This is a genomic window from Kitasatospora sp. NPDC032757 (assembly GCF_055579305.1).
Map to the genome: position 1 here is coordinate 1 of NZ_JBVINN010000009.1, position 57,671 is coordinate 57,671.

Annotated in this window: 47 protein-coding genes and 1 pseudogene (1 of these 48 running past the window's edge); 21 read left to right on the forward strand and 27 right to left on the reverse strand. The window is 73.3% G+C overall.

What is annotated here, in order from left to right; genetic code table 11:
- A partial coding sequence (locus ACZ5WK_RS13810; protein WP_465547541.1) for an RNA-guided endonuclease InsQ/TnpB family protein occupies positions 1-770 on the reverse strand: 770 nt, incomplete at its 3' end.
- Positions 771-819: 49 nt separating this feature from the next.
- On the opposite strand from ACZ5WK_RS13810, the gene tnpA reads away from it, so the two are divergent.
- The gene (gene tnpA, locus ACZ5WK_RS13815) at positions 820-1,248 is read left to right on the forward strand and encodes an IS200/IS605 family transposase (RefSeq protein WP_465547542.1); all 429 of its coding nucleotides are present in this window, start codon (positions 820-822) and stop codon (positions 1,246-1,248) included.
- Between the two features lie 94 nt (positions 1,249-1,342).
- On the opposite strand, the gene ACZ5WK_RS13820 is transcribed toward tnpA, so the two are convergent.
- Positions 1,343-1,759, reverse strand: a complete 417-nt coding sequence (locus tag ACZ5WK_RS13820) for a DUF885 family protein (RefSeq protein WP_465547543.1) — start codon at positions 1,757-1,759, stop codon at positions 1,343-1,345.
- A 119-nt stretch (positions 1,760-1,878) separates the two neighbouring features.
- A pseudogene (locus ACZ5WK_RS13825) lies at positions 1,879-2,841 on the reverse strand (DUF885 family protein); the annotation flags it as partial.
- Between ACZ5WK_RS13825 and ACZ5WK_RS13830 the strand changes: the two are divergent.
- Positions 2,767-3,714: an NAD-dependent epimerase/dehydratase family protein gene (locus ACZ5WK_RS13830; RefSeq protein ID WP_465547544.1), complete on the forward strand. Its 948-nt coding sequence runs from the start codon at positions 2,767-2,769 to the stop codon at positions 3,712-3,714. The pseudogene ACZ5WK_RS13825 and the gene ACZ5WK_RS13830 sit on opposite strands and share 75 nt — an antisense overlap.
- Before the next feature lie 253 nt (positions 3,715-3,967).
- Positions 3,968-4,999 (forward strand): alpha/beta hydrolase, encoded by a 1,032-nt coding sequence (locus ACZ5WK_RS13835; RefSeq protein WP_465547545.1) that lies wholly within the window; start codon positions 3,968-3,970, stop codon positions 4,997-4,999.
- Positions 5,000-5,306: 307 nt separating this feature from the next.
- Here ACZ5WK_RS13835 and ACZ5WK_RS13840 read toward each other — a convergent pair whose 3' ends face one another.
- Positions 5,307-6,104: a GNAT family N-acetyltransferase gene (locus ACZ5WK_RS13840; RefSeq protein WP_465547546.1), complete on the reverse strand. Its 798-nt coding sequence runs from the start codon at positions 6,102-6,104 to the stop codon at positions 5,307-5,309.
- Between the two features lie 823 nt (positions 6,105-6,927).
- Here ACZ5WK_RS13840 and ACZ5WK_RS13845 point away from each other — a divergent pair.
- On the forward strand, positions 6,928-7,578 hold the full coding sequence (locus ACZ5WK_RS13845) for a DUF3152 domain-containing protein (protein WP_465547547.1): 651 nt from the start codon (positions 6,928-6,930) through the stop codon (positions 7,576-7,578).
- 114 nt (positions 7,579-7,692) lie between these two features.
- On the opposite strand, the gene ACZ5WK_RS13850 is transcribed toward ACZ5WK_RS13845, so the two are convergent.
- The gene (locus ACZ5WK_RS13850; protein ID WP_465547667.1) at positions 7,693-8,592 is read right to left on the reverse strand and encodes a Gfo/Idh/MocA family protein; all 900 of its coding nucleotides are present in this window, start codon (positions 8,590-8,592) and stop codon (positions 7,693-7,695) included.
- Between the two features lie 372 nt (positions 8,593-8,964).
- Here ACZ5WK_RS13850 and ACZ5WK_RS13855 point away from each other — a divergent pair, with 372 nt between their 5' ends.
- From ACZ5WK_RS13855 to ACZ5WK_RS13865, 3 genes are all read left to right on the forward strand, one after another.
- Positions 8,965-10,722 carry a cation:proton antiporter gene (locus ACZ5WK_RS13855; RefSeq protein ID WP_465547548.1) on the forward strand — a complete coding sequence of 586 codons (1,758 nt, stop codon included), beginning with the start codon at positions 8,965-8,967 and terminating at the stop codon, positions 10,720-10,722.
- Positions 10,719-12,038, forward strand: a complete 1,320-nt coding sequence (locus tag ACZ5WK_RS13860) for a DUF2254 domain-containing protein (protein ID WP_465547549.1) — start codon at positions 10,719-10,721, stop codon at positions 12,036-12,038. Before ACZ5WK_RS13855 ends, ACZ5WK_RS13860 begins: the two co-directional genes overlap by 4 nt.
- A gap of 163 nt (positions 12,039-12,201) precedes the next feature.
- Positions 12,202-12,531, forward strand: coding sequence for a hypothetical protein (locus tag ACZ5WK_RS13865; RefSeq protein WP_465547550.1), 330 nt, complete (start codon positions 12,202-12,204; stop codon positions 12,529-12,531).
- Positions 12,532-12,627: 96 nt separating this feature from the next.
- Here ACZ5WK_RS13865 and ACZ5WK_RS13870 read toward each other — a convergent pair whose 3' ends face one another.
- From ACZ5WK_RS13870 to ACZ5WK_RS13880, 3 genes are all read right to left on the reverse strand, one after another.
- A complete protein-coding gene (locus tag ACZ5WK_RS13870; protein ID WP_465547551.1) occupies positions 12,628-13,554 on the reverse strand; it encodes an aldose 1-epimerase family protein in 927 nt (308 codons plus the stop codon).
- Positions 13,555-13,601: 47 nt separating this feature from the next.
- Positions 13,602-14,957, reverse strand: a complete 1,356-nt coding sequence (locus ACZ5WK_RS13875; protein WP_465547552.1) for a chloride channel protein — start codon at positions 14,955-14,957, stop codon at positions 13,602-13,604.
- A 149-nt stretch (positions 14,958-15,106) separates the two neighbouring features.
- A complete protein-coding gene (locus tag ACZ5WK_RS13880; protein WP_465547553.1) occupies positions 15,107-16,078 on the reverse strand; it encodes a DUF389 domain-containing protein in 972 nt (323 codons plus the stop codon).
- Positions 16,079-16,290: 212 nt separating this feature from the next.
- On the opposite strand from ACZ5WK_RS13880, the gene ACZ5WK_RS13885 reads away from it, so the two are divergent.
- Positions 16,291-18,111 carry a glycoside hydrolase family 15 protein gene (locus tag ACZ5WK_RS13885; protein WP_465547554.1) on the forward strand — a complete coding sequence of 607 codons (1,821 nt, stop codon included), beginning with the start codon at positions 16,291-16,293 and terminating at the stop codon, positions 18,109-18,111.
- 103 nt (positions 18,112-18,214) lie between these two features.
- On the opposite strand, the gene ACZ5WK_RS13890 is transcribed toward ACZ5WK_RS13885, so the two are convergent.
- The 5 genes from ACZ5WK_RS13890 to ACZ5WK_RS13910 form a co-directional block, all read right to left on the reverse strand.
- The gene (locus tag ACZ5WK_RS13890; protein ID WP_465547555.1) at positions 18,215-19,981 is read right to left on the reverse strand and encodes a cation:proton antiporter; all 1,767 of its coding nucleotides are present in this window, start codon (positions 19,979-19,981) and stop codon (positions 18,215-18,217) included.
- 86 nt (positions 19,982-20,067) lie between these two features.
- The gene (locus ACZ5WK_RS13895) at positions 20,068-21,087 is read right to left on the reverse strand and encodes a cytochrome d ubiquinol oxidase subunit II (protein WP_465547556.1); all 1,020 of its coding nucleotides are present in this window, start codon (positions 21,085-21,087) and stop codon (positions 20,068-20,070) included.
- Positions 21,084-22,547, reverse strand: a complete 1,464-nt coding sequence (locus tag ACZ5WK_RS13900) for a cytochrome ubiquinol oxidase subunit I (protein WP_465547557.1) — start codon at positions 22,545-22,547, stop codon at positions 21,084-21,086. Before ACZ5WK_RS13900 ends, ACZ5WK_RS13895 begins: the two co-directional genes overlap by 4 nt.
- Positions 22,548-22,727: 180 nt before the next feature.
- A complete protein-coding gene (locus ACZ5WK_RS13905; RefSeq protein ID WP_465547668.1) occupies positions 22,728-23,552 on the reverse strand; it encodes an SDR family oxidoreductase in 825 nt (274 codons plus the stop codon).
- A 151-nt stretch (positions 23,553-23,703) separates the two neighbouring features.
- Positions 23,704-24,663: a 2-hydroxyacid dehydrogenase gene (locus ACZ5WK_RS13910; RefSeq protein ID WP_465547558.1), complete on the reverse strand. Its 960-nt coding sequence runs from the start codon at positions 24,661-24,663 to the stop codon at positions 23,704-23,706.
- Between the two features lie 247 nt (positions 24,664-24,910).
- Between ACZ5WK_RS13910 and ACZ5WK_RS13915 the strand changes: the two genes are divergently transcribed.
- On the forward strand, positions 24,911-25,405 hold the full coding sequence (locus ACZ5WK_RS13915) for a gluconokinase (protein ID WP_465547669.1): 495 nt from the start codon (positions 24,911-24,913) through the stop codon (positions 25,403-25,405).
- 74 nt (positions 25,406-25,479) lie between these two features.
- Here ACZ5WK_RS13915 and ACZ5WK_RS13920 read toward each other — a convergent pair whose 3' ends face one another.
- Entirely contained in the window at positions 25,480-25,920 is a 441-nt protein-coding gene (locus ACZ5WK_RS13920) for a DUF7144 family membrane protein (RefSeq protein WP_465547559.1), read from the reverse strand.
- A 416-nt stretch (positions 25,921-26,336) separates the two neighbouring features.
- On the opposite strand from ACZ5WK_RS13920, the gene ACZ5WK_RS13925 reads away from it, so the two are divergent.
- On the forward strand, positions 26,337-26,789 hold the full coding sequence (locus ACZ5WK_RS13925) for a DUF6325 family protein (RefSeq protein WP_465547560.1): 453 nt from the start codon (positions 26,337-26,339) through the stop codon (positions 26,787-26,789).
- A gap of 34 nt (positions 26,790-26,823) precedes the next feature.
- Positions 26,824-27,132, forward strand: a complete 309-nt coding sequence (locus ACZ5WK_RS13930; protein ID WP_465547561.1) for an SHOCT domain-containing protein — start codon at positions 26,824-26,826, stop codon at positions 27,130-27,132.
- A gap of 150 nt (positions 27,133-27,282) precedes the next feature.
- On the opposite strand, the gene ACZ5WK_RS13935 is transcribed toward ACZ5WK_RS13930, so the two are convergent.
- The 9 genes from ACZ5WK_RS13935 to ACZ5WK_RS13975 all read right to left on the reverse strand — a co-directional run bounded on the left by ACZ5WK_RS13935 (position 27,283) and on the right by ACZ5WK_RS13975 (position 40,170).
- Positions 27,283-28,863 (reverse strand): GMC oxidoreductase, encoded by a 1,581-nt coding sequence (locus ACZ5WK_RS13935; RefSeq protein ID WP_465547562.1) that lies wholly within the window; start codon positions 28,861-28,863, stop codon positions 27,283-27,285.
- A 100-nt stretch (positions 28,864-28,963) separates the two neighbouring features.
- Positions 28,964-29,854, reverse strand: a complete 891-nt coding sequence (locus ACZ5WK_RS13940) for a cyclase family protein (protein ID WP_465547563.1) — start codon at positions 29,852-29,854, stop codon at positions 28,964-28,966.
- Between the two features lie 85 nt (positions 29,855-29,939).
- On the reverse strand, positions 29,940-31,763 hold the full coding sequence (locus tag ACZ5WK_RS13945; protein ID WP_465547564.1) for a glycoside hydrolase family 15 protein: 1,824 nt from the start codon (positions 31,761-31,763) through the stop codon (positions 29,940-29,942).
- Between the two features lie 434 nt (positions 31,764-32,197).
- Positions 32,198-33,109: a LysR family transcriptional regulator gene (locus ACZ5WK_RS13950; protein ID WP_465547565.1), complete on the reverse strand. Its 912-nt coding sequence runs from the start codon at positions 33,107-33,109 to the stop codon at positions 32,198-32,200.
- A 103-nt stretch (positions 33,110-33,212) separates the two neighbouring features.
- A complete protein-coding gene (locus ACZ5WK_RS13955; protein ID WP_465547566.1) occupies positions 33,213-35,156 on the reverse strand; it encodes a phosphatase PAP2 family protein in 1,944 nt (647 codons plus the stop codon).
- 875 nt (positions 35,157-36,031) lie between these two features.
- Positions 36,032-37,225: a glycine C-acetyltransferase gene (locus ACZ5WK_RS13960; RefSeq protein WP_465547567.1), complete on the reverse strand. Its 1,194-nt coding sequence runs from the start codon at positions 37,223-37,225 to the stop codon at positions 36,032-36,034.
- Between the two features lie 36 nt (positions 37,226-37,261).
- Entirely contained in the window at positions 37,262-38,290 is a 1,029-nt protein-coding gene (tdh, locus tag ACZ5WK_RS13965) for an L-threonine 3-dehydrogenase (RefSeq protein ID WP_465547568.1), read from the reverse strand.
- Positions 38,291-38,641: 351 nt separating this feature from the next.
- Positions 38,642-39,298, reverse strand: a complete 657-nt coding sequence (locus ACZ5WK_RS13970) for a hypothetical protein (protein WP_465547569.1) — start codon at positions 39,296-39,298, stop codon at positions 38,642-38,644.
- Positions 39,295-40,170, reverse strand: a complete 876-nt coding sequence (locus ACZ5WK_RS13975; RefSeq protein WP_465547570.1) for an ATP-binding cassette domain-containing protein — start codon at positions 40,168-40,170, stop codon at positions 39,295-39,297. The genes ACZ5WK_RS13970 and ACZ5WK_RS13975 overlap by 4 nt, the downstream gene beginning before the upstream one ends.
- A gap of 295 nt (positions 40,171-40,465) precedes the next feature.
- Between ACZ5WK_RS13975 and ACZ5WK_RS13980 the strand changes: the two genes are divergently transcribed.
- On the forward strand, positions 40,466-41,842 hold the full coding sequence (locus ACZ5WK_RS13980; protein WP_465547571.1) for a serine hydrolase domain-containing protein: 1,377 nt from the start codon (positions 40,466-40,468) through the stop codon (positions 41,840-41,842).
- Positions 41,843-41,958: 116 nt separating this feature from the next.
- Here the strand turns inward: ACZ5WK_RS13980 and ACZ5WK_RS13985 are convergent, their stop codons facing one another.
- Positions 41,959-43,020, reverse strand: a complete 1,062-nt coding sequence (locus tag ACZ5WK_RS13985) for an ATP-dependent DNA ligase (RefSeq protein WP_465547572.1) — start codon at positions 43,018-43,020, stop codon at positions 41,959-41,961.
- Positions 43,021-43,086: 66 nt separating this feature from the next.
- Between ACZ5WK_RS13985 and ligD the strand changes: the two genes are divergently transcribed.
- The 3 genes from ligD (at position 43,087) to ACZ5WK_RS14000 (ending at position 45,687) form a co-directional block, all read left to right on the forward strand.
- Positions 43,087-44,094, forward strand: coding sequence for a non-homologous end-joining DNA ligase (gene ligD / locus ACZ5WK_RS13990; RefSeq protein WP_465547573.1), 1,008 nt, complete (start codon positions 43,087-43,089; stop codon positions 44,092-44,094).
- A gap of 70 nt (positions 44,095-44,164) precedes the next feature.
- Positions 44,165-44,815, forward strand: a complete 651-nt coding sequence (locus ACZ5WK_RS13995; RefSeq protein WP_465547574.1) for a GNAT family N-acetyltransferase — start codon at positions 44,165-44,167, stop codon at positions 44,813-44,815.
- Positions 44,812-45,687 (forward strand): aminoglycoside phosphotransferase family protein, encoded by an 876-nt coding sequence (locus ACZ5WK_RS14000; RefSeq protein WP_465547575.1) that lies wholly within the window; start codon positions 44,812-44,814, stop codon positions 45,685-45,687. The genes ACZ5WK_RS13995 and ACZ5WK_RS14000 overlap by 4 nt, the downstream gene beginning before the upstream one ends.
- A 208-nt stretch (positions 45,688-45,895) precedes the next feature.
- Here the strand turns inward: ACZ5WK_RS14000 and ACZ5WK_RS14005 are convergent, their stop codons facing one another.
- The gene (locus ACZ5WK_RS14005; protein ID WP_465547576.1) at positions 45,896-46,426 is read right to left on the reverse strand and encodes a hypothetical protein; all 531 of its coding nucleotides are present in this window, start codon (positions 46,424-46,426) and stop codon (positions 45,896-45,898) included.
- Positions 46,427-46,691: 265 nt separating this feature from the next.
- Positions 46,692-47,906 (reverse strand): 8-amino-7-oxononanoate synthase, encoded by a 1,215-nt coding sequence (locus ACZ5WK_RS14010; protein ID WP_465547577.1) that lies wholly within the window; start codon positions 47,904-47,906, stop codon positions 46,692-46,694.
- Positions 47,907-48,132: 226 nt separating this feature from the next.
- On the opposite strand from ACZ5WK_RS14010, the gene ACZ5WK_RS14015 reads away from it, so the two are divergent.
- From ACZ5WK_RS14015 to ACZ5WK_RS14030, 4 genes are all read left to right on the forward strand, one after another.
- Positions 48,133-48,585: a WXG100 family type VII secretion target gene (locus ACZ5WK_RS14015; protein WP_465547578.1), complete on the forward strand. Its 453-nt coding sequence runs from the start codon at positions 48,133-48,135 to the stop codon at positions 48,583-48,585.
- 25 nt (positions 48,586-48,610) lie between these two features.
- Positions 48,611-50,869 carry a hypothetical protein gene (locus ACZ5WK_RS14020; RefSeq protein ID WP_465547579.1) on the forward strand — a complete coding sequence of 753 codons (2,259 nt, stop codon included), beginning with the start codon at positions 48,611-48,613 and terminating at the stop codon, positions 50,867-50,869.
- Positions 50,862-51,536, forward strand: a complete 675-nt coding sequence (locus ACZ5WK_RS14025) for a hypothetical protein (protein ID WP_465547580.1) — start codon at positions 50,862-50,864, stop codon at positions 51,534-51,536. Before ACZ5WK_RS14020 ends, ACZ5WK_RS14025 begins: the two co-directional genes overlap by 8 nt.
- Before the next feature lie 243 nt (positions 51,537-51,779).
- Entirely contained in the window at positions 51,780-54,272 is a 2,493-nt protein-coding gene (locus ACZ5WK_RS14030; protein WP_465547670.1) for a DEAD/DEAH box helicase, read from the forward strand.
- A gap of 225 nt (positions 54,273-54,497) precedes the next feature.
- On the opposite strand, the gene ACZ5WK_RS14035 is transcribed toward ACZ5WK_RS14030, so the two are convergent.
- On the reverse strand, positions 54,498-55,331 hold the full coding sequence (locus tag ACZ5WK_RS14035) for a hypothetical protein (RefSeq protein ID WP_465547581.1): 834 nt from the start codon (positions 55,329-55,331) through the stop codon (positions 54,498-54,500).
- Positions 55,332-55,544: 213 nt separating this feature from the next.
- Here ACZ5WK_RS14035 and bioB point away from each other — a divergent pair, with 213 nt between their 5' ends.
- Together bioB and ACZ5WK_RS14045 are read left to right on the forward strand one after the other, a co-directional pair.
- The gene (gene bioB, locus ACZ5WK_RS14040) at positions 55,545-56,807 is read left to right on the forward strand and encodes a biotin synthase BioB (protein ID WP_465547582.1); all 1,263 of its coding nucleotides are present in this window, start codon (positions 55,545-55,547) and stop codon (positions 56,805-56,807) included.
- 23 nt (positions 56,808-56,830) lie between these two features.
- On the forward strand, positions 56,831-57,671 hold the 5' portion of the coding sequence (locus ACZ5WK_RS14045; protein WP_396323703.1) for an adenosylmethionine--8-amino-7-oxononanoate transaminase. Its footprint extends 476 nt past the window's final position; only the first 841 of its 1,317 coding nucleotides appear in the window; the start codon lies at positions 56,831-56,833; its stop codon lies beyond the right edge, outside the window.

Here is a 57,671-nt window from a genome sequence, read left to right on the forward strand (position 1 = left end):
AGCCGTTGACGGCGCACCTTGCGGTGCAGATCCGCGACCTTGCCCGCGGCCTTTCGGCGGCGGTTGCCGCGCCGCTTGCACCGGGCCAGAGCCTGCTGCGCGGCTTCGAGCTTCGCGGCAGCGCTCCGGCCGTGGCGCGGGCTGGGAACGAAGCCGCCATTCGAGTCGGCGAGGAAGTTCGCTATGCCCAGGTCGATCCCGACCACGGACCCGGTCGCGGGCAGCGGCTTCGGCTCGCCCTGCTCGGCGGCCAGCACCACGTACCAGCGCTTGCCCTCACGCTTGACCGAGACCGTCTTGACCCTGCCGGCCACGGCACGGTGCCGGTTGACCTTAATATGCCCGACCCCTTGGAAACGGACGCGCGTGACCGGGTCGTGCGGGGTGGAGTCCCACCGGCACCCGTCCCCGTCTTTCGGGAACTCCACCGTGTCGAACCAGTTCACCCCGCGAAAGCGCGGGTAACCGGGCGTCTCGCCGGCCTTCACCCGGCGGAAGAACGCCGCGAACGCCCTGTCCAGACGCCGCAGCGTCGCCTGCTGCGAGGAGAACGACCACCGGCCCTGACGCTCCCGGTCGAACGCCCGGATCTCCCTGAGCTGCGCGGACTGCATCCCGTACTTCACGGACGTCTTCGAGACGTGCCGGTAGGCGTCACGGCGTTCCTGCAACGCCCCGTTGTACAGCGAGCAGTGATCCCGCAGCATCTCGGCCAGCGCCTGCGCCTGGCCCATGGTGGGCCGCATGAGGAACTTGTACGCACGAATCACCCGGCCCACCCCCTCCCGGTCTGACGATCGATCATACTACGCTTGGGGTATGTCACCACGCTGGGAGCCGAATCCCGATATCCGTACTGGTCGCCATGTCGCCTACAACCTGCACGCACACTTGGTGTTCGTCACAAAGTACCGCAAGGGCGTCTTCGATGACGCGATGCTCAAACGGTGCGAGGAGATCATGCGCGAGGTCTGCGACAAGTTCGAGACCGAGCTACGGGAGTTCAACGGCGAGGCCGATCACGTCCATCTCCTGGTGCACCATCCGCCGAAGGTCGCCCTCTCGAAGCTGATCAACAGCCTCAAGGGCGTCAGCTCGCGGTACCTGCGCGCCGAGTACACCGGCCACATCAACCGCATCGGCCTCGGCTCCGTCTTCTGGTCCCGCTCCTACTTCGCCGGATCGTGCGGCGGCGCACCGCTCAGCATCATCCGGCAGTACATCGAAGGCCAGAAACGGCCTGTCTGACCGTCACCTCGGCGCAGAGACCTCCGGCGCATCGCGCCTCCGAGACAAGGATGCGTTTCCCTCCCCGGCTGAAGCCGGGGATACCCACGCAAGATCACGGATGGCGGCCGGGGACGCCCTCGTGGTACCAGGTGCTGACGATCTCCCAGGTGGGGAAGGTGCGTTGGCCCAGGGTCGGCAGATAGGCCCGGCCCGGCCGGCTGAAGTCCAGGCTGGGGCCGGCGTAGTACGGCGCCACCGAGCTGCCCGGCGGCGCGATCACCGTCTCCACCCGGCACAGCGGGCCGGAGATGTCGAAGTGGGTGCCGTGCAGGGCCTCGATCGCCTCGTCGGTGATCTCCTGGAGCCAGGCCCGGATCGCCTCCTCGCCCTCGATCGTGTGCCCGTGCCGGTCCAGGTGGTCCATGGCGGCACGGACGGAGGCGCCCGGCAGGACGCGGCCGGCCTCGGCGCGCATCTCGGCGGCCGTGCGGTGGAACTCGTCCCATGCCCAGGTGTACGCCTCGGCCACGTCGACGTCCGCGCCGTTTGGCCCAGCGGGCCGACCGCAGGTAGCGCTCGCGGCCGACGGCGTCCCGGGGTGCCGTCGGCGGCGGGCAGGTAGGTGTGCCGCAGCCAGTCGCGGAATCCGGCGACGGCGGCGGTCGCCTGGGCTGCGGCGGCCTCCAGCTCGGACCTGAGCCGCTCGGGCCCGGCGGCGACGAACCCGGTGAACCAGCCTGCCCCGCCGTCGGCCTGGCCGGTCCAGGCGGCGAGCTGGTCGACGACCGCCCGGGCCTGGCGCGGGGCCGAGAGCAGCCCGCGGCCGATTCCCTCCGCCAGGGTCGCCCGGTAGCCGTCCAGCGCGCCGGGCAGGTTGCGCAGCCGCCCGGCCACCGAGGCCCAGTCCTCGTCGGTGGCCATGGGCATCATGGTGAGGATGCTCCGCACCTGGTGCACGGGCGAATTGACGTTGCGCAGCCGGCGGTAGTGGTCGCCGGCGTCGTACACGGCCAGCTCCGCGACCAGACGCTCGCGCAGCAGCCGGGCGCAGGCCCGGTCGGCCGTGTCCGCCCAGGCCCGCCGGTGCCGCTCGGCGCCGTCGAGCGCGGCCAGCGCCTCGCGGGCGGGGCCGGCGAGGGCCGCGAAGCCCTCGGGTGACAGGTCCGGCTGCCGGTCGTCGCCCGGCTGCCGGCCGAGCCTCGTCGCCAGCACCGGATCGAGCGCGGCGATCCGGGCGACGTAGTCGTCGGCTATCCGGCGCGGTGTGCTCAGTTCGTCAGACATCCGGCCATCCTGACGCGACATCAGGACGCTGTCAGCAACCCGGCCGCCGACGCCCCTGGAGCGCCGGGGCCGCGCGCGCCGGGGCCCCGCCTCCGCCCCGCCGACGCGGTCGGCCCGAAGGCGCGGCCGACGCGGTTGCCCCGGTGGAACAGCCGGCACGGGTGCCCCTGCGGAACAGCCGGCGCGGTGCCCGGCAGGAGCCCCCGCCATGCCCGTGTCACCCGCCTCCCGGGCCCGGACTAGGCTGTGACGGTGAGTCTTCATGTGGTTGTCGGATACGGGCCCGCGGGGGCGGCCACTGCTCGGCTGCTGGCCGGCCAGGGGCATTCGGTACGTGTGGTCACCAGGTCGGGCCGTCCGGCGGAGCCCGGCATCGAGCATGTGGCGCTGGACGCGGCGGCCGCCGGACAGCTGGCCGGGGCCGCGCGCGGCGCCGCGGCGGTCTACGGCTGCGCCGCGCCGCCCCTCCACCGCTGGGCGGCCGAGTGGCCGCCGCTGGCCTCGGCGCTCTGCGCGGCGGCCGAGGAGACCGGGGCCGTCCTGGTGGGCCTGGGCAACCTCTACGGCTACGGCCCGGTGGACGGCCCGCTCACCGAGGGCCTGCCGCTCGCGGCGACCGGCCCGAAGGGGCGGGTCCGGGCCGCGGTCTGGGAGCAGGCGCGGGCCCTGCACGAGGCGGGCCGCATCAGGGCGGTCGAGGTGCGTGCCTCGGACTTCTTCGGCCCCGGTGTGACCGACGGCGGCCACCTGGCCTCGCGGGTCGTGCCGCGCGTACTGAACGGCAGGCCCGTCACCGTACTGGGCGACCCGGATGCTCCGCACAGCTGGAGCTACCTCCCCGACGTGGCCCGGGCGCTGGCCGAGGTCGCAGGTGAGGAGCGGGCCTGGGGCCGGGCCTGGCACGTGCCCACGGCCCCCGCACTGTCGAGCCGGGAGATGGTCGGCCGGCTCGCCGCGGAGGCGGGGTCCGGCCCGGTGGCGGTGCGGAGGATGCCGGCGGCGGCCCTGGCCCTGGCCTCGCTCTTCTCGCCCCTGATCCGCGAACTGCGCGAGGTCCGCTACCAGTTCGACCGTCCGTTCGTGATGGACTCGGCCGCCTACGAGTCCGCCTTCGCCGTGCGCGCCACCCCGGTCGAGGAGCAGTTCGGGGCGACGGTGGCGTGGTGGCGTGAGCGGATCTCCGCGGCGAAGGGCGCCTGAGCCCGCCGGCGCCCGGCCGTCCTCACGGACCCCTCACCGACCCCTCACGGGCTCGCCCGACTCCCGACCGTCTGTGCAACCGACGAGCCAGTGATCACGTCCTAAGATCACATAATGGCGCACCTCCCCGGCCGGGGCGGTGCGCCATCCGGGGGTGTGCAGGTACGGCCGCCCCCGGTCGCGTGCCGGTCCCGCCCGGGGCCGCCGTCCGGCTCCGCGGACCGGACGTCACACTGGTCGGAGAGTTCTCACCGTGCAACCGCCGTCTCCTCGCTTCCGTGCCCTTCTGACGGGTACCACCGCGCTCGTCCTGGCCACATCGCTGGCCGCCTGCTCCGGCGGCGACGGCGGCAGAGGCGACGCGGCGAAGGACGCCGGTACCGTCACCGGCCCGGCCGCCGCCGGCACCGCGTCCGCAGCACCCACCGCCCCCGCGGCCGGCAGCAAGGTGGCCATGCCCACCGGCCCGACCACGACGCTCGGCAAGGCCAGGGACACCACCGCCGGGCCGATCACCGTGACCACCCTGACCGGTGCGAAGTCCGGCGTGTCGGGAAAGGTCTGGGTCTGGCTGCCGCCCGAGTACAACGACCCCAAGTACGCCAGGACCGGCTTCCCCGTCATCGTGCTCTTCTCCGGCGGCCAGAGCGCCGGCTACAACACCTACACGGACAACCAGTTGCCCATCCAGGCGGCCGACGTGGAGATGACGAAGGCCGGCACGGCCCACCCGTTCATCATGATCATGCCGGTGCAGAACCTGGACCCCGACGAGCACAAGGCCCTGGAGTGCAGCGACATCCCGGGCCAGCCCAAGATGGGCACCTGGCTGGCCGAGGACATACCCGCCTTCATCCGGGCCAACTTCCGCACCCTGAAGAACCGGGACGGCTGGGGCGTGATGGGCGCCTCCACCGGCGCCTTCTGCAGCGCCAAGCTCGCCCTGCAGCACCCGGAGACGTTCGGGGTCGCGGTTCCGGTCGACGGCTACTGGGCCCCGGACTCGCCGCTCTGGAAGGGGCACGAGGCGGAGCGCCAGGCCAACAGCCCGAACGCCATGGTCTCGCAGGGCAAGGCGGACGTACGGATGCTCGCCACCGCGGCCGGCGCCACCCCGCCCGAGGTCAAGCTGGTCAAGGACTGGGTCGCCAAGGCCGTCCCGCCACTGAAGATCGACTACTACGAGCAGCCCGGCGGCCAGCACCTCACCTCGGACTTCAAGAAGATGATCCCGAACACCCTGGAGTGGCTCACCAAGAACATGGCCGGGCCGACCGCCGACTGACGGTCCGTCCACAATGTGCCCCCGCCGGAGAGTTGGCATGACTGAAACCCCGTCCGACCGGGCATACCGTGGATAGCCCGTCAACGGGCCCGGTTGGAACTCCCCACGAGCGCAACCGGGCCCCGACTGGCGGCCGGGCCTGGACGTGACTTCCCCCACGGAGTCGCTGCCAGGCCCGCATGCTGTTCAGCCAGCGACACGCAGCGTACATGCCACCTCCACGTAACGCTACCGTGCGGCCGTCGGACACTTCATCTCCCGGCCCCCGGGGCCGGAACGGGTCCCCAGGCGTCCAGTGGGGACGCGGTCACACGGCGCACTCCCCACCGGGGACGTTCAGGCCCAGGAACATGACCTGCCGGCGCGGCCGGAACCCCAGCGACTCGTAGAGCCGGATCGCCGTGGTGTTGTCGGCGGCGGTGTGCAGGAACGGTGTGTCGCCGCGCTCGCGGATCCCGGCCGCGACCGCCCGCACGAGCCGGGGCGCCAGGCCCTGCCCGCGGTGGGACTCGGCCGTGCAGACCGCGCTGATCTCGGTCCAGCCCGGCGGGCGCAGGCGCTCCCCGGCCATCGCGACCAGCGCGCCGCCGCGCCGGATGCCCAGGTAACGGCCGAGTTCGACGGTGCGGGGCAGGAACGGGCCGGGCCGCGCCTGCTCCACCAGCGCCAGCATCTCCGGCACGTCGGCGGGGCCCAGCCGGACGGCCTCCTCGTCGGGCGCGGCGCGGACGCCGTCGTCCACCAGCTGGACACCGGGGCCCTGCACGAGGATCTCCCAGCCGGCCGGCACCGCGGTCGGCGAGCCGGTGGCGACGAGGACGAAGCCGGGGCCGCACAGCGCCGCCACGTTCCGCCAGGTCTGCCGGTCCGGCCGGTCCGGAAGGGCCAGGAACGGCGACACGTCGGCGGGGTAGCACAGGACGTCGCCCCGCCGCCGGGCAAGGTGCGCGTGGGGGCCGAGCAGGGCGGCGCGGGCCGGGTTGTCCAGGATGTGGACCGGGTTGTCCGGGGAGCCGGCCGGGTCACCCAGGACGCGGCGGTACACGGCACCGCCCGTGGCGCCGTCCGTGACGCCGTCGGGGGTGAGCGCGGGGTACTGGGACATGCGAAGCCGTTCCTCGATCTCGATGCTTCTCGCTCCTTCGGCGGCGGCGTGCCCCGGTCCCGGCCGGAGCCGGCGGCGACGGAGCGCAACCGACGGGCGTACGAGCGTGCGGACCCCTTGGGAACGGGCTCGCACACCGGTGGAGTCCCATGACGGCGTGGGCGGCGGACCGTTACGGGCGACAGAGTCCGGTCGGGGAGCCGACCCCGTCGATCCAGCGGCGCCGCACGAGCGCGGCGCCACGGCCCCGGCCCCCGGCGACAGCTCGGTGGGCGGCGGCCGGCGGGCGGAACGCCGCGCGCGGCGGCACCGGGAGCCCGAGGGCCACCCGCTCGTCCCGCCGTTGGCCTGCGCGCATCGCCCGTCCGTTTCGCATCCGGCAACCGTGAACGTCCACGGTACCGCGCACCACGGCCGGCTCCGGAAGCGATCCCGCGACGCCGCCCGCGGACGCAGCTCCCCGGAGCCCGGCGCCACCCGGTCCCGCGGTCGCCTGAACCGGTGGTCCACCTCGACCCGTTATTACCTACATAACCGATTACCTACATAATCGTGCACCAGTACGATCCTCGTACAGGAGTTATCGCACCACCATGTCCATCCAGGCCCCAGCCCGCCCCCGCGCGGCCGCCACCGTCCCCCCGAGGCCCCACGTGCCCCAGCCCGCCCACCGGAAGCCCGCCCACCGGTCGTACGGCCGCCCCGCCACGGGGACCAGCCAGTGAGGGTCTTCGCCGGATCCCGGCGCGACGAAGCCTCCCCTCATGATCCCGCGGGCGACCGGACCGGCCGGCGGAGAGCCTGGCAAGGCGCGCTCGCCATCGTGGTGGTCGCCGCCGTGACCGCCGGCCTGCTGTGGTGGCAACCGTGGAGCCCGGCCCCCGCCCGCCGGCAGAAGCCGATGGAGTTCACGACGGCCACCGGCGGCTCCCCCCGCTTCGGCACCGGCGAACAGCTCCTCCGCTACAAGGTGCGTGCCGAGAACGGAATCAAGGAGAGCCCCGAACAGTTCGCCGCCGAGGTCGACACCGTCCTCGGCAACGTCCAGCGCGGCTGGGCCGCGGACGGCACCCGGTCCTTCCAGCGCATGCCCGCCGACCCGGTGGACTTCACCGTCTACCTGGCCACCCCGGAGACCACCGACCGGATCTGCGGCCAGTACGGGCTGGACACCGGCGGCTGGGTGAACTGCGGCGTGGGCCACCAGGTGGTCATCAACCTCAAGCGCTGGACCGAGCTGACCGAGTACTACACCGGCCGACCCGACCTCTACCACGCACTCGCCGTCAACCACGAGGTCGGCCACGTACTCGGCCTCGGCCACGTCGACTGCCCCGGTCCGGGCCAGCCGGCACCGGTGATGATGCAGCAGATCAAGGGACTGCACGACTGCGTGCCGAACGGCTGGCCCTACTCCGAGACCGGCACCCTCCTCACCGGTCCCCCCGTCCAGGCCCCCACCCCCGCCCCCTAGAAGCACCTCAGCCGAATCACCTCAACCACAGCAGCACAGCCGCCGGGCCCGTCGCACCCCGCTGCGCCGGGGTTCCGCGCAGGCGAGGCACGGGGCACCCCGCAGGCCCGTGCCTCAGGCCGCCTCGATGCGCTCCACGATCAGTTCGCACAGCTCATGGGTGCGCAGCGCGTCACGGGCGTCGAGGGTCTTTCCGGTGCGGACGGCGTCCAGGAACGTGAGCACGACCTGCTCGATGCCGCGCTGACGGGCCACCGGCACCCAGTCGCCGCGGCGGCGGATCGTCGGCTGGCCCCGGTGATCGATCACCTCGGCCAGATTGTGGACCTCGCGCTTGGAGTCCCCGCCCGAGACCTGGAGGATCTCCTCGGTGGAGCCGCTCACCCGGTTCATGATGCCCAGTGCCGTGAACCCCTCACCGGCGAGGGTGAGGACGAGGTGCTCCACCAGGCCGTCCCGTACCCGGGAGCGGACGTCCACGTGCTCCACCTCACCGGGCACCAGGAATCGCAGGACATCCACGACATGGATGAAGTCGTCGAAAACCATCGGCCTCGCCGCCTCCGGCAGGCCCTCCCGGTTCTTCTGCAGCACGATCAGGTCGCGCGGCCGCTCCAGCGCCTGGACGTAACCGGGCGCATGACGGCGGTTGAAGCCCACCATCAGCGAGCGGCCCGTGCGGTCCGCGAGGTCGACCAGCCGGCGGGAACCGTCCAGCGTGTAGTCGAGCGGCTTGTCCACGTAGACGTCGACGCCGGCGGTCAGCAGCTGCTCCACGATCGGGACGTGCTGGTCCGTTGCCGCGTGGACGAACGCGGCCCGGACTCCGCCCGCGATCAGCTCGCCGAGGTCGGTGAACCGCTTGCCGGGATCGATGCGGTGGGCGTCGCCGATCCGGTCGAGCTTGGCCCGGTCCCGGGTCATCAGACGCAGGTCGAGACCCGGCAGCGCCGCCAGCACCGGCAGATACGCCTTCTGGGCGATGTCGCCGAGACCGATCACCCCGACCGGCAACGGGGCATCGAGGACGGGGATCGGACTCATCGGCTCTCCTGTGGTGACGGGGGACGGGGGGACGGGTGATCATCGACGGCCCCACCCTATTCGCCACGCACCGCACGCGGCACGACACCGCCTGCGCGGCCGCGCACGCCTCCCCGGCACCGGACCGGCCCGTCGCGGTCCCGTGCGGTGTTGCCCGTCCCGGCCGGGCGGCGCTCGGCCGAGACCGGGAGGCCTCCCGGCGGCGGTCACGTCCCGGGTGTCCGGGCGCGGGCAGGGCCGATCGGGTGGCCGCTGCCGTGTCCGACCGCGATGGGCGAGTACGGGCCCGGCGGGACGCGGTTTGATCCCGTAGACCCCGACGTCGTGAGGAGAGCGGCCGCCGTGTCCGACGAGGACATCCTCCTTGGCATCGCCCTGACCGTGGCCCTCGCCACGGGTTCCCAGGTCCTGGCGAACAAGCTGCGGGTCCCCGCCCTGATCGTGCTGCTGCCGGTCGGGTTCACCGCAGGCGCGCTGACCGACGTCATCCACCCCGCGAAGCTCGTCGGTCCGGACTTCCCCGCACTGGTGTCGCTGTCCGTCGCCGTGATCCTCTACGACGCCGGCCTCGGACTGAACCTGCGCAACCTCACCGGCCGCACCCGCGGGATCGTGGTCAAGCTGCTGGTCATCGGCATCCTGGCCACCTTCTTCGCCGTCTGCGCCGTCGGCCCGGCGCTGTTCGGTATCCCGCTCAGGGTCGCTGCCATGATCGCCGTGATCCTGGTGGTGTCCGGCCCCACCGTGGTCGGCCCCCTGCTGGAGTACGTCCGGCCGACGGACCGGCTGCGGCGCATCCTCATCTGGGAGGGGACGCTGACCGACCCGATCGGCGGCATCCTCGGCGCCGTCGTCTTCCACGCCGTCGCCACCACCGGCCGGGTCGACATCGGCCGGGGCTACCAGTTCGGACAGTTCCTCCTCAGCATGGCCGTCGGCCTCGCCGGCGGCGCGGTGGGCACCGTCATCCTCTGGCTGGCGCTGCGCAAGCTGCGGCTCGGCGAGACGCTCGGCACCCTGGCCCAGCTGGCGACCGTGGTCCTCGTCTCCGCGGGCTGCGACATCGCCCGCGACGACACCGGCCTGATCGCCGCGATCGTCACCGGACTCGCCGTCACCAACCTCCCCGGCCTGGACATGCCGGCCCGCCGGCCCTTCCTCGAAACACTCGTCCAGCTGATCATCGGCCTGCTGTTCATCTCCATCTCCTCCGCCGTCGCCCCCGCCTCCGTCACGCCCGTGCTCGTCCCCTCCCTGATCCTGATCGCGGTCCTCGTCCTGGTCGTCCGGCCGCTCATCGCCTTCGCCGCCGCCCGGGGTTCCGACCTGACCACGGGCGAGTGGGGCTTCATCGGCTGGATGGCGCCCCGCGGCATCGTCGCCGCCTCGACCGCGTCCGCCTTCGCCGCCACCCTGGTGGAGAAGGGGCTGCCCGGCGCCAGGAAGATCCTCCCGATCACCTTCCTCGTGATCGTGGGGACGGTCGTCCTGTACGCGCTGACCGCCGCCCCCGTGGCGCGACGGCTCAAGGTCGTCCGGCCGAGCCGGACCCGCCCGCTCCTCGTCGGCGGCGAACCCTGGGTGATCGGCCTGGGGAAGGCCCTGCAGTCGGCCGGTCTCGACGTGCTGATGTGGGCGGGGCTCGACGAGGAACGCGACCGGATCACCATGGCCGGCATCGAACTCGCACACGGGGAGATGCTGGCGACCGCGACCAACCCCCGGGCCCGTCTGGAGGGCGTCACCGCGGTGTTCCTGCTCACCGACGACGACGACTTCAACGCGCTCGCCTCCGTCGTCGTCAAGGACAACGTCGAAGGCCCCGTCTACCGCGTGGGCCCGCCGCGGGACAGCCACGGCGTGGTCGCCCCCTACACCGGGGGCGACATCCTCTTCGGCCACGCCCTCGTCCGGCACCGCCTGGCGGCCCGCTACGAGCAGGGCGCCCGCTTCCACCTGCAGCCGGGATCCGTGCCCGTCCCCCCGGACCACGACCTCCTCTTCGTCATCAGCACCGACGGCCTCCTGGCCCCGGTCACCGAGGCCCAGGCGATCACGCCGCGGCCGGACGAGACCGCCGTCCTGCTGGGCCCCGCATGATGTCCTGGGCCGCCCGATTCCGGCTGCGGCAGTACGCCAAGGCCAGCCTGTGGATCGTCCCGCTGGTCGGGCTCGTCCTCGGCGTCGCCCTGGCCGAGGCGGCGACCGCCGTGGACGGGGCGTCCTGGCTGCCGAAGACCTGGGACTACTCCGCGTCGACCGCGAGCAGCGTCCTCAGCTCCGTGGTCGGCTCGATGATCGCGCTGCTCGGGTTCGTCGTCACCATCGGCGTCCTCGTCATCCAGCAGGCCACCGGCACACTCTCCCCCCGCTACATGCGGCTCTGGTACCGCGACCGGCTGCAGAAGGCCGTCCTGGCCACCTTCACCGGCACCTTCGCGTTCGCCTACACCCTGCTACGGAGCATCGAGACCGACTCCGTGCCCAACCTCGGCGTGACCCTCGCCGGCATCGCCGTCTCGGCCAGCCTCCTCCTCCTGCTGATCTACCTCAACCGCTTCACGCACAACCTGCGCCCTGTGGCCATCGCCGACATCGTGGGACGCCTGGGCGAGCGAGTCCTCGACCGCGCCGCGGCGGGCGTCCGGAGCTCCGCCGCGCGCGACCCGGCGCTTCGGCCGGGCTCCCCGGCCGGCCGCATCCGGTCGGAACGCGGCGGCGTCATCCAGGCGATCAACGCGCCCGGCCTGGTCGCGCTCGCCGCCCGGCACGACTGCGTCCTGGTCCTGGCCGCCTCCGTCGGCGACTTCGTACCGCCCGGCGCCACCGTGGTCGAGATCCACGGCGGCGCACCCGCGCCGGATCCCCACCGGGTGACCGGCCTGCTCGCCCTCGGCGCCGAGCGGACCATCGAGCAGGACCCGGCGTTCGCCCTGCGCATCCTGGTCGACATCGCCATCCGGGCCCTCTCCCCCGCCGTCAACGACCCCACCACCGCCGTCCAGGTGCTGAACCACATCGAGATGTTCCTCTACACCGTCGGCCGCGTCGGGCTCCGCAGCAGCTACGTGCTCGCCGACGACCACGGCCGGCCGCGCCTCGTCCTGCCGGGCCGGCCGTGGGAGGACTACCTGGAACTCGCCGTCACCGAGATCCGCGACTACGGCGCGACCTCCGTCCAGGTGTGCCGACGGCTCAGGGCCCTCCTCGAAGGCCTCCTCGCGGCGCTGCCGCAGGAGTGCCGGCCCGCCCTCCGCCTCGAACTCTCCCTCCTCGACCTCGCGGTCGACCAGGCGTTCGGCGACACGCCCCGCCGGGCCGACGCCCGGACCCCCGACCCCCAGGGCATCGGCGGAGGACGGCACCCCGGGGGCGCACCGCCCGACACCCCCGCACCTTTCGGGCCCGGCCGGTAGGGACGCCTCCGGCCCGGCCGGGCCCGAGGCTCCCACCGATCCCGCCGGCCCCCGCGGCTCCCAACGGCCGGTCCTCGCCGGTAGCGACAGCCTCCGGATCTCGCGGCGGCCGCCCGCCGGTGTCACGATGGACGCAAGAATTCCGCCGCGATCGGAGGCGGTCATGGGCCGTTCCTACCACTTCCACCGTGAACACGCCGGCTACTCCGTGACCGTCGACGTGCACCTGGGCGGACCCCGGGAACTCGCGCTCCTGGTGGACGGCAAGGAGGTTGCGGCGGTGCGCATCCACGGCCACCACTCCGAGGTGCGGTCGCTGGCCACGACCCTGCCGACCGACCCGCCACGCCACATCGAGGCCCGGGTGACACTGCCCGGCCCGGTCCGGGGAGAGCCGACCAGCGTCCTGATCGAGGACGGCACCCGGCTCCCGATGCCCGAGAGGGAGATACCGCGCCGGGCGCGGCTGACGGAGGTTTCCTGGTACGCCTGAGCGGCGCTTCCCCGCACTGCCCTGCAGGACCGGCCGCGCACCGCGGGGGCGAACGGTACCGGCGCCCCGGCCGGCCGGGCCCGGCTGGGGCGCCCGTCAGGCCGTTCCGTCCCAGGCGGTCAGGCCCCAGCGGAACGTGTGCAGGTCGCCGACGCCGAGCTCCACCAGATCGGCCCGGCCACGGAACGCGTCCGGTGGGCAGGACATCGGCTCCACCGCGAGGCCCCGGCGCCGGGCCGCCTCGGAGAGCGTGTCGCCGGTGTACACCTGGAGGAAGTCGGCCCCTTCGCCCAGCCACAGATCACAGCCGTGCGAGCCGGAGGGATGCGCGAGCCGTACCACGGCCCGCCCGGAGGAGTCCCGTTCCAGTTCGGTGAACGGGGTGTCCAGCCGTTGCGGGCCGATGGTGCGCGGCGTGCGGAAGTCCAACGGCGTGCCCGCCACGGGCCGGGCCGCCGCGGGAGTGCCCGGATCGGCGGCCGGCAGCCACGCCCGGGCCGGGAGGGTCAGCAGCGCATCGTCCACCAGGTCCGTACCCACCGTCAGATAGGGGTGCTGGCCCACTCCGTAGGGCGCGGCCACCGCCCCCAGGTTGCGCGCGGTCACGGTGACCGCCAGCCCTCGGGCCCCGAGCACGTACTCCGCGCGGACGCCGAGGTGGAACGGATAGCCGGGCTGCGGAAAGACGGTGGCCTCGAGCAGGACGCGGTCGTCGGCCCGTTCCAGCGGCTGCCACGAGGCCCAGCGCAGCAGCCCGTGAATGGCGTTGCCCGCCTCCGGCTCGGTCAGCGGGAGTTGCAGGTCCTCGTCGTTCCAGCGGTACCGTCCCCCGCCGATCCGGTTCGGCCAGGGCACCAGGAGCTGTCCACGGCCGCCGGTGATCCGCTCGTCGGCGGCGAAGCCGTCCAGGACGGTGCGCCCGGCCGCCGTGTAGCGGCCCAGGGCCGCGCCGAGCTCCACCACGACGGCGCTGTGCTCACCACTGCGCAGGAGGAACTGCCGCCCGGTCGGGCTGTGGGACATGGCCGGCCTCCAGGTCGGGGTGGAGCGGGCGGATCGCGGACCACGATTCAGGGGGACACCGCGGTCGGCGGCGGCGCGGGGGCCGGCGCAGGGGCGGGGGCGGGGGCGAGCTTGAACGTGAGGACGTAGGAGACCACGACCGCGACGATCACCAGCGGCATGACGGTGAGGCCTTCCGATCCGAGGAGAAGGGTGGCCAGCAGCACCGCGGTCATCGGCAGTTTCAGCATCGCCACGCACAGCGCCCCGACGCCCATCGCGAACCCGGAGGTCACGTCCAGTCCGGGGAGGTGCGCGAGGGCGAGCCCGCCCGCCGCTCCCACGAACATCGACGGAAAGACCGGGCCGCCGCGGAACCCACCGAGCGACAGGCTGTAGGCGAGCGCCTTGCAGACCACCAGGACGACCAGGGTCCCCGCCGTGTACCCGGCTTGACCGGCCAGCAGCGGCCCGAGTGCGCTCTGCCCCGAGTACAGCACGTCCGACGCCGCCTTGCCCGTCCCCTCGGCGTACACCAGCGCGACGACTCCCACGAGCGCGCCGGCCATGGTGGTGAGCACCACCCGCCTCCGGTCGACCCGGCCCTGAAGGAACAGGCCCGAACGGTGGATCCCCGCCCCGAGGACGGCCGAGGCCACCCCGATGACGAGTGCCCAGCCGAACCCGGCGAGGTCGGGGCGGTGGGCCTGCGGCACCTGCGAAAGGGCCAACGAGTAGGTGCCCAGACCGGTCCAGGAGCCGAGGCCGGTGAAGATCAGTGCGCCGACGCCGGCCGCGAGGAGGCCCGGCACCAGAACGACACCCATCATGGCGCCACCGAGGCCGGCCGCCTCCATCAGCAGGAACGCACCGAGCAGCGGCGATCCGAGCAGCGTGCTGACCGCCGCGAAACTCCCCGCGGCCCCCAGCACCGCGGCCGAACTGGGCTGGACGTCCCGTTTCACCGCCCGGACGGCGAACACCGCCAGACCCCCGCCGAGCGCGATGAGCGGAGCCTCGGGACCGAGCACCACGCCCGCCCCGAGCGACGCCACCGCCGCGAGCGCGATACCGGGCAGTTCCGCCGCCGTCGGCGCCCCCTTGGTGACCAGCCCCTCGGCCGGCTTGTGCCCGCCCTCCCCCGGCAGGCGGCTGATGGCGAGCGCCACCAGCAGTCCGGCCAGGGCGAGCAGCGGGATCGGCCACCACGAAGGCGTTCCGTCGAAGCCCAGCGCTTCGGGGAGATCGCTGTAGGTCAGCGACTGCAGTTCGGACACGAGCGCGAGGAACCCGAACGCCATCGCGGAGATCGGGACGCCGAGAACCGCCGTCATCACGAGCAGCACCGCGTACTTGCGGCTCCGGATCAGTACGAGGGGGTCCGGCGGCGGGGCGGCGGGCGGTCCGACGGCTGTGGTCGGCATGCTCATCGTCTCCTCAGCACCGGACGGCAGCCTGAATCGCGTCGGTCGACAGGCCTAGGAGCCGTCGTACCACGGCTCGGGGGCACGCCCGGCACTTCCCGGCCCCTGACCGCCCGGCGATCCCCCGAACGTCATCCGGACGGCTCAGTTCACGCCCGGGGATGCCTCTGCGGCCGGGCGGGGCGTGCGCGCCGGGCGGCGACCCGGCGCCAGATCCCGCGCTGCCCGCGCAGCGTCAAGGTGCCCACCACGATCAACACGACGATGTTGACCAGCAGTTGGACGAGCGAGCCCCCGGCCTCGCTCCAGCTGGAGAAGGCGACGGACACCGCGATGTCCGCCGCCGCCGGGATGGTCGTGACCGAGATGAAGACGCCCAGCAGGGCGCTGGTCCTCGCCTCGCTGAGCGAGACGATGCCGACGACGCCGGCCAGCCCCGCCACCGCGAACGAGAAGAAGTTGGGGGTGTCGATCAGCTGGGAGACCGGCCGCAGGCCCAGGCTGAACGCCTTGGATTCGAAACCGAACCCGCGGATCACGAGGCTGAACAGGAAGGTGACCACGACGGCCAGGACGAAGCCCAGCAGCAGCGCCCGCAGCCCCTGGCGGACCCGCCTGCCGTCACGGCGGTCGATGCCCAGCGCGATGCTGACGATGGCCCCGTACTCGGGGCCGACGACCATGGCCGCGACGATCAGGATCTGCGAGTTGGTGACGATCCCGACCGCGCCGATGAGGCCGGCGATGACCAGGTAGAGGTAGAAACTCGGCGCGTACGTCCCCTCGGCCCGGATCCGTGCCTCGACCTCGTCCCAGACCGGCGCGTGGGTGAGTGCCCCGAGCTTTCGGGTGCCGGCCTCCGCGGCCCCGCCGACGAACGCCACGTCCACGGGCTCGATGACGATCGAGCCCCGGCTGTCCAGGTCCAGCGCGCGCAGGGCACGCAGGACGTCGTTCGCCGCGCCGGTCAGCACGTCGCAGGCGATGGCGTCACCGTCCGGGTTGCGCGCCGCACCGGACTGCACGATCAGGTTGAGGACCGAGGGGGAGCCCGCGAGGCAACCGACGACCCGGTCGGTGAGGTCCGGCGGGCTCACCGCACGGACATGGATCATGTCCAACCCCGGACCTCCACAGGCTTCGGTTTCCCGGCCGGGTGCCGGCCCCTGCAGGATCCCCCACCCGGCCCCGCCCGCCGCGGCATCGCCGCGCGCGGGCGCCCGAGGATTCCCGCCGCGGCCCCTCGACGGAGGGCGCCGGCCACCGCAACGGGCGAGTCCGCCCGTCCTGGCCGATAGTGAAATCAAAGGATCACTCTGACCTTGGGAAGCTCATGGACCGCTACCCGCCCATAGCCGAGCACGGCCTCATAGGCGACCTGCAGACCGCCGCGCTGGTGACCTCGCGCGGCGTCGTCGACTGGTTCGCCGCACCGCGCTTCGACTCCCCCAGCATCTTCGCCGCCCTGCTCGACCACGACCGCGGCGGCTACTTCCGGCTCGCGGACGTCAATCCCCAGGCCACCTGCAAACAGCTGTACTACCCGGACACCGCCGTCCTGGTCACCCGCTTCATGTCGCCCGACGGGGTGGGCGAAGTGGTCGACTGGATGCCGCCGAACACCAGCCGCACCCCGACCGACCGGCACACCCTGATCCGGACGGTGCGCAGCGTGCGCGGCAGCGTGCGCTTCGAGATGGAGTGCCGCCCGCGGTTCGACTACGGCCGCGCCACCCACGAACTGGACCTGCGGCCCGAGGCAGCCGTCTTCCGGGCGCCGGGCGTCTGCGCGTACCTCCAGAGCACCTTCCCGGTGGAGCGGGACGGCGACGACCTGCGGGGCTCCGTCACGCTGAACGTCGGCGAATCGGCAGGTGTCGTCCTGACCGTCTGCGACACCGACGGCCAGGTGCCGCCGCCCCCCACCGTCGACGGGATCACCGGACAGCTGTGGGACGCGGCCGACTTCTGGCAGAAGTGGGTGCACGGATCCAACTACCGCGGCCGCTGGCCGGACATGGTGAACCGCTCCGCGATCACCCTCAAGCTGCTCACCTACGCTCCCAGCGGCGCACCGGTGGCCGCGGCCACCATGGGCCTGCCCGAACAGGTCGGCGGCGAGCGCAACTGGGACTACCGCTACACCTGGGTCCGCGACGGCTCGCTCTCCGTCCGCGCCCTGCTCGACCTCGGCTTCGTCGAGGAGGCGACGGACTTCACGCACTGGCTGGGCGACCGCCTGCACGAGACGTCCGGGAAGGGCGGCGAACCGCTCCAGATCATGTACCGGGTCGACGGCGAACCGCTGCTGACCGAGGAGGTCCTCGGCCATCTGGAGGGGTACCGCGGCTCCGCGCCGGTGCGGCTCGGCAACGCGGCCGCCGACCAGTTGCAACTGGACATCTACGGTGAGGCGCTCTACGCGCTCTCCGAGGGCCGGGAGATCGCCGCCCAGGCCGGCTACCGCGGCTGGAAGGTCCTCTCCCAGAGCCTGGACTGGCTGGCCGACTCCTGGGACCGCCCCGACGAGGGCATCTGGGAGACCCGCGGCGGGCGGAAGGACTTCACCTACAGCCGGGTGATGTGCTGGGCGGCCTTCGACCGCGGCCTGCGGCTGGCCGAAGAATTCCGCCGGCCGGCCGACACCGAGCGCTGGAAGAAGGCCCGCGACACCATCCTGCTGCAGGTCATGGAGCGCGGCTGGAGCGAGGAGCAGCAGGCGTACGTCCAGCACTACGGCGGGGACGACGTCCTGGACGCCTCGCTGCTGCTGATGCCCCGGGTCGGGTTCGTCGCCCCCCGGGACCCGTCCTGGCTGTCCACCCTGGACGCGATGGACCGCACCCTGGTGTCCGACAGCCTCGTCTACCGCTACGACCCGGCCGCCTCCCCCGACGGCCTGCGCGGCTCGGAGGGCACGTTCAGCCTCTGCACCTTCCTCTACGTCGATGCACTGGCCCGGGCCGGGCGCCTGCGGCCCGCCCGTTACACCTTCGAGAAGATGCACACCTACGCCAACCACGTCGGCCTCTTCGCCGAGGAGGTGGGGCCCAGCGGCGAGCAACTCGGCAACTTCCCACAGGCGTTCACCCACCTGTCGCTGATCACCGCCGCCTGCACGCTGGACGAGGCCCTCGACCGCCAGCGCCCCTGACAGGGCACGGGAGCGGCGTGCACGGCGCTGTGCGACCGACCGTGCCGCCGGAGCCGGAGTGGTCCGAGTCCCTCCACTCCCGCGACGGGCTGCGCGGGCCGGCCTACGGCGCGGACCCGGCGGCCGGGGTGAGGAGGACGGCGATGTCGCCGCCGGTCGGCGTCGGCACGGTGGTCTCCGTCGCGGCGACGAGCCGGCCGTCCGCGTTCACCAGGAACAGCACGTCGTGTCCGGCCGGGAGGCCTCCGTCGACCCGGAAGGCGACGATCCGTGCTCCCCCCTCATACCGGCGGGCCAGTTCGGGCCGGTTGAGGGCGGGAGCGAACAGCGCCTCGCTCTCGATGTAGGGGGCGACCACACCGTGGCTGGGGGTGGCCGGCGCCAGGCGGTGGACGGGCCCCTCCACCGTCTCCTTCAGCGTCATGAAGGCGAGGGCGTTGAAGTCGTCCTCGTCGGTGAGCAGGAGCACCTCGGTGATGCCCTCCAGCTCGGCACGGGCCCCGGTGGCGGCGGCGAGCAGTTCGCCGGGGGCCAGCTCGAGGCCCGCGTCCTTGATGGTCCGGCGCTGCTGGTCGAGTCCTGCCCACATGAGCACGTCCAGGCCCGCCGACCGCAGGGCGCCACCCAGCTCCACCACCCAGGGATCGCCCCCGACCAGCAGCGGCCGCGACCGTGCCGACCGGCGGACGACGAGCCGCCGCGCCACCGGAAGCGCCGTCAGGCCGTAGACCATGACGGTGGCGACGATCACGACGAAGGTGGCCGGAAGGATCTTCTGGGCCCCGCCGACACCGGCCTGCACCAGGGCGGCGGAGAAGGTGGACGCGGTGGCCGCGGCGACGATGCCGCGCGGCGCCATCCATCCGATGAACCACCGCTCCCGGTAGGGGACGTCGGTGCGGGCGGTGGAGAGCAGCGCCACCAGCGGCCTGACCACCAGGACGAGGGCCGCGACGAGGCCGAGGGCGGGCAGAACCACGTGGCGGAGCGACTGCGGGGTGACGGTGGCCGAGATCGAGATGAACAGCAGGCCGATGGTCAGCGAGACCAGCGTCTCGAAGAAGACCCGGCGGGCCGGGATGTCCAGCCCCGGCAGATTGGCCAGCGCAATCCCCATCACCACGGCCGCGATCAGGCCGGTGTCGTCCCGGAAGGCGTCGAGGAGCCCCGCCACCAGGACCACCGCGGCGAGCTGCACCGTCGTGCCGAGCACCTCGCCGAGGGGCAGGTGGTGCAGCAGCAGCCAGAGCACGGCGGCTCCCACGGCGCCGCCGGCCAGACCGACCGCCGCACTGCCGCTGAACATGCCCACCTGGCTGCCGAGACCGTGCTGTTCGGCGGCCAGGACGCCGTGGAAGACGAACGCCCCGAGGATGCCGCCCACCGGGTCGATCAGGGAGCCCTCCCAGACGAGGATGCGTTGCAGCCGTTCGGTCGGGCGGACGAAGCCCAGCAGGGGCCCGACCACGGTGGGTCCGCTGACCACGAGGATCGCGCCCAGCATCACGGCGGCGCCCAGCGACATGCTGATGATCGGGACGGCGAGCAGCGCCGCCGACATCCAGGTGACCAGGCCACCGAGCCAGATCAGCCTGACCACGACCCGGCGGGTGTGCCCCTTGAGCCGGCGCAGGTCCAGCCCGAGTCCGGCGTCGTAGAGGATCACCGCCACGGCGAGCGACACCAGCGGTGAGAAGGCGGCGCCCAGCAGCTTCTCGGGATTGACGTCGTCGGTCAGCGCGCCCGCGACGAATCCGGCGGGCAGCAGCAGGAGGATCGCCGGCACCCGCAGCAGGCTCGCCAGCAGCTGGGAGCCGACGGCAAGGGCGAAGATCAGTGCGATGCCGATCAGGATCTGACTGGATGTCACGACATCTCCTCCTTGGACGCGCCGGTCCTACCCGACGGGCTGCGAGATGCTCCGGCCGGCCGGGCGGGAGGGCCCCGCCGTGGCCGTCACCGCGCGACGTCCTCGTCGGCCAGCGGTTCCAGCACGCCGTGGGTGTCGAGGCGATAGAGGACGACGAGGGCCGGGCCGATGAAGACCAGGGCGACGGCCGCGACGATGAGCATCCACTGGAGCGGGGCGCTCGCCCCCGCCCCCTGCTGGACGGTCAGCGAGGTGGGCACCAGGTAGGGCTTCTGGGCGAAGCCCCAGGCGGCGACCAGCAGGGCCACGACCGCCACCGAGGTGTAGCGCGCCCACCCGGCGGCAGGGCCGGCGACCAGCCAGGCCGTGACCGCCAGCGCCGCCGTGGCGAGCAGGAGGAGCAGCAGCCCGATCCCGTGGGTGAGCCCGTGGTGGACGTACGAGGCGTGCGGGTCGGTCACGGTCAGGCCGATCACGCCGAGGATCAGCAGGCCGGCGGCGGCGATCCAGGCGCGCAGCCGGAAGTAGCCGACCAGGTCGTGCGCCTCGAAGCGCCGGGCGTCCGCCGTGAGGAACACCGCGCCGAGGAAGGCGGTGGCCGCCACGGCGATCAGGCCTCCCATGATCGAGGTGGTGCTGGCCCAGGCGTCGGCCGACGCGACGGTGCCGGGGGCGACCCGCCCGGAGGCCACGGCGCCGATGGCGGCGCCCAGGAAGAACGGGGTGAGCAGGGAGGAGACGGCGAACACGGCGCCGTAGATCCGGCGTTCGGCCAGTCGCCGGGTGGGCTTGCGCAGCGCGAACCCGGCGCCGCGCAGGACCAGGCCGACGGCGGCCAGTGCCAGCGGGAGCCAGAGTGCGGTGAACACCGTCTGGAAGAACACCGGGAACCCGGTCCACATCACGATGAGCACGAAGATCAGCCAGACGTTGTTGACCTCCCAGACCGGTGCCATGGCGTGGTCGATCAGCCAGCGGGGGCGTTTGCCGCGCTCGGCGCCGCCGGCCAGGAGGTCCCAGAACCCCGCGCCGTAGTCGACGCCGCCGCCGCAGGCATAGGCGGCGATCGCGAGCAGCAGGATCCAGGCGACGACGTTCGCTGTCACAGCTCACCCCCGGGGGACCGGCCGTTGCCCGGGGTGCCCGCGGCCGCCTCCGGACGCGGACCGTACGGGGTGTCCGTCTCGGGGCCCTCGGCGAGCGCCGGGGCGGATCCGGAGTCGGCGAGCCGCCAACGACTGCGCATCTTCAGGACGACGGTGAGAAAGGCGCCGAAGACGAGGACGTAGACCGTGACGATGATCCCGAACATGGTCCACAGCGAGGCTGCGGCGGTGGGGGTCACGGCCTCGGAGACCCGCATGTTCTGGTAGACGATCCAGGGCTGGCGGCCCACCTCGGTGGTGATCCAGCCGCACTCCACCGTCAGCAGGCTGGCCACACCGGCCACCGCGGCGCACCGGAAGAACCACCGGGAGCGGGGCAGGTCGCGGCGGCGCAGCCAGCACCAGCCGTACCAGAGGGCGAGCAGGATCAGCAGACTGCCGATGGTGACCATGATGTCGAAGGCCCAGTGCGCGATGGTCGCCTGGGTCGTGGTGGGGCGGTCGGAGGCGGGCACCGAGGTCAGCCCGGTGACCTGGGTGTCGGGGCTGAACCCGGCGAGGATGGAGTCCAGTTGGGGAATCTTGAGGCCGCCCTTGATGGTGCCGTCCTCCTGGAGGCGGCCGAACATGTACTCGGGCACATGGGTGCCGGTGTTCCAGACGATCTCCGTCGCGGCGAACTTGACGGGCTGCTTGTGGAAGACCGCCCGGGCGATGGCGTCGCCGAGCATGAACTGGACGGGGGTGAGGATCGCCGCGGCCGTGAACGGCACGGTGAAGCCGAGGCGGTGGTAGCGGTCCCGGCGGCCGCGCAGCCAGCCGACCGCGTAGACGCCCGCCACCACGTAGCCGGCGGTGAGGAACATCGCGACGACGAAGTGCCAGTACTGGGGGCCGAACATGGGCGTGAAGACCGCCTGTTGGACGCTGACGTCCACGGGATTGCCGCTCGCGTCGAGGGTGAAGCCCTGCGGGGTGTTCATCCACGAGTTGGCGGCGATGATGCCGAACGCGCCCATCAGCGCCGTCAGCGGCAGTGGCACGCCGAGCCAGAAGTGCGTCCACGGCTTCAGCCTGCGCCAGCCGTAGAGGTAGATCGCGATCAGGATCGCCTCCAGGAAGAACGCCCACGCCTCCACGCCGAAGCCGAGGCCGAAGACGTCCCCCCAGCGGCCCATCATGCCCGGCCACAGCAGTCCGAACTCGAACGAGAGCACGGTGCCGGTGACGATGCCGACGGCGAACTGGACGGCCATCACGGCGGACCACCGCCGCGCCAGCAGCAGGGCGGTCGGGTCGGCCTTGCGCAGCCCCCGGTGGTGCATCACCAGGGTGACGAACGGCAGCGCCACGCCCAGCGGCACCAGCAGGATGTGGGAGGCGAGGGTGAACGCCATCAACTCCCGGGCGGGGAGCAGCTGTGCGGGGGTGTCAGCCAGGAGGTGTGCTGCGGTGTTCATGCGGGCCTCGGTGGCTCGTGCCGGGTGGCCGCTGGCTCACCCGGTTGACCGGACGGGGAGGGGGCGTGCGGACCGGCGGCGGGAGGCAGGCCTCGGACCGCGCTGGGGACGGCCGGCCGGATCAGCCGGCCGGTCCGCGGGCGTCGCACGGTGGTGGGCACGGCGGCCTTCCACCTGCGGTCAGCCTCCGGTGGCGAAGCCGGGGAAGAGGGTCATCCCGCCGTCGACGTAGAGCGTGGCACCGACGACGTAGTCCATCAGGTCGGAGGCCAGGACGGTCACCGCGTTGGCGATGTCCTCCGGGTCGCCGACCCGGTGGTAGGGGATCAGCCGCAGGAGGTCGGCCTCGGCCCCGGGGGTGTCCCAGGCGGACTTGTTGATGGGGGTGCGGATCGCGCCGGGCGCGACGGCGTTCACCCGGATCCCCTGCGGGGCGAGTTCCTGCGCCAGGGTCTGCATCAGCATCAGGACACCGCCCTTGGAGGCGGCGTAGTTCACGTGGCCCGCCCACGGGATGATCTGGTGCACCGAGCTCATGCAGACGATCTTCCCGGCCGAACGGGAGACCTCCGGCACGACGCCCCGGCGGACGAACTCCTTGGCGGCCTCCCGGGCGCACAGGAACTGGCCGGTGAGGTTGACGTCCAGCACCTTCTGCCACTGGGCGACGGTCATCTCGGTGAGGGCGGCGTCCCGCTGCAATCCGGCGTTGGCCACCATGATGTCGATCGTGCCGAACTCCCCGACCATCCGGTCGACCATCGCGACGACCTGGTCCTCCTGGGAGACGTCCGCCTCGTGGGCGTAGGCCTGCACCCCGTAGGACTTGATCTCCTCGACCACCTCCTCGGCCGCCTCCGGGCCGAAGACGTAGTTCACGACCACATCGGCGCCGGCGCGGCCGAGACCGATCGCCGTCGCCTTGCCGATACCGGAGTTCGCACCGGTCACCAGGGCCTTCTGCCCCCGGAGAACAGGCGGAACCGGCCGCCGCCCCTTGTCCACAGCTGACGTCACTGATCTCTCCCGTCCTTGGCCGCAAGCCGGCACCGGGTGACCACACTCGTCGGCCCGGCCCGCGGCGCGGGGAACGGCTCGCCCGACGACGCGCGACTGTCCCCCCGACGGCTCAGCGCGCAGCCGGGCGCGGCGCCGGTCAGTCACCCGGCCGGGCCACCACGTTCTCCAGCGGGCCGCCCGCGAGGAACCGCTCCAGCTGGGTGCGGATCAGGCGCAGGCCCCGGGGCAGGAAGGCGGAGCTGTTGCCGCCCACGTGGGGTGTGATCAGGGTGTTCGGGGCCCGCCAGAGGGGGTGGCCGGCGGGCAGCGGTTCGGGGTCGGTCACGTCGAGTGCCGCGGCCAACCGGCCGCCCTGCAGCTCGGCGAGGAGGGCGCCGGTGTCCACGACGGCCCCGCGGGCCACGTTGACCAGCAGGGCGCCGTCCTTCATCGCGGCGAGGAAAGCCGCGTCGACCAGCCCCCTGGTCCCGTCGGTGAGTGGGACGGTCAGCACCACGACATCCGCGCGCGGCAGCAGGTCCGGGAGGTCGGCGAGAGCGTGCACCGGCCCGCGAGCCGCCGTCCGGGCAGTGCGGGCCACGCGCAGAACCTGGCACTCGAAGGGCACGAGCCGCTCCTCGACGGCCGCACCGATCGCCCCGTGGCCGACCACCAGCACGGTACGCCCGGCGAGCGACGCGAACGAGCCGCCCTCCCAGGCACCGGCGTCCTGCGCCCGGACGAAGCCCGGGACTCCGCGCAACGAGGAGAGGACGAGGGTGACCGCCAGCTCGGCGGTGCTCGCGTCGTGGACACCCCTCGCGTTGCAGAGCACTACACCCGCCGGCAGGACGGGAAGCAGTTCCTCGACTCCCGCCGAGAGGCTCTGCACGACCCGCAACCGGGGCATCCGGGCCAGCAGCGGAACGGCGGCCGACGTGCAGGTGTAGGGGACGACGAAGAACTCCACCTCGTCGAGCACCCGCTGGGGCGGGCCGTCACCCCGGCCGTCCCACACCACCGTCGCCACCTCCGGGCGCAGGCCCACCTGTGCGAGCGGGTAGGGAAGCAGGATCCTGGCCGGGGGGCCGCCGGGCACCGCGTTCGGGATGCTCATGAGGCGATCTCAACAGCGATCACCCGCCGGGGCAAACCCCCGGCCCGCCATTCGGTGCGGCCGGCGGAGGCGCAGGGCCGGCGGAGGCGCAGGGCCGCCGGGGCCGGGGTGGACCCGCACGGCCGCGCCGTCGCGCCGCCCCGGTGGAACTGCGCGCATGATCTCCTGCAAGGGCCGTCCAGCTCATGCACAACCCGGGAGAGCCGCCGTGGAGACATCCGGACCAGCACCGGCCATCGTCGTGATCATGGGCGTGTCCGGCTCGGGCAAGACCACCCTGGGGAGGCTGCTCGCCGAGCGGCGCGGCGTGCCCTTCGTGGAGGGCGACGACTTACACCCGGCCGCGAACATCGCCAAGATGGCGGCGGGACACGCACTCGACGACGAGGACCGCGAGCCGTGGCTCCGAGCCCTCGCCGACTGGATCCGGGACGCGACCCGCCTCGGAACGGGCGGCGTCGTCACCTGCTCAGCCCTCAAGCGCGGGTACCGGGACGTCCTCCGCGCCGCCGGCCCGGGCGTCCGGTTCGTGTACCTGAGGCTGGACCGGGAGGTCGCGCGGGCCCGCATCGCCGGGCGCGCCGGGCACTTCATGCCGGCCGGCCTCCTGGAGTCGCAGTACGACACCCTGGAGCCGCTGGGCGCCGACGAACCCGGACTGACCGTCGACGCGGGCGCCGACGCCGACGCCGACGCCGTCCTCGGGCAGGTCCTCGCCGCCACCGCCCGCTTCGGGACGTGACGCCGTGCGGGCCGCGCACTCCGGGGCGGCGCGCCGTCGGCGGTGACGGGCCGGCGAGGACGGTTCGTCAGGGTTCAGGGCCTGCCGGCTTCGCGGAGCGATCCGGCACACAGGGCCCAGATGATGAAGATGTTGACGGCGATCAGGACGATGGCCCAGAACGGGTAGTAGGGCAGCCACAGGAAGTTGGCGATCAGGATCAGGCCGGCGAGCACGACACCGACAGCACGCGCCCAGACCGCCCCGGTGAACAGGGCGCAGCCGGCCAGGAGGATGACGATGCCCAGGATGAGGTGGATCCAGCCCCAACTGGTCAGGCTGAACCGGAACGTGTAGTTGGCCGTTCTGACGAACAGGTCGTCCTTGGCGATGGCGGCGATCCCCTCGAAGATCGCCATGGCTCCGCCGAAGATCATCAGAACGGCGGCGAGAACGATCCAGCCCGACCGTAGGGCATGCCGCGAGGTATCGGCGGTGACCTGCCCGGGCTGCGGCTGGTTGACGTTGCCGGCCATGGGGCCTCCTTGGTTCGGGGAGCCGCCCGGCCTTCCGAACGACCGGCCGGCGGCTCCGCTTCCAGCGTTCCACGACGACGTCCATACCGCGCTCCGTACCACCGGGGGCCGCTGGGGGGCGGGACGCGGGGCGCGGGACGGCGGAGGCGCAGGGCCGCGTCGTGTCAGGGCTGCGTCGTGTCGGGGCCGCGTCGTGTCGGGGCCGGCAGGGCCGGCAAGCAGACCCGAGATGCGGCGGTGGCCACCCGCTGATGAAATGACCGTGAGTACCGAACCGGCCGTCCGCACTGCTCCGGCAGCACTTCGGCCGCAGTCCGGCAGCAGCACGCAACCCACCCGGCAGCAGGTGCGGAACAGTTCCCGGCGCCGAGCCCGGATGTCCGGCCCGGGTCGGACAGACCCGATGAGGAGTCGATGTGAGCACCGAAGCCACCGAACCCGACGAACCGGGACCCATCGACTACGTGGTGATCGAGTTCCCGGGGAGCCGGATGAACGGGGAAGGGCTGCCCCTGCTCGTCGACCTGGTCGATCGAGGCATCATCCGGATCCTGGATCTCATCTTCGTCCGGAAGGAACCGGACGGGTCGGTCGTCGGCGTCGAACTCGCCGACCTGACCGGCGACGGCCAACTCGACCTCGCCGTGTTCGAAGGCATCTCCTCCGGCCTGCTCGGCCAGGACGAGATCGACGACGTGGGCGGCGTCCTGGAGCCCGGCAGCTCCGCCGGCATCCTCGTCTACGAGAACGTCTGGGCCGCCCCCTTCGCCGCAGCCGTCCGCCGCGGCGGCGGACGGCTCGTCGCCAACGGCCGCATCCCGGTCCAGGAACTGCTGGCAGCCCTCGAAAGCGCCGAGACTCAGGCCTGACCTTTCCGGGTCGGTCCAGCAGAGGAGCAACACCATGCCAGGCCTACTCCGCGGCGTCGCCCGCACGGCCGTCATCGCCGGGACGGCAACCGCCGTCTCGAACCGGGTCTCCCGCCGCCAGGCCGGCCGCTGGGCCCAGCAGGAGGCACAGGCGGCACCCCCGCCCGCCGCCGAGGCCGCGCCGGCACCGGCACCGGCACCGGCACCGGCACCGGCACCGGCACCGGCCGCCGATATGAGCAGCAAGATCGCCCAGCTCAAGGACCTCGGTGAGCTCAGGGACCAGGGCGTGCTCACCGACGCCGAGTTCGAGACGCAGAAGGCCCGGATTCTCGCCTCCTGAGCACGCGCGGGCCCCGGCGGAACGAGGAGCTGTCGGGCCCACGGCGCCGGCCTCGCACTCGGACCGTCCTGCGGGGACGGCGGCCATGACCGCCGTCCCCGTCGCGCAGCCGACAACACGGCGCCGGCCCGGCACGGCGCCGTGCCGGCTTCAGCGGAGGCGCTCCGCGATGCGGTCGCCGACCCGCAGGGCGTTGGCGATGGCCGTCAGCGACGGGTTCACCGCACCGATGCTCGGGAAGAAGCTGGTGTCGACGACGTAGAGGTTGTCCAGGTCGTGGGCCTTGCAGTCGCTGTCGAGCGCCGATGCCTGCGGGTCGGTGCCGAAACGCACGGTGCCGGCCTGGTGGGCGGTGGCGCCGATCGGCATCCCCTTGTGCAGGTAGAGGCTGTGCGGCAGCAGGTGGTGGGGGTGCATGCCGAGGTGGCCCAGCATCTTCTGGAGCTTGTGCTGCAGGCGCTTCAGCCCTTCGATGTTGTTCTTCTCGTCCAGGGCGAGGTGGATGTCGCCGTCGCTGTCGAGGGTCACGCGGTTGTCGGGGTGCGGGAGGTCCTCGCCGCACAGCCAGAAGTCCACCGCGTGGTGGGCCAGCACCTCGAACGGCATGTCGGGTGAGGCGAGCCCGGCCCAGCGGGGAGCCTCGCCCTTGATCTGGTCGGAGTCCGACTTCCCGAGCATCTGGATGCCGCCGAGGGGGTAGTCCCAGTCGTCCGCGCCCAGGTACCAGTCGTTGAGCGCGAGGGTCTTCTGGAACTGCGTGTCGTTGGGCTCCTTCGACACCGCCATCAGCGCCAGGTTGTTGTGCCGCATGTAGTGGCGCCCCACCACGCCCGAGCTGTTGGCGAGACCGTCCGGGTGCCGGTCGTTCGCCGAACGAAGCAGCAGAGCAGCCGAGTTGACGGCTCCACAGGCCACCACCACGATGTCGGCGGAGTACTCCGCGACCGTGCCGTCGGCGAGTTCGGCGACCACCTTGTCGACACTGCGGCCGGTCGGCCCGGTCTCGAGCCTGCGGACGTTCGCCCCGGTGACCATCGTGACGTTGTCGTGTTCCAGGGCCGGGTCGACACAGATGACCTGGGCGTCGGCCTTGCCCTGTACCAGGCACGGGAATCCGTCGACCCGGTTGCAGCGGATGCACACGCTGGTGTGGGTCGCCCGGCCGTCGCCGTCCTGGGTGAGGTTCACGCCGATCGGCAGGTGGAAGGGGTGCAGACCCTGCTTCTCCAGGTCGTCGCTGAGCTGCTGGATGCGCGGCTCGTGCTGCACCGGCGGGTACGCGTACTGGGCGCTCACCGGCCCCTCGCCGGGGTCCTCGCCGTGGTGGCCGTGCACCAGGTACAGATGCTCGGCCTGGGTGTAGTACGGCTCCAGGTCCTCGTAACGGATCGGCCAGGCCGGGGAGATGCCGCCGTGGTGCCGCAACTCGCCGAAGTCCTCGGGGCGCAGCCGGAACAGCGCGGCGCCGTAGAACTTCGTGTTGCCGCCGACGTAGTAGTTGACCTCGGGTGGGAACCGGTCGCCGTGCTTGTCGTACCAGAACTCGGGGGCGCGGTACTTGCCCTTGACGAAGACCGCGGTGGACTCCCAGTTGTCCCGCTCGCGGGGCAGGTAGCCGCCGCGTTCCAGGATCAGGATGCGTTTTCCGGTCGGGGCGAGGCGGTGGGCGAGGGTGCCGCCGCCTGCTCCGGTGCCGATGACGATGAGGTCGTAGTGCTCGGTGGCTGCCATGGGGTCGCCTCGGATCGTGGGTCGGTGCGGTGCGGTGCGGTGTGGTGCGGGTTTGCGTGGTGTAGTGCGGTGCGGTGCGGGCCGGCGGCCGGACCGTCGGTCAGAGGATGGCGATGGGGTTGACGGGGGAACCGGTGGCCGCGGGGAGCCGCAGGGGCGCGACCACGCAGAGGAACGACCAGCGGCCCTCCTCCTCGCAGAGCGGCACCAGGTCCTCGAACTGCAGGTAGTCCATGAAGTAGAGCCCGAGGGCGTGGATGCCCAGGACGTGCACGGGGAAGTCCACGCCCTCGGTGAGGCTGGGGGCCGTGTCGTTGTTGCCGTCGCTGCCCAGTGCGGAGACCCGGCGCTCGGCCAGGAACTCCACGGCGGCGGGATGCAGCCCGGCCCGGCTGCGCGCCGCGTCCCAGGGCCCCGTCTCGACGCGCCTGCGGCGGTGGCCGACCCGGACGAGGAGGATGTCCCCCGCGCCGACCCGCACGTGCTGCGCGGCCTCGGCGGCCCGGAGGTCGTCGGCGGTGACGTGGTCGCCCGGCTCCAGCCACGGCACGCCGCGCAGCCGCGGAATGTCAAGCAGGACGCCGCGGCCGACGATGCCGTCCCGCACGAGCTCGACGGACAGGGCGGTGGCGCCCGCCCCGGTCACGGTGCTCGCGGGGACACCCCCGTACAGGGTGCCCTCGTAGACGACGTGGCACAGGGCGTCGAGGTGGCTGTCCGCGTCGCCGTGGACGTGCATCGAGAAGTGGTCGGTGGCGAAGTGGAGCCCGGTGGCCGGAGCCTCGGTCTCCGGGCGGCTGGTGAGCCGGTGGCCGGCCGGGTGCGGGTTGTCGGGGGCCGCGCGGGTCTCGACCGGTGCGGCGAGGGTGACGGTCCGGCCCGAGCGGACCTCCGCCGCCGCGGCGCGGACCGTCGCGGGCGTGACGGCGGCCGGCGCTCCGCGCCCGCCGGACCGTGCACCGGCCGACGACTCCCGCAGGCGTGCGTACATTTCGTCGAACGCGGCCCTGCTCTGCGGGCGGCCACTGCCCCGCCCGTGCCCCGGCTTCCCGTGCCCCGGCTGCCCCGGCTGCGGATCAGTCACGCTGTCGCTGCCGGTCAATGGCCTCGTCCAGGGTCGATGCCGCCATGATGAGCGACAGGTGGGTGAACGCCTGTGGGAAGTTGCCGAGTTGCTCACCGCTCGGGCCGATCTCCTCGGCGAAGAGCCCGACGTGGTTGGCGTAGGTGTGCATCTTCTCGAAGGTGTAGCGCGCCGGACGGACGCGCCCGGCCCGGGCCAGGGCGTCGACGTAGAGGTAGGTGCAGAGGCTGAACGTACCCTCCGAGCCGCGCAGGCCGTCCGGCGACGCGGCCGGGTCGTAGCGGTAGACGAGGCTGTCCGAGACGAGTTTGCGCTCCATGGCGTCCAGGGTGGAGAGCCAGCCCGGGCTCTTCGCGGCGAGGAACCCCACGCGCGGGATGAGCAGGAGGGAGGCGTCCAGGACGTCGCCGCCGTAGTGCTGCACCAGGGCCTGCTCGGCCCTGCTCCAGCCCTGCTCCATCACCTGTTCGAGGATGCTGTCGCGGGCGGCGCGCCAGCGCGGGATGTCGGCGGGCCGGCTGAGTTCGGTCGCCAGGCGCATGCCCCGGTCGAACGCCACCCAGCACATCACCCGGCTGTAGGTGAAGTCCTTCCGCCCGCCGCGCGTCTCCCAGACGCCCTCGTCCGGGCGGTCCCAGTTGTCGGACAGCCAGTCCAGGGTCCGCGCGAGGCCCTTCCAGCCGTGGTAGCCCAGCTCCACGCCGACGTCCAGGCCCTCGGCCATCGCGTACAGGGACTCGCCGTAGATGTCGAGCTGCAGCTGGTCGGCGGCGGCGTTGCCCGCCCGCACCGGGCGCGAACCCCGGTAGCCCTCCCAGTGGTCCAGGATCTCCTCGGTGAGATGCGGGTCGCCGTCGACGCGGTACATGATCTGCAGCCGCTCGCCGGGCAGGTCGGCCCGGTCGTGCATCCGGTCACCCAGCCACTTGGTGAAGGCCGACGCCTCCTCCACGAACCCGAGGTCGAGCAGTGCACGCACCGAGAGCGAACCGTCCCGCACCCACGAGTACCGGTAGTCCCAGTTGCGCTCGCCCCCGACCTGCTCGGGCAGACCCATGGTGGCGGCGGCGACCGGTGCACCGGAGGGGTGGTAGGTGAGCAGCTTGAGGGTGATGGCCGAGCGGTTCACCATCTCGCCCCAGCGGCCCCGGTAGCGGGACGTGTGGAGCCACTTCTGCCAGAAGTCGACCGCCGCCCACAGCCCGTCCGTGATGCCCTCCACGGTGAGCGGGGGCGGCGCCGCGCCGTCGGCGGCGGACGTCGTGAACACGGCGGCGGCGGACTCCCCGATGTTGAGGGTGACCGCTCCTCGGACGTCGTCCCCGTCCCGCTCCAGCGGGAAGCTGGCCTGCAGGTGCCCGGCGATCCCGGGGGCGCGGAACACGGCGTCCTGGCCGTGCAGTTCGAGCTCGTGACCGGCCCGGCCGTAGTCGAACCGCGGCCGGCACTCCAGGACGAACCGCACGGTGCCGCGCACGACGCGGACCACCCGCATCAGGCTGTGGCGGTCGGTCGGGGTGCGGCTGGTGTTGGCCGGCATCCAGTCGACGACCTCGCCGACGCCGTCCGGCGACATGAACCGTGTCACCAGCACGCCGGTGTCCGGGTAGTAGAGCTGCTTGCACGACATGTCCGAGTGCTCGGGCGCCAGCCGGAAGTACCCGCCGCGGTCGTGGTCGAGCAGCGCGGCGAAGACACTGGGCGAGTCGAACCTAGGCGAGCAGAACCAGTTGACCACGCCCTGTGAAGACACCAGGGCGGCGGTCTGCAGATCGCCCACCAGACCGTGGTCGGCGATCGGGGGGTAGCGGTCCATGAACATCCAATCCCCAAAGGTGACTACACAGCGTCCACTATCCGACGCGTTGTGCGACAAGAAGGGGCGCGACGCGCCGCGACCGTCGATGTGCCGTCACCGGCGTTGGCGCGGTCGCGGCCCTGGTCACCGGCCCTCCCGGTGGAGTCGCCGAGCTCGCCTGTCTGCCCGCGCTCTGCGACGGCGGGAAGGCGGAGTGCCCGAGGTGGCCCGGCTCTCTTCAGGTCGGGTGGGGGGCGTTCGGGCTCTTGAGGTGGCTCGCGGCGGTGCCGCTGTTGCCGAACCGCTGGGAGGCTGCTGCCGTCGACGGAGGAGGTTCGGCGGAGAAGGTTCGACGGAGGAGGTTCGACAGGGAGGGTGAGGAGCGCGCTCGACTCCGTGCCGGCACGGCTGGTGGCCGCTCTCAGGGGCGTCCGCTTCCAGGGGGCGCGCTCTCAGGTGGTGGCCGTGGCCGCCTCGGCGAGGGCGTCCAGGACCGGGCGGATCAGCGGGTGGCCGTCCGCGCCGGCCCGGACGGCCGCGAAGACCCGGCGGGTGGCGAGCGCGCTGTCCACCGGCCGGACCGCGACCTGTGCGAGGTCCACGCCCAGCAGCGCGGAGCGCGGCACCAGCGCGACCCCGGCGCCGGCCGAGGCGAGCGCGACGACCGCGCGGAAGTCGTCCGAGGAGTGCACCAGGCGCGGCTGGAACCCGGCGTGCTCGCAGGCCAGCAGCACCACGTCGTGGCAGGGGTTGCCGGGGTACGGGCCGATCCACGGCTCGGCGGCGAGGTCGGCGACGGCGATCGGCCCCTCGGTGGCGGCGAGCGCGTGGTCGAGCGGGAGCACCGCCTCGAACGGTTCGGCGTACAGCGGCACCCGGGTGAGCCGGGCGTCGTCGGCACGCGGGGCGCCCCGGTACTCGACGGCCACCGCGAGGTCGGCGCGCCCGTCCAGGACCATCGGGAGGCTGGCGTCCCCCTCCGCGTCCAGCACCTTGAGGCGGACGCCGGGCGCGCGGGTGGCGAGGGTGCCGATGGCGGGGGCGAGGACGAGGGAGATACCGGTCGCGAAGGAGGCGACGGTGACCTCGCCGCAGACGCCCGCGGAGTAAGCGGCGAGGTCCGCCTCGGCCCGCTCCAGCTGGGCGAGGACGGCGTCGGCGTGGCCCAGCAGGATCTCCCCGGCCGCGGTGAGCCGCACGCCCCGGCCCTCGCGGGCGAGCAGGTGGTGGCCGGTCTCCTGTTCCAGCGCGGCCAGCTGTTGGGAGACCGCCGAAGGGGTGAGGTAGAGGGCGGCCGCCGCAGCGGTCACGGTGCGGTGGTCCGCCACGGCCCGCAGGGTCCGAAGCCGTCGTGCGTCGATCACACGCCAATTCTGCCAGCGTGGCGGGGAGCCCCGGGGCGGGGGAGGCAACGGGTGCCGGAGTGGGAAGTCGGACGGGCCGACTTCCCACTCCCGGGCGTGGCCCTCAGGGGTCCTTGCGGCCCGGGTGGGCGAGGTCGTCGTCCGGGGCCGGAGCGGAGGCGGACGCGGGCGCAGGGACGGGCAGGTCGGGGTCGGTGAGGAGGCGGGCGGTGAGGACGTACTGGACGACGCAGCCGGCGAGCAGGACGGCGACGCCGCCGACCGCGTCCAGGACCCAGTGGTTGGCGGTGGCCACCACCACGAGGAACGTGAGCGCCGGGTAGAGGGCCGCCAGGGGGCGCAGCCGGGGGTGGCGGGTGGTGGTGGTGATCACGACCAGGGCGCACCAGCCGGCCCAGGCGATGTGCAGGGACGGCATCGCCGCGTACTGGTTGGAGAGTGCCGTCAGGGCGCCGAGCGGGGCATCGCCGGGGCTGTCGGACGGGTCCTCGCGCAGGCCGTACTCGGGGACCAGCCGGGGCGGTGCGAGCGGGAAACCCCAGAAGCCGACCAGGGCGAGGCCGGTGGCGCCGAACAGGATGGTGCGGGCGGCGCGGTAGCGGGACGGATGCCAGGCGTAGAGCCAGACCAGCACGCCGAGCGGCACCACGAAGTGGAGCACCTTGTAGTACTCCTGTGCCGCGTCCAGCAGCCAGTCGCCGGCATGCAGCGCCCAGCCGTTGAGGCCCGGTTCGATGTCGATGTGCAGCGCGCGTTCCAGGGCGTAGATGCTGCGGGCGTGCCCGGTGGCGATGGCGACGCGCTCGGGGGCGGCGTTGCGGATGAAGCTGTAGATGCCGTAGCCGACCTGGATGAAGAGGAGTTCCAGTACCAGGTTCGGGCGGGACACCGGCCGCAGCGGCGCGGGCAGCAACGGCAGGTACCGCAGGACGGGCCGGTGGCGCGGGGGCGGGCCGGGGCTGCGGCGCAGGTGCCAGAGCGGGTCGCTGCGGGAGCGGAACGGGAGGACGGCGGCCGCGGCGAGGGCGACCAGGGTGGGGGCCTTGCGCAGCAGCAGGCCGCTGACCGGTTCGATCCCCGGGTCGAGCATGGTGCTGGGCAGCAGGGCGACGGTGGTGGCGATCACCGGCCAGAGTGCGCGGTCCTCGGGCCGGCGGCCGAGCCGGCCGGTGGCCGCGAGGAGCAGCCAGCCGAGGTCGGCGGGTACGGCGACGGGGGCGATGACCAGGGTGGCGCAGCCGAGCACGCCGGCCGCGAGCAACGGCTGGCCGTCGCCGGCGAGGGTGCGGGCGCGGCGGAGGGCGAGCACCACGGCGGTGACCGCCACCGCCAGCCAGACGGCGAGCAGCGGCGGACCGTGCAGGCCCAGCCGGAGCAGGACGCCGAGGGCGGTCTGGTTGGCGGGGTCGCCGGTGGCGGCCGGATCGTCGAACCGGTGCCGGAAGCGGGCGGCGCGCGCCGGGTCGGCGAGGCGGACGACACCGTGCAGGAGGACGGCCACCGTGAAGGCGGTCAGGGCGGGACGGATGCGGGTGGACGGCCGGGGGCCGGGGCGCGGGAGGGCGGCGACGAAGAGGAGCAGGGCGGGGTGGAGCGCGATCGCCACGCCGAGCGCGAGACCGGAGGTGGGACCGGGGTGCCCCGCGCGGCGCGGCAGGACGTCGAGCAGGACGAGGGCGGTGGTGGCGAGTCCGAGGACGGCGTCCACCGGGTGGCCGCGCAGGTCGGCGCTGACCAGCACTGCGCCGGCCGCGAGCGGGCCGACGGCGGCCGGGGCGGGCACGCCCGGGGGTGGGTGGCGGGCGATCAGGGCGCCGGTCGTGGCCGCGGCGGCGAGAGCGGTGAGCACCAGACCGGCCCGGGTGGCGGTGGACGGCCAGGTGCCGAGGAGGAGTGGAAGGGCCGGCCGGTCGTCGGCGGCGTCGCCGAGGGTGGTCCAGGTGACGGCGTCGGCCGCGGCGAGGGCGATCACCAGGCAGAGCCCGGTGAGGACGGTGCGGGGGCTGGGCCCCCGGCGCGTTCCGGTGGCGGGCCTGGTCGGGACCATCCCGCTCCTCTCGCCGCACCGCACCGCTGCGCCCGGGCCGGTCGGCCGGGTCGCCCTCCTGCCGACTCTCGGACGGCGGCGGCCACCTCGCACCCCGAACGGCGCCGCGCGGGGGACGCGGTGGGACCGCGTGGGACCGGGTGGAACGGGGTGGGACCGGGTGGGACCGGGGCTGCGGGGCCGCGGTGGGCGGTCCGCTTTGCAAAGGCGGGCAGCTGTTTGCAAAGTGCGAGGCGAAGGGGCGGTACGGGCAGGGGGCAGGGTGGGAGGGAGCGTACGGGTTCGGATGGAGGCGAGCCGGGAGGAAATAACGGTTCGCCCCACACCTCCGCACTTTGCAAAGCCACGTGTTTGCAAAGTGCGGGAACGTGCGGGAAACGAAGCGGGAGCTGCGGGAACAGGGCGGGAGCGTGCGGGAACGCGGGTGGGAGCCGTGCCGGAAGGGAGCGGAAGCTGCGGGAGCGCGCCGGAACGGGTGGAAACGGGCGGCACACGATCCGCGGTCGGGAGTGGGAAGTCGGACGGGCCGACTTCCCACTCCCGGGCGGGAGGGTGGGGCAGATGGTCTCAAGTGGCACGGCCGGCGTCGGCGCCGCGGTCGGCCACGGCGGTACGGCCGGCGTCGACGCCCGGCCGGCTCGGGTGGCCCGACGCGCCCCGGGCACACGGCCTGCCCCGGCACGGCAGCCGGCGGTCGCGCCGCGGGCCTTACCGCTCCGGGGATCCCGGAGGCTTTGGTGCCGTGCGGCGGAGGCGGGCCGGTCCGGCCTCCGCCGCACGGCGGCTCGGGGGCCCGTGACGCGTCCGGTTCCGGGCGGACGGGCCACGGGCGGTCCGACTGGGTGCCGGGATCGATGGCACCCGTGCGCGGAGGGCTACTCCCCCATGGCCGCGCGGGCGTCGACGAAGGCGGCGACGGCGCGCTCGACATCCTCGGTGGAGTGCGCGGCGGAGAGCTGGACGCGGATCCGGGCCTGGCCGTGCGGCACCACCGGGAAGGAGAACCCGATCACGTACACACCGCGCTCCAGCAGCAGCTCGGCGAGCCGGCCGGCCTTGGCCGCGTCGCCGATCATCACCGGGGCGATCGGGTGGTCGCCGGGCAGGATCTCGAAGCCGGCCTCGGTCATCTTCGACCGGAACAGCGCCGTGTTGGCGGCCAGCCGCTCGCGCAGCTCGGTCGACTGCTCGACCAGGTCGAGCACCTTCAGCGAGGCCGCGGCGATCACCGGGGCGAGCGAGTTGGAGAACAGGTACGGCCGCGAGCGCTGGCGCAGCAGGGCGACGATCTCGCGGCGGGCCGCGACGTAGCCGCCGGAGGCACCGCCGAGGGCCTTGCCGAGGGTGCCGGTGATGATGTCGACGCGGTCCATCACGCCGTGCAGCTCGGGGGTGCCGCGTCCGTTCGGGCCGACGAAGCCGACGGCGTGCGAGTCGTCGACCATGACCATCGCGTCGTAGCGGTCCGCGAGGTCGCAGATCTCGCGCAGCGGGGCGACGTAGCCGTCCATGGAGAAGACGCCGTCGGTGACGATGAGGCGGCGCCGGGCGTCCTGCGTCTCCTTGAGCTGCTGCTCCAGGTCGGCGAGGTCGCGGTTGGCGTAGCGGTGGCGGCGGGCCTTGCAGAGGCGGATGCCGTCGATGATGCTCGCGTGGTTGAGGGCGTCGGAGATGACCGCGTCGCGCTCGTCGAGCAGGGTCTCGAAGACGCCGCCGTTGGCGTCGAAGCAGGAGGAGTAGAGGATCGTGTCCTCCTGGCCGAGGAACGCGGAGAGGCGGTCCTCCAGCTCCTTGTGGACGTCCTGGGTGCCGCAGATGAAGCGGACCGAGGCCATGCCGTAGCCCCAGCGGTCGAGGGCGTCCTTGGCGGCGGTGAGGACCTCGGGGTGGTCGGCGAGGCCGAGGTAGTTGTTGGCGCAGAAGTTGAGCACCTCGCCGGGGCGTCCGCCGCCGGTGACGGTGACGGCGGCGCTCTGCGGGGTGCCGATCACCCGCTCGGGCTTGAAGAGGCCGGCCTCGCGGATCTCGTCGAGGGTGGCGGCGAGGTCGTCGCGCACGTTGTCGAACACAGCAGACTCCTAGTCAGCGGGGAGGCTCGGGCGGTCTCAGGCGGTCCAGTCGAGAATGATCTTGCCGCAGCGGCCGCTGGCCGCGTCGTCGAAGGCGGCCTCGTAGTCGGAGGCGGCGTAGCGGCCGGTGATGACGGGGCTGAGGTCGAGGCCGCCCTCCAGCAGGACGGACATCGCGTACCAGGTCTCGAACATCTCGCGGCCGTAGATGCCCTTGATGGTGATCATCGAGGTGACGACGGAGGCCCAGTCGACCGGGAACTGCTCGGCGGGCAGGCCGAGCATGGCGATCTTCCCGCCGTGGGTCATGTTGGCGATCATCGACTGAAGGGCCTCGGGGCGGCCGGACATCTCCAGGCCGACGTCGAAGCCCTCGCGCAGGCCGAGCTTCTGCTGGCCCTCCTCGATGGTGTGTTCGGCGACGTTCAGGGCGAGCGTGACGCCGACCTCGCGGGCCAGGTCGAGCCGGTAGGGGGAGACGTCGGTGATCATCACGTTGCGGGCGCCGGCGTGCTTGGCGACGGCGGCGGCCATGATGCCGATCGGGCCGGCGCCGGTGATCAGGACGTCCTCGCCGACCAGCGGGAAGGACAGGGCGGTGTGCACGGCGTTGCCGAAGGGGTCGAAGATCGCGGCGACGTCGAGGTCGACGGGGACGCGGTGCACCCAGACGTTGGAGGCGGGCAGCGCGACGTACTCGGCGAAGGCGCCGTCGCGGCCGACGCCGAGGCCGACGGTGTTGCGGCAGAGGTGGCGGCGGCCGGCCAGGCAGTTGCGGCACTTGCCGCAGACCAGGTGGCCCTCGCCGCTGACGAGGTCGCCGACCGCGATGTCCGCGACGGCCGCGCCGATCTCGGCGACCTCGCCGACGAACTCGTGGCCGAGGACGAGCGGGGTCCGGATGGTCTGCTGCGCCCAGCCGTCCCAGTTGCGGATATGCAGGTCGGTGCCGCAGATGCCGGTGCGCAACACCTTGATCAGCACCTCGCCGGGGCCGATGGCAGGCTTCGGGACGTCCATCAGCCAGAGTCCGGGCTCGGCCTTCTGCTTGACGAGTGCCTTCACTGCGGCGGCTCCTGACGCACGAGGGGGGCGGCCTGGTGTGGGCAGGCCGGCGGGGCCCGGCGGGGTGGCGAGTCCTGCCTCCTCGTACCGGGCACGGAGCAATCTGCCTGGTGGGAGCGGGTGCGGTCCATCGAGGAATTCTTAAGGGCCGCCACAGCTGGGCTAAACGATCGTGCCCGAGCAGCGCCGGGCGGCCTTCGCGGCGTGCCGGTGGCCACCCTTTCGGCGGAGCGTGCGGAGCGTGCCAGGCGGGCGGGGCAGGCGGGCCAGGCGGGCCAGGCGGGCGGGGCGGAGCGTGCCGGGTGTGCCGGACGTGCGGGCCAGGCGGGCCAGGCGTGGGGCCGGCCGGGTTCAGCTCCTGCGGTTGCCGATCGCCTGGGTGAGCGCCGCCGCGGCCGCCAGGCATCCGGTGGCGACGACGAGCAGGCCGGTGGTGGAGGCCAGCAGGTCGGCCGCGCGGGGGGTGGTGGTGAGCCGGGTGAGCAGCGGGTTCACCGGGGGCAGGCCCTTGGCCACCATCAGCGTCAGCAGCAGCACCAGGGCGAGCAGCAGTGCGTGGCCCGGCCGCCGGAAGACCAGGCGGGAGCAGACCAGGCCGACGGCGATGCCGGTGAGGGCGCAGGTGAGCTGGGCCTCGGCGCCGAGCAGCAGGTCGGCGCCGGTCGGCCGGTGGCTGCCGGTCAGCAGGGGGATGCCGAGGCCGAGGGCGGTGAGCGGCAGGCACCAGAGGGCGGCGGCGCAGACCGAGCCGAGCAGGACGCGGCGTGAGTCGCCGGCGTTGACGACGACGACGGCGTGGTGGGACCGGTCCTCCAGTCCGATCTGGGCGATGGTGAGCCAGGTGGAGCTGAGCAGCATGATGCCGGCCGCCGAGCCGTAGGTGGCAGTCAGCGGGCCGTTGTCGCTGCTGGTGAGCACGGTGAGGAGGCCGAGGAAGAGCAGCACCGGCGCGAGGTAGCGCTGGGAGAGCAGCATCGTGGTGAACAGGTACCGGACCAGTGCGGTCACCGGGCCGCCTTCCTCGACGTGCCGCCCTGGGCGTCGGTGAGGCCGCCGGCCGGGGTGAGACCGTCGACGGACCAGTGGTGCCGGAGTGCGGTCAGCAGGACGGCGTCCGAGTGCCGCCGTTGGACGCGGACCACCAGGGAGTCGCGGTGGCGGGCGGCGTACAGCACGCCGGGGAGGGTGGACCAGTCCGGTCCGGCCGGGGTGGCGCCGGTGCCGGTGGCACGGGCGCTGAGGACGATCTCGGCGACGGCGGTCTCGTCCGCGGTGTGCCGGTCGCCGCCGCAGGGGGTCACCCGGCCCTCGCTGATCGCGTAGGCGCCGGTGGCGTGACTCCTGGTGATCGCATCGCGGTGGTCGGTGAAGACGACGGCCCCGCCCTCGGCGGCCACCTCGTCGATGAGTTCGCCGAGCACGCCGTGGGCGGAGGCGTCCAGGCCGGACCAGGGTTCGTCGAGGACGAGGAGTCCGGGCCGGACGAGCAGGGCCTGGGCGAGGGCGACCTTCTGGGCGTTGCCCTTGGAGAGGGTGCGCAGCGGGGACCGTGGTCCGCCGACCAGGGCGAGGCGGTCGATCAGCAGGTCGGCCCGGTCGCGGGCGGCGGCGGTGGGCAGGCCGCGGACGCGGCCCATGTGGGTCAGGTAGGAGCGCACGGTGATGCGGTCGTCGGCGGTGAAGCGGTCCGGCACGTAACCGGTCTCCCGGGGGCGGCCGGTGATGCGGCCGGAGGTGGGGCGGGAGAGTCCGGCCAGGAGCCTCAGCAGGGTGGACTTGCCGGAGCCGTTGCCGCCGAGGACGGCGAGGACGTCACCGGCGGTGATGTGCAGGTCGACGTCGTGGAGGATCCACCGCCCCGCTCCGTAGCGCTTGCTCACTGCCTCGCATCGCAACAAGTCGGCTCCCGTTGGCGTCGGTTGACCCTCCGCACCCTACTGCGCCGTGTCGGGGGCGGGGTGTCGTGGTGCCGGGCGGGGCGGTGGCGGGGCTGCGTCCGTTCGGGCCGGCGATGCGGTGGCGGGCGGTGGGGTGGGGGCGGTGCGTCCGTTCGGGTCAGCGGGGCGGCGGCCCGGCGCGCGGGCCGGGCGGGGCGCACATACGGTGGCGATCGCTCCCCCACGGCCTCGTGGAGCGCCGCTCCGGGGCCGTCCGCCGCAGAGAGGCGTCTCGACCATGAGCTCGACCGTGACGAAGGCCCGACGACGGACGTTACCCGCGGTGCGCCGCCGCTCCCGCTCGCGGGCGGCCACGGCGGCGCTGGCCCTGGCCACTGTGCTGGCCGCCGCCGGCTGCTCGGGCGGGGAGGCGTCCGGGCCGTCGTCCGCCGGTGCGGTCACCGCCGTTCCGGCCGCGCTCAGCCCCTCGGCGAGCGGCCCGTCCTCGGCCGGCGGTGCGCCGAGTGCGTCGGGCTCGGCGGGTGCGTCGGGCGGCGCCGTGGTGCGGCTCACGCCGGACGTCACCGCCCGGATGGACGCTGCGGTGCAGCGGGTGCTGAGCCAGACCTCCGTCCCCGGGGTCATGGTGGGCCTGACCACCCCCGACGGCAGCTACCTCAAGGCCTTCGGCGTCTCCGACAAGATCGCCGGCACTCCGATGGTGACCGGCCTGAACATGCGGATCGGCAGCGAGACCAAGACCTTCACGGTCACCGGGCTGCTGCGGCTGGTCGACCAGGGCAGAGCCGGCCTGGACGACCCGGTCACCAAGTACGTCCCGGACGTGCCCGGTGGCGACGCGATCACCCTGCGCCTGCTGGCCGACATGCGCAGCGGCCTGTTCTCGTACACCGCGGACCCGGATTTCGTGCAGGCCTTCCTCACCGACCCGGCCCGGGTCTTCACGCCGCAGCAGCTGCTGGCGTACGCGTTCCAGCACCCCGCGGACTTCGCGCCGGGCACCCAGTTCGAGTACTCCAACACCAACACGGTGCTGCTCGGCCTGGTGATCGAGAAGATCAGCGGGCAGCCGCTGGGCAGCTTCCTGAAGCAGCAGGTGTTCGACCCGGCCGGGCTGGGGCGGACGGTCTTCCCGGCCGACGCGTCGTTCCCGCAGCCGCACGCCCGCGGGTACACCAACCAGACGCCCAGTGGCGCGGTCGAGGACGCCACCGACTGGAACCCGTCCTGGGCGTGGGCGGCGGGCGCGGCCATCTCGGACCTGGCCGACCTGCAGAAGTGGGCGAAGGTGCTGGCCACCGGCACGCTGCTCAACCCGGCGACCCAGGCCGAGCGGCTGATGACCCTGCCGACCGGGGCACCCGGCCTCGGCTACGGGCTGGGGTTGTTCGTCAACCACGGGTGGGTCGGGCACAACGGCTCGCTGCCGGGCTACCAGAGCGTGACGGTCTACCTGCCGTCGGCGCAGGCGACGCTGGTGGTGCTGCTGAACAGCGATGTGCCGTACCGGGGTTCGGAGCCGTCGACGCTCTTCGCGCAGGCGGTCACCGAGATCGTCTCGCCGGGGAACGTCTACTCCTTCCCGGCGGCTCCGGAGAGCAGCTCGACCGCGCCCGCGGCGCCTGAGTCCGCGCTGGAGCCGGCGGCGGCCTGAGCCCGCGATGGCCTGAGCCCGCGGCGGCTTGAGCCCGCGCCCTGCGGGGCGGTGAAGCGGGCCGGCCACCGGCCGGGCGGCCGGGCCGGCTTCGTGCCAGCAGTTTTGGCGGTGCGTCAGATCCCGAGCACCCGGGAGAGGTCGTAGGAGACCGGCTCCTCCAGCTGCGCGTAGGTGCAGCTCTCCGGGGTGCGGTCCGGGCGCCAGCGGCGGAACTGTGCGGTGTGCCGGAAGCGCGTCCCCTCCATGTGGTCGTACGCCACCTCGACCACCCGCTCGGGGCGCAGCGCCACCCAGGAGAGGTCCTTGCCGCCGGTCCAGCGGCTGACCGCGCCGGGCAGCCGGGCGTCGGCGTGTGCGGCCTCGTCGGCCCAGCCGCCCCACGGGTGGGCGGAGGTGTCGTCCATCCGCAACGGGGCAAGTTCCTCGGCGAGTTCGCGCCGGCGGGCCATCGGGAAGGCGGCGCAGACGCCGACGTGCTGGAGCCGGCCCTCGGCGTCGTTGATGCCGAGCAGCAGGGAGCCGACCACCGGGCCGCTCTTGTGCTCGCGGTAGCCGGCGACCACGCAGTCGGCGGTGCGCTCGTGCTTGATCTTGAACATGGTCCGCTCCCCCGGCCGGTAGGGCTGGTCCAGCGGTTTGGCCACCACGCCGTCGAGTCCGGCGCCCTCGTACTCGGCGAACCAGCTCTGGGCCAGGTCGCGGTCGGTGGAGGCGGGGGCGGTGAAGACGGGGTCGGCGGCGTCGGCGAGGGCCGCCTCCAGGGCGGGACGGCGCACGGAGAGCGGTTCGTCCAGCAGCGAGGCGTCGCCGAGGGCGAGCAGGTCGAAGGCGACGAAGGAGGCGGGGGTGCGCGCGGCCAGCATCGTGACGCGGCTGGCGGCGGGGTGGATCCGTTCCAGCAGTTCCTCGAAGCGCAGCCGCCCGTCGCGGGCGATCACCACCTCGCCGTCCAGGACGCAGCGTGGTGGCAGCTCACGTCTCAGCGCCTCGACCACTTCGGGGAAGTACCTGGTCAGCGGCTTGCCGGTGCGGCTGCCGAGCTCGACCTCGTCGCCGTCGCGGAAGACGACGGTGCGGAAGCCGTCCCATTTGGCCTCGTACTGCATCCCGGGCGGGATCTTGGCGACGGACTTGGCGAGCATCGGTGCCAGCGGCGGCATCACGGGCAGGTCCATGGCTCCGATCCTCGCGCCAACCGTTCCGGGGCGCGCGCCGGGCGGGGCGCGCTTAGCGTGAGAGGCATGGGCTCAGCCGTGGAACTGGATGTCGCCGGGCGCAGCGTCCGGCTGTCGAACCCGGACAAGGTGTACTACCCGGAGCGCGGGTTCACGAAGTTGGACGTCGCGCAGTACTACCTGGCGGTGGCGGACGGGGTGCTGCGCGGGTTGCGGGACCGGCCGACGACGCTGCAGCGATTCCCGGACGGGGTGGAGGGCGAGTTCTTCTACCAGAAGCGCGCGCCGAAGGGCCTGCCGGAGTGGCTGCCGACGGCGCGGATCAGCTTCCCGAGCGGGCGGTCGGCGGACGAGATCTGCCCGAGCGAGCCGGCGGCGGTGCTCTGGGCGGCCAATCTGGGCTGTCTGACCTTCCACCCGTGGCCGGTGCGGCGCGGCGACACCGACCACCTGGACGAGCTGCGGATCGATCTCGACCCGCAGCCGGGGACCGATTTCCACGACGCGGTGCGGGCGGCGCACGAGTTGCGGGCGCTGCTGGAGGAGTTCGGGCTGCGCGGCTGGCCGAAGACCTCGGGCGGGCGCGGGTTGCACGTGTACGTGCCGCTGGAGCCGGAGTGGACGTTCACCGACGGGCGGCATGCGGTGATCGCGCTGGGCCGGGTGCTGGAGCAGCGGCTGCCGGGCCGGGTGACCACGGCCTGGTGGAAGGAGGAGCGCGGCGAGCGGATCTTCGTGGACTACAACCAGATGGCGCGGGACCGGACCATCGCCTCCGCGTACTCGCTGCGCGCGCGACCGCGGGCGACGGCGTCGGCGCCGCTGCGCTGGGAGGAGCTGGACGACGCCGCGCCGGAGGACTTCGACCTGCGGACGCTGCCGCCGCGGTTCGCCGAAGTCGGGGACCTGCAGGCGGAGATGGACGACCGGGCGTACCGGCTGGACGGGCTGCTGGAGCTGTACGAGCGGCAGCTGCGGGACGAGGGCATGGGTGAGCTGCCGTACCCGCCGGACCATCCGAAGGCGGCGGGCGAGCCGACCAGGGTGCAGCCGAGCCGGGCGAGGAAGACATGATCACGAGCGGAGTGTGATCACGTAGGCTGGCGGTCTCGGGAGACGGTCGGGGCACGGGAGGGGTTTCGGGGTGGGCGAGCGCGGGGTGCGGGAGATCCTGGCGGACGCGGCGGGCGGGGTGTTCCCGCCGTCGGACGGGACGGTGACGGTGGTGCCGCAGCCGTCGCCGCGGGAGGCCGGGGTGTTGTCGTTCGCGGCGCACGCGGTGGTGTTCACCGACGAGGACCCGGCCTGGGTGCACGCCGTGCTGGCCGCCGTGCCGAGCGACCCGCTGGCCGCGCCGCTGTGCCCGCCGTTCCTGACCGCGTTCGCCGAGCGGACGGGGCGGGTGGTCAACAACATCGACCTGCTGACGGTGGCCGGCCGGCTGTCCGGTGAGCCGCCGCTGGCGCTGGAGGAGGTCGCGGACCGGGAGCACCCCCGGGTGGTCCGGGCGCTGCGCTACCGGGAGGACGTGCGGGTGTTCACCGTGGACGGCGGGGTGCTGGTTCTGGGCCGCGGGGTTGCCGGGCGGTGGGAGTGCGCGGTCGAGGTGGATCCGCGGGCGCGCGGGCGCGGCCTGGGGCGGGCGCTGGCGGTGAGCGCCCGGCACCTGCTCCCGGAGGGCGAGTGGATCTGGGCGCAGCAGGCGCCGGGCAACGCGACGAGTGTGCGGGCGTTCCAGGCGGCCGGGTACCGGCCTGTCGGCGCGGAGACGCTGCTGGTGCTGGGGCGGCCGTGAGTGACCTGCCGGAGGTGCCCGCGGAGGTGCGGGCCCGGCTGGCGGTGCGGTTCGGGCCGGCCGCGCAGGAGTGGTGCGCCGGGCTGCCGTCGCTGGTGACGGAGCTGGCCGGGCGGTGGGGGCTGACCGTGCTGTCGGCGGGCGGGGGCGGGACGTCCCGGGTGTTCCGCTGCTCGCGGGCCGGCGGTGACGGAGCGGGCGGCGGGACCGTCTGGCTGAAGCTGACGCCCGACCCCGAGGTGGCCCGGCAGGAGGCGGTGGCGCTGCGGGCCTGGGGCGGGCTGGCGTCGGTGGTGGAGCTGCTGGCCTACGAACCGGCGGCGCATGCCCTGCTGCTGGCGGACGTGCGCCCGGGCGGGCCGCTGCGGCGGGAGGGCCGGCGGCCGGCCGAGGTGGCGCCGCTGCTCGGGGCGCTGCGGTCGGTGCCGGTGGACGGGCTCGCGCTCGGCCCGCTGGCGGACCGGGTGGAGTTCCTCTTCGGCCTCACCGAGCGGCGGGCGCCCGGCGCGGTGCCGCCGGCCGCGCGGGCGTTCGCGCGGGAGCTGGCCGCGGGCGGCCCGGTGGCGCTGGTCCACGGGGACCTGCACCCGGGCAATGTGCTGGCCGGCCCGGCCGGGCCGGTGGCGATCGACCCCCGGCCGTCCCTCGGGGATCCCGACTTCGACCTGGTGGACTGGGCGGTGGACGGTGTCACCGGCCTGCCCGCGCTCAGGCGGCGGATCTCCGGGCTGGCGGCGCTCGTCCCGGGCTCGGATCCGGAGCGGGTGCTCGCCTGGTGCCGGGCGACCGCGGTGATCGTCGCCGCCCCGCGGGTGGCGGCCGGGCGTCGGGACGCGGAGACGGCGTTCCTGGCGGAGCTGGCCGGGATCTGAGGCCCGCCGGGCCCGCCGATGGGTCCGGGCCCGTGCCCGCCGGGCCGCGTGGGCCTGGCGTGGCGGCCGGGGACCCGGCGGGGGGCGACAGGCGTCTCGGCCTGCGGGGCCGCAGAGGCGTGGCGGCCGGTGTCCCCAGCGGGGCCGCAGAGGCCCGGCGGGGGCGGCAGGGTCTCACCGTGCGGCCGCTCAGAGCCCCGGCCGGGGCTCAGCGTGCCGCGAGGGCGCCGAGGAAGAAGGCGAACGCCCCGACCAGGAGGATGCCGGTGGCGACCCCGAGGGCCGTCACCAGCCACGTCCACGGGAGCAGCGGGCGCAGCAGCCGGGCGGCCAGGCAGGCGCCGAGGGCGACCGCGGCCAGGGCGAGGTGGAGCATGCTCAGCCAGAACAGCACTCCCGCCGTGCCCGCCAGGCGGCACACGCCGTCGTCGCAGGAGACGCGGACCCTGGCGTGGGTCTCCACCTTCCAGTCGATGCGGGCGTGCTCGTTGGGGATGCCGCCGTCGTCGGGGTAGAACGTGCCCCGGCAGTCGCCGCTCTCGGCGGGGACGGCTTCGGCGGTGTCGGTGCGCAGGCACCGGTCGGCGACCAGTGCGCCGGGGGTGCCGGAGAACCCGGCCGCGTACCCGAGCCCCTCCCCCGCCACGGCCGTGCCCCAGCCGCCGGCCCCGAGCAGCGCCAGTACTGCGGCGGCGATCGTGAGCGCCTTGACGAGCGCGCGCCGAATGTCCGGATCCATTCCTGCCCCTGTCCGTCGCTCCCGTTGCTGGGACGCGTGCCCGGGCCGCGCGGTTCGGCGCCGGGGGCCGGTACCGTCCGCGCGTTCGCGCCGCCGGAGCCACGTTCGTGCCGCCGCCGCGAAGCCGCCGGTCGGGCCGTCGGGCCGTCGGGTGGTCGGGCGGGGCGAGTGGCCCGCGCCGCCCTCCCCCCCGGGGGCACGGGAGGGGCGGTACGGAAGGGGCGGTACGGGAGGGGCGGGCGCGCGACGGCGGGCGCGGTTGTGGTCAGGCGGTGCGGGCGCCCTCCGGGGCGAGGGAGGCGATGATCCTTACCGCGTCGGAGATCTGAGCGTCAGTCAGGTCTCCGCGGGCGGTGAGCCTGAGGCGGGAGATGCCGTCCGGGACGGAGGGCGGGCGGAAGCAGCCCACGGCGAGGCCGGCCCGGCGGCAGTCGGCGGCCCAGGCGACGGCGGCCTCCGGGCCGGGCGCGCGCACCGAGACGACGGCCGCGTCCGGGGTGGAGGCGTGCAGGCCGGCCGCGGCGAGCCGGTCGGCGAGGGTGCGGGCCACCTCGCGGGCCCGCTCGGCGCGGTGCGGCTCGGCGCGCAGCAGGCGCAGCGCGCCGAGGGCGGCGCCGGCGGCGGCGGGGGCGAGGCCGGTGTCGAAGATGAAGGTGCGGGCGGTCTCGGTGAGGTGGCGGATCACGCGGCGCGGGCCGAGGACGGCGCCGCCCTGCGAGCCGAGCGACTTGGAGAGGGTGACGGTGGCGACGGTGTCGGGCTCGCCGGCGAGGCCGGCGGCGGCCAGGGCGCCGCTGCCTCCGGGGCCGAGGACGCCGAGCCCGTGTGCGTCGTCCACGAGCAGGGCGGCGCCGAACGCGCGGGCGGCGAGGGAGAGTTCGGGCAGCGGGGCGGCGTTGCCGTCGACCGAGAAGACGGAGTCGGTGACCACCAGTGCCCGGCGGTGGGTGCGTTCGGCGAGCGCGGAGCGGACGGCGTCCGGGTCGCTGTGGGGGGCGCGGTGGACGTCGCCGCGGGCGAGCCGGCAGCCGTCGATCAGCGAGGCGTGGTTGTAGGCGTCGGAGACGATCAGGGTGTCCGGGTCGGTGAGCGCGGTCAGCGCGGCCAGGTTGGCGGTGTATCCGGAGGAGAACACCAGGGCCGCCTCCACGCCGCAGAACTCGGCCAGCTCGCCTTCGAGTTCGGTGTGCAGGGCGGTGGTGCCGGTGACCAGCCGGGAGCCGGTGGCGCCGCCGCCCCAGCGCAGGGCGGCGTCGGCGGCGGCCCGGGTGACGGCCGGGTGGCGGGTGAGGCCGAGGTAGTCGTTGCCGGCGAGGTCGAGGACCGGGTCCTCCGCGGGGCGGCTGCGCAGCGTCCGGGTGAGGCCGGCGCGGGAGCGCAACTCGGCCGTCTCGTCGAGCCAGTCGAAGACGGCGCCCGGCGCGGGGGCGCCGTCCGGGGCTGCGAGGACGGGCGGTTCGGGCACTGTGCGATGGGCCATGGTCGGCACTCTGGCACGGCGGGCGCGGGGCGGGCAATGTGCGACGCGGCACACGGTCGCCACGCCATTCACGGCTGATTAACCTGGAATTCATCCTGGAATTGCTTCCGATTCACTTTCATCGCCGGCTTTTCGCCAAGACCCTCAAGTCTTTGCCAAGGATTTTCAGCCATCTGTTCGATCGGTTACGCTCCCCCAGCGATCTGACATGGGGGGATTACTACAGATGGCAGACCTGGAATTCGAGCGGCGCATGAATCCCTGGCTGTTCGACAGCTCGGGAAACCTGACCGCGGACGCGAAGAAGCAGTTCCCGGACCTGGCCGCGGCGGCCGCCGGCACCACGGCCCCGGTCACCGTACCGGCGAGCGGCGGCGGCCAGACCGTCACGACCAACCCCGGCATGATCCGGCAGGCCGGGAACAACGCCGCCGCCCTCCAGGGCTCCGTCCGCACCGAATGCGGCCAGCCCTGGGAACACGTCAACAGTGCGGTCACCTCGCTGATGGGATTCAGCCTCTGTGCCGGGCTGAACAACGCGTGGAGCGTCTGGCAGGGCCAGACCCACACCCTGGAGCAGGCCATCGGCACGATCAGCCAGAACCTGCACACCACCGCGCAGAACTACGAGGCGACCGAGGCCTCGATCCAGAGCCAGTTCGCACAGAAGCACGACTGAGGACCCGGGGGAAGACCAGACCACCATGGTGACGTTCAGCCAGCTCCAGCACCTCGACCTCGCCTCGCTCAACGCGGCGGCCGGCGACTTCGAGGCCATGGTCCGCAAGTGGGACCTCTCGACCAAGATGCAGAACGAGGTCATCGGCCCCGTCCAGCAGTCCAACTGGCACGGCCCCAGCGCCGAGCCCGCGCTCGCCTCGCTCACCCGCACCCGTGACCAGATCCACGCCGCCTTCGAGGAGGCCTCCGCCATCGCGCGCACCCTGCGCGAGGCGCACGACGAGTTCGCGGCCGCCAAGAAGGACCTCCAGACCGCCGTCCAGCACGCCACCGGCAAGGGCCTCACCGTCGACGCCGAGGGCAGCGTGCACTGGCCGCCGGCCACCGACCCGGCCGACAAGAAGGACCCGGACTACGCCAAGGGGCAGCAGGACAACGCCCAGGCCGCGGCCGAGGAGATCGGCAAGGCCCTCGACCGCGCCAACGAGGCCGACACCGCGGCCACCGCCGCGCTGGCCGGCGACACCGGCAGCGACAGCAGCACCTTCAACAGCAACCCGGTCGGCAGCCTCGCCGAGGCCGAGGCCAAGCAGGCCTCGCAGATCCTCGGCCTCGGCTCCAAGGCCACCGACGCCCAGCTCGCCCAGCTCCAGACGCTGCTCCAGCACCACTCCGGCGACTCGCGGTTCGCCGCCGCGTTCTACGGCGGGCAGGACCCGGCCACCTTCCTCGCGTCCTACGGCGCGATGGCGCAGAGCGGCGACTTCGGCGACAGCCCGGCCCGCAAGGCAGCCGTCAAGGGCATCCAGGACGGCCTCGGCCTCACCCTGGCCACCGCCACCGACAGCCACAAGCAGCCGCACGTCTCCGACGACTGGGAGCAGCGCCTGCGCAAGGCCGGCGGCGAGCAGATCCCGCTGGACCCCCGGGCCAACCCGAAGGCCAGCCCGTACGGGTACCAGATCCTCGGCAACATCCTGCGGCACGGCGACTACGACGCCCACTTCATCAACCCGATCGCCGAGCACGTCACCCAGCTGACCAACGAGAACCCGGGCCGCTGGGACGCGGTGGCGGCGATGCACGGCTCGCCGTTCCAGGAGTTCCAGTTCACCGGCGTCCCGGACGAGAAGGGCAACGTCCACGGGTTCAACCCGATGTCGTCCGTCCTGGAGGCGCTCGGCCACAGCCCCGAGGCGGCCACCAAGTTCTTCACCGACCCGCCGACCACGTACAACCCGGACGGCTCGGTGAAGAGCCACGGCGGCGAGAACAAGTACTTCGACATGCTCACCGACGGCGGCGAACGCTCGCTGCTGCGCGACATGCCCTACCCGCTGCGCCCCAACCCGGGCACCGCGCAGCCCTTCGAGGTGGGCGCCCTCGGCCACGCCCTGGAGGCGGCCGCCACCGGGCGGGCCTACGACGACGAGAAGGGCGCACTCCCTCCGCACACCAAGGAGATGGGCGTCGTCATGCAGCAGAGCGTCCACAAGTTCGGCGACAAGGACGCGGCGGGCCTGCTGTACGGGGACGACGCGCTGTTCGGTGAACTCAACGGCAGCCTCGCCCACATGACCGGCGCCTACATGGGCGACGTCCAGCACGCCCTCGACGGCTCGAGCGTCAAGCTGCCCGTCTCCGGCGTCCCCACCGAGCTCGGCAAGGACGACGTGCAGCGGCTCGTCGTCACGCTCGGCCGCAATCCCGACGCCTACGGCTCGATCGCCACCGCGCAGCAGGCGTACACCACCGCCGTGATCGACGACGTGATCGCCCACCGGGCCGACCACGGCGACCTCACCGCGGCCATCCAGAACGTCTCCCGGCCGGGCGGCGAGATCACCGGTCTGCTCACCAGCGCGATGGTCGACGAGGTCTACAACAAGCACGCCGCCGAGGACGCCGAGTACAACGAGGCCGTCGCCACGAAGCGGGAGTGGGCGGGGACGATCTGGGAGATGACCGGTGGCAAGGCCCTGGAGGAACGCGCACCCGTCGCGGGCCCCATGGTCAACGAGGTCGTCAACCAGATCATGGACGGCGTCGCGGACAGCTACCACGTGGACTCCCACAACCAGGCGACCAACGAGGCCCTGGAGGCGTACAACAAGGCCGTCACCGGCGCCCAGGGCTCCGTGGAGCAGGCCATCCGCGACGCGGCCGCCAGGGAGGGCATGGACCCGAAGTACATCAACGACCTCGCCCCCAGCGCGGCGGGCAAGATCAAGGACGGCTACGGCAGTGGCCGCGACACCTACGAGGTGATCCAGCATGCCTGACGCGTCGCAGGACTCCGCTCCCGCGGCCCGCCGACGGTTCCCCCGGTGGCAGGCGGGCACGGCGGCCGCCGCCGTCCTGGTGCTGGCCGCCGCCGGGCTCTGGCAGTGGAAACCCTGGCAGTCGGTGGACCTGCCGCAGAGCGCCTGCTGGGGGCTGCTCACCCGGGAGCAGGTCCGCCCCCTGGTCGGGGACGACGGGAAGGGCACCGAGTGGTCCACCGGCGGGGACCTGTCCGGGAAGACCCCCGACGTGACGTGCGCGGTCGCCTGGCAGCCCAAGGGCGGCGTGGCCGCCGTACAGGTCGAGGTCCGGCAGGAGGACGAGAGCGGCCACCGGTCCAGCGTGGAGGACCTGGCGGGGAAGGCCTCCGGTGGCGGGGCCGGGAAGCTCGACTTCGGCGACGGGACCGACGCCTGGCTGCGTCTCGGCTTCTTCCCCACCGTCCTGCTCCGCTGCGACGGCGCGGGGCAGAGCCGGCCCGGCGCCGTCTACCGCCGCATCGACATCAGCGGCGACCTCACCCTGTCCGGGCTGTCGGACCGCAAGCGGGCGCAGGCCTACGTCGACCTCGCGCACCGGACCGCCGGGGAGATCGTCCGCCGGGAGGGGTGCACCGGCGTGCACCTCGCCGACCGGGCGCCTGCGGTGCCGGCGCCGGCGAGCTGACCGGTCCCGGTGACCGGCCGCGCACCCACCACCTCCGCCACGGCCCCGGGCCGGGGCGGGGCGGGACGGCGGCGCAGCGGCGACGGGCCGGGCAGCACCGGCGGCGCAGGAGCGACGGGTCGGTGACCGGGGAGGGCCGCCCGGTGGGCGCCCAGCCCGCCGTTCCCGGCCGGTGGGGGACGACGGGCTTTGCCCGGGGCGGACGCGAGCAGGCAAGATAGCCGGGTGACCCTCCTTGACCTGATGCCGAAGCCCGCCACTCCCGACGCCCTGTACGAAACGTTCGCCGCCTGGGCGGAGGAGCGCGGCATCACCCTGTACCCGGCGCAGGAGGAGGCGCTCATCGAGCTGGTGTCGGGGAACAACGTGATCCTGGCGACGCCGACCGGCTCCGGCAAGAGCCTGGTGGCGGCGGGCGCGCACTTCGCCGCGCTGGCGGAGGGCAAGCGGACGTTCTACACGGCCCCGATCAAGGCGCTCGTGTCGGAGAAGTTCTTCGACCTGTGCAAGATGTTCGGCACCGAGCAGGTCGGCATGATGACCGGCGACGCGAGCGTGAACCCGACCGCTCCCATCATCTGCTGCACCGCCGAGGTGCTGGCGCAGATCGCGCTGCGGGACGGGGCACGGGCCGACATCGGCCAGGTGGTGATGGACGAGTTCCACTTCTACGCGGAGCCGGACCGCGGCTGGGCCTGGCAGATCCCGCTGCTGGAGCTGCCGCAGGTGCAGTTCCTGCTGATGTCGGCGACGCTCGGCGACGTCCGCCGCTTCGAGGAGGACCTCACCCGGCGCACCGGCCGGCCGACCACCGTCGTCCGCTCCGCCACCCGGCCCGTGCCGCTGTTCTACGAGTACCGCCGCACCACCATGCACGACACGCTGGAGGAGCTGCTGAAGACGGGTCAGGCGCCCGTCTACGTCGTGCACTTCACGCAGAAGGAGGCGGTGGAGCGGGCGCAGTCGCTGATGAGCATCAACATGTGCTCGAAGGCGGAGAAGGACGCCATCGCCGACCTCATCGGCGGCTTCCGCTTCACCACCAAGTTCGGCCGCAACCTGTCCCGGTTCGTGCGGCACGGCATCGGCGTGCACCACGCCGGCATGCTGCCCAAGTACCGCCGGCTGGTCGAACGCCTCGCCCAGGCGGGCCTGTTGAAGGTGATCTGCGGGACGGACACGCTCGGCGTGGGCGTCAACGTGCCGATCCGCACGGTGCTGTTCACCGCGCTGTCCAAGTACGACGGCGTGCGGGTGCGCGTCCTGCGGGCCCGGGAGTTCCACCAGATCGCGGGCCGCGCCGGCCGGGCCGGGTTCGACACCGTGGGGCAGGTCGTCGCGCAGGCGCCGGAGCACGTCATCGAGAACGACAAGGCCGTCGCCAAGGCGGGCGACGACCCGAAGAAGAAGCGCAAGATCGTCCGGAAGAAGGCGCCGGAGGGCTTCGTCGGCTGGTCCGAGGAGACCTTCGAGCGGCTGATCGCCGCCGACCCCGAGCCGCTGGTCTCGCGCTTCAAGGTGAGCCACGCGATGCTGCTGTCGGTCATCGGCCGGCCCGGCAACGCCTTCGAGGCGATGCGCAAGCTGCTCACCGACAACCACGAGGACCGTGCCGCCCAGCGCCGGCACATCCGCACCACCATCGCCATCTACCGCTCGCTGCTGGAGGGCGGCGTGGTGGAGCGGCTGCCGGAGCCGGACGCCGAGGGCCGGATCGTCCGCCTCACCCTGGACCTCCAGGAGAACTTCGCGCTCAACCAGCCGCTCTCCACCTTCGCGCTGGCCTCCTTCGAGCTGCTCGACCCGACCTCGCCCTCCTACGCGATGGACGTCGTCTCCGTGGTCGAGGCGACCCTCGACGACCCGCGCCAGATCCTCGCCTCGCAGCAGAACAAGGCACGCGGCGAGGCCATCGGCGAGATGAAGCGCGACGGCATCGAGTACGAGGAGCGGATGGAGCGGCTCCAGGAGATCACCTACCCGAAGCCGCTGGAGGAGCTGCTCACCCACGCCTACGAGGTGTACCGCCGGGCGCACCCGTGGATCGGCGACCACGAGCTGCGGCCGAAGTCCGTCGTCCGCGACCTGTACGAGCGGGCGATGACCTTCTCGGACTACGTCGGCCACTACGAACTGGCCCGCACCGAGGGCATCGTGCTGCGCTACCTTGCGGGCGCGTACAAGGCGCTGGAGCAGACCGTCCCCGAGGACGTCAAGACCGACGACCTCAAGGACGTCATCGCCTGGCTCGGCGAGCTGGTCCGCCAGGTCGACTCCAGCCTGCTGGACGAATGGGAGCAGCTGGCCAACCCGACGGAGCCGCAGGCCGCCGAGGTCACCCTGGACGACAAGCCGGCGCCGGTGACGGCCAACGCGCGGGCGTTCCGGGTGCTGGTGCGCAACGAGATGTTCCGCCGGGTCGAGCTGGCGGCGCTGGAGCACTACGACGAGCTGGGCTCGCTGGACGGCGAGTACGGCTGGGACGCGGACCGCTGGGCGGACGCGCTGGACGGGTACTGGGAGGAGTACGACGACCTCGGTACCGGCCCGGACGCGCGCGGCCCGAAGATGCTGCTGATCGAGGAGGAGGACTCCTCCTGGAAGGTCCGGCAGATCTTCGACGACCCGGCGGGCGACCACGACTGGGGCATCAGCGCCGAGGTCGACCTGTACGGCTCGGACGAGGAGGGCCGGGCGGTGCTGCGGGTCACCGCCGTGGACCGGCTGGGCGGCTGAGGCCTCGTCGGCCGGCGAACGTGAGAAAGCCGGGGGCCCACCGTGCGGTGGGCCCCCGGCTTCGTCATGTCCGGGCTGAGCGGCTTGCGGCGAGGTGGCTTCCGGCGGGACGCCTTCCGGCGGGACGGCTCCGGGTGGGGTGCCTTCCGGCGGGACGGCTCCGGGCGCGGTGCGGCGTCGGGCCGGGCGTCTCCGGGCCGGGCGTCTCCGGGCCGGCGCGCGGGCTCACATCCAGATGAAGGGCGCGCCCGCCGAGTACGAGAGGGCCCGGGTGGCCTCGTCCAGCACCTGCTCCGGGCCGGCCGACGCCGCGGTGGGCGGGACGGCGAGGGGGGTCGCGACGGTGGGGGCGCCCGGGGACGCCGACGGCGAGCCGCCGTGGGCCTCGACCGGCCGCGAGCTGGTGACGGTCACGTGCCGGCCCACCACCTCGACGCGCGGCTCCGTGCCGGGCTTGGCGGCCCCGGTGGGCAGGGCGGGAGCGGTGGAGGCGTTCTCGAGGATGAAGGCGACCGCGCCCGGCTTGGCGCGCAGCGCCTCCGCGGCCCGGGCGGCGGCGGCCTGGTCGGCGAACCGCAGCAGGGTGACGCTGCTGAGCACCGGCTTGTCCTGGCCGGCGAAACTGACCGTCAGATAGCCCTGGCAGCCGCTCTCGCGGAACAGGTCCTGGGTGCGGTCCTGGAGGGCCTCGGTGCAGTTCTCGCCCTGGCGGACGCCGGAGCGCCTGCCCTTGTAGCCGCCGACCTCGACGAGCCGCTGGGCGGGGAAGAGCGTGTCGACGTTGAGGCCCTCGGGGTCGGCGCCGCTGCGCGGCGGCGGGCTGCCGACCACGGGCGGTGACTTGGTCGCGTCCTTGCTGGAGGGGCCGAGGCCGGGTATGAAGTCGCCGGGCGTCGGGCGGGTGATGATCCAGCCGCCGGCCGCGACCACACCGGCCACCACGACCCAGCCGACGGCGCGGCGGGCGCCGATCCTGCCGGCCGGCCTCCGGTACGCGCCGCTCGGCTGGTCGGTCCCGTGGTCTCCCGGTGACGGGGTGCGCTCCCCCTGCGTGGTCATGGCGCAGATTCTAAGCAGTGCGCGGGTGCTGCAGGTCACGGGGGAGGGCCGTCGACGATCACCGCACGACCGGCCCGCAACCGCCGTGGGCGGGGACGTGACGTGGGCCACTACCGTGAGCTTCGACACTGTGACAACTCGCACATCCTCCCGGAGATCTTCTGGTGGGTTTCCTCTGGCGTCGCCCGTCGGCCACCAGGCAGGATCAGGCCCATGGATCTGCTCGATACCCTCACTGCCAAGGGCCTGCGCGGGGAAGCCCCGACCCGCGAGGAGGCGCTCGCCGTCCTCGCCACCACCGACGACGAGCTGCTGGACGTCGTCGCGGCCGCCGGACGGGTGCGCCGGCAGTGGTTCGGCCGCCGGGTCAAGCTCAACTACCTGGTGAACCTCAAGAGCGGGCTCTGCCCGGAGGACTGCTCGTACTGCTCGCAGCGGCTGGGCTCCAAGGCCGAGATCCTCAAGTACACGTGGCTGAAGCCGGACCAGGCCGCCGAGGCCGCCAAGGCGGGCGTCGCCGGCGGCGCCAAGCGGGTCTGCCTGGTGGCCAGCGGCCGCGGCCCGACGGACCGTGACATCGACCGGGTCGCCGACACCATCTCCGCCATCAAGGACGCCGACCCGGCCGTCGAGATCTGCGCCTGCCTGGGCCTGCTCTCCGACAACCAGGCCGAGCGGCTGAAGGCGGCCGGCGCCGACGCGTACAACCACAACCTGAACACCTCCGAGGGCACCTACGGCGACATCGCCACCACCCACACCTACGCGGACCGGGTGGACACCGTGCAGAAGGCGCACGGCGCCGGCCTGTCCGCCTGCTCCGGCCTCATCGCGGGCATGGGCGAGAGCGACGAGGACCTGGTGGACGTGGTCTTCGCGCTGCGCGAGCTGGGCTCGGACTCGGTGCCGGTCAACTTCCTCATCCCGTTCGAGGGCACCCCGCTGGCCAAGGAGTGGAACCTCACCCCGCAGCGCTGCCTGCGCATCCTGGCGATGGTGCGCTTCGTCAACCCGGACACCGAGGTGCGGATCGCGGGCGGCCGCGAGGTCCACCTGCGCACGCTCCAGCCGCTGGGCCTGCACATCGCCAACTCCATCTTCCTGGGCGACTACCTGACCAGCGAGGGCCAGGCCGGCCAGGCCGACCTCGACATGATCAAGGACGCGGGCTTCGAGGTCGAGGGCGCCGGCGAGGCGACCCTGCCCCGGCACCGGGCCGACGTCGCCGCCGCGGTGGCCGCGGGCGGTGCCTGCGGGACCGGCGGCGGCTGCGGGCCGTGCGGCGGGCACGGTGACACGGGCGCGCACGGTGACACGGACGGCGAGGCCGACGCGCACGGGTGCGGCCCCTGCGGCGGGCACGCCGCGGCGACTCCCGGGGAGGCACCGGCCGAGAACCCCGCCGACGAGCTGCGCGGCGACCTGGTCCGCGTCCGGCGCCGCGGCGCCGGCACCGAACTGGCGCCCAACGCCTGACCTCCGCAAGGGAATCCACCATCATGGCTCAGCTCCCCGGCACCCCCATGCCCACCGACACCCTGCTCGCCCTCGACCGGGCGCACGTCTGGCACCCGTACGGGCCGATGCCCGGCACCGCCACCCCGTACGTGGTGGAATCCGCGTCCGGGGTGCGGCTGCGGCTCGCCCGACCCGTCGCGGGGAGAGACGAGTTGGTCGACGGGATGTCGTCCTGGTGGGCGGCGATCCACGGCTACGGGCACCCGGTGCTGGACGGGGCGGTGCGCGAGCAGCTGGGCCGGATGAGCCACGTCATGTTCGGCGGGCTCACCCACGAGCCCGCCGTCCGGCTGGCCGCCCGGCTGGTCGAGATCACCCCGGAGCCGCTGCAGCACGTCTTCCTGGGCGACTCGGGCTCGGTGGCCGTCGAGGTCGCGATGAAGATGTGCCTGCAGTACTGGCAGTCCACCGGCCGGCCGGAGAAGCGCCGGCTGCTCACCTGGCGCGGCGGCTACCACGGGGACACCTTCCACCCGATGTCGGTCTGCGACCCGCAGGGCGGCATGCACCACCTGTGGGGCGGGGTGCTGCCCGACCAGCTCTTCGCACCGCAGCCGCCGGCCGGCTTCGACGCGCCGTTGGACGCCGAATACGCCGCACAGTTCGACGAGTTGATGGAGCGTCACGCCGGCGAGCTGGCCGCCGTCATCGTCGAGCCGGTGGTGCAGGGCGCCGGCGGGATGCAGTTCCACTCCCCCGCCTACCTGCGGATGCTGCGCGAACTCTGCGACCGGCACAACGTGTTGCTGGTCTTCGACGAGATCGCCACCGGCTTCGGCCGCAGCGGCGCACTGTTCGCGGCCGACCACGCGGGCGTCTCTC

Bases quoted from the DNA above. Each gene is read 5' to 3' on its own strand.
- tnpA (WP_465547542.1), top strand. From the start codon at position 820: ATGTCACCACGCTGGGAGCCGAATCCCGATATCCGTACTGGTCGCCAT.
- ACZ5WK_RS13985 (WP_465547572.1), bottom strand. From the start codon at position 43,020: ATGGACCTGCCCGTGATGCCGCCGCTGGCACCGATGCTCGCCAAGTCC.
- ACZ5WK_RS13875 (WP_465547552.1), bottom strand. From the start codon at position 14,957: ATGCCGACCACAGCCGTCGGACCGCCCGCCGCCCCGCCGCCGGACCCC.
- ACZ5WK_RS13900 (WP_465547557.1), bottom strand. From the start codon at position 22,547: ATGAACACCGCAGCACACCTCCTGGCTGACACCCCCGCACAGCTGCTC.
- ACZ5WK_RS13945 (WP_465547564.1), bottom strand. From the start codon at position 31,763: ATGGACCGCTACCCCCCGATCGCCGACCACGGTCTGGTGGGCGATCTG.
- ACZ5WK_RS13840 (WP_465547546.1), bottom strand. From the start codon at position 6,104: ATGTCCCAGTACCCCGCGCTCACCCCCGACGGCGTCACGGACGGCGCC.
- ACZ5WK_RS14020 (WP_465547579.1), top strand. From the start codon at position 48,611: ATGGTGACGTTCAGCCAGCTCCAGCACCTCGACCTCGCCTCGCTCAAC.
- ACZ5WK_RS13915 (WP_465547669.1), top strand. From the start codon at position 24,911: ATGGGCGTGTCCGGCTCGGGCAAGACCACCCTGGGGAGGCTGCTCGCC.
- ACZ5WK_RS13930 (WP_465547561.1), top strand. From the start codon at position 26,824: ATGCCAGGCCTACTCCGCGGCGTCGCCCGCACGGCCGTCATCGCCGGG.
- ACZ5WK_RS14030 (WP_465547670.1), top strand. From the start codon at position 51,780: ATGCCGAAGCCCGCCACTCCCGACGCCCTGTACGAAACGTTCGCCGCC.
- ligD (WP_465547573.1), top strand. From the start codon at position 43,087: ATGGGCTCAGCCGTGGAACTGGATGTCGCCGGGCGCAGCGTCCGGCTG.
- ACZ5WK_RS13910 (WP_465547558.1), bottom strand. From the start codon at position 24,663: ATGAGCATCCCGAACGCGGTGCCCGGCGGCCCCCCGGCCAGGATCCTG.
- ACZ5WK_RS13955 (WP_465547566.1), bottom strand. From the start codon at position 35,156: ATGGTCCCGACCAGGCCCGCCACCGGAACGCGCCGGGGGCCCAGCCCC.
- ACZ5WK_RS13935 (WP_465547562.1), bottom strand. From the start codon at position 28,863: ATGGCAGCCACCGAGCACTACGACCTCATCGTCATCGGCACCGGAGCA.
- ACZ5WK_RS13870 (WP_465547551.1), bottom strand. From the start codon at position 13,554: ATGTCCCACAGCCCGACCGGGCGGCAGTTCCTCCTGCGCAGTGGTGAG.
- ACZ5WK_RS13920 (WP_465547559.1), bottom strand. From the start codon at position 25,920: ATGGCCGGCAACGTCAACCAGCCGCAGCCCGGGCAGGTCACCGCCGAT.
- ACZ5WK_RS14015 (WP_465547578.1), top strand. From the start codon at position 48,133: ATGGCAGACCTGGAATTCGAGCGGCGCATGAATCCCTGGCTGTTCGAC.
- ACZ5WK_RS14035 (WP_465547581.1), bottom strand. From the start codon at position 55,331: ATGACCACGCAGGGGGAGCGCACCCCGTCACCGGGAGACCACGGGACC.
- ACZ5WK_RS13865 (WP_465547550.1), top strand. From the start codon at position 12,202: ATGGGCCGTTCCTACCACTTCCACCGTGAACACGCCGGCTACTCCGTG.
- ACZ5WK_RS13940 (WP_465547563.1), bottom strand. From the start codon at position 29,854: ATGTACGCACGCCTGCGGGAGTCGTCGGCCGGTGCACGGTCCGGCGGG.
- ACZ5WK_RS14005 (WP_465547576.1), bottom strand. From the start codon at position 46,426: ATGGATCCGGACATTCGGCGCGCGCTCGTCAAGGCGCTCACGATCGCC.
- ACZ5WK_RS13885 (WP_465547554.1), top strand. From the start codon at position 16,291: ATGGACCGCTACCCGCCCATAGCCGAGCACGGCCTCATAGGCGACCTG.
- ACZ5WK_RS13980 (WP_465547571.1), top strand. From the start codon at position 40,466: ATGAGCTCGACCGTGACGAAGGCCCGACGACGGACGTTACCCGCGGTG.
- ACZ5WK_RS13860 (WP_465547549.1), top strand. From the start codon at position 10,719: ATGATGTCCTGGGCCGCCCGATTCCGGCTGCGGCAGTACGCCAAGGCC.
- ACZ5WK_RS14025 (WP_465547580.1), top strand. From the start codon at position 50,862: ATGCCTGACGCGTCGCAGGACTCCGCTCCCGCGGCCCGCCGACGGTTC.
- bioB (WP_465547582.1), top strand. From the start codon at position 55,545: ATGGATCTGCTCGATACCCTCACTGCCAAGGGCCTGCGCGGGGAAGCC.
- ACZ5WK_RS14010 (WP_465547577.1), bottom strand. From the start codon at position 47,906: ATGGCCCATCGCACAGTGCCCGAACCGCCCGTCCTCGCAGCCCCGGAC.